Below are 56714 nucleotides of genomic sequence, written 5' to 3'. Positions count from 1 at the left end.
CGTGCCGAGGCCGAGCGCCCGGCAGGTGCGGAACACCCGGCGCGCGATCTCGCCGCGATTGGCGACGAGCACGGTGCGGATCTCGCGATCTTGATATTCCGGCGGCGTCATGACGACGCTCCGGTGTCAAGATCTGCGCGGCGGCCGGTCACAGTCTGAACACCCCGTAGCCGTCCGCGCCGGACACCGGGGCGTTGTGCGCGGCGGACAGCGCGATCCCCAGCGCCGTCCTCGTGTCGCGCGGGTCGATGATGCCGTCGTCGTAGAGCATCCCGGACAGGAACGGCGCGAGCGACTGCTCCTCGATCTGCGCCTCGACGTAGGCCCGCAGCTGCGCCGCGCCGTCCTCGTCGAAGTCCTGGCCGCGCGCCTCGGCCGCCTGCCGGGCCACGATGGTCATCACCCCGGCCAACTGCGCCGGGCCCATCACCGCGGACTTCGCCGAGGGCCAGGTGAACAGGAACCGCGGGGCGTACGCGCGTCCGCACATCCCGTAGTTGCCGGCGCCATACGACGCGCCCATGGTGATCGTGAAGTGCGGCACCCGCGAGTTCGACACCGCGTTGATCATCAGCGCGCCGTGCTTGATGATGCCGGCCTGCTCGTACTCGCGACCGACCATGTACCCGGTGGTGTTCTGCAGGAACACGAGCGGGGTGTCCGCGCGGTTGGCGAGCTGGATGAACTGCGCCGCCTTCTGCGCCTCCTCGCTGAACAGCACGCCGCGGGCGTTGGCGAGGACGCCGATCGGGAACCCGTGCAGCTGCGCCCAGCCGGTGACCAGCGACGAGCCGTACAGCGGCTTGAACTCGTCGAAGTCGCTGCCGTCGACGATCCGGCCGATCACCTCGCGCGGGTCGAAGGGCGACTTCAGGTCGGCCGGGACTATGCCGAGCAGGTCCTCGGGGTCGTGCAGCGGCTCGGCGGGATCTGGTTTCGGCGACGGCCCCTGCTTGCGCCAATTCAGCCGGCCGACGATCTGCCGGCCGAGCCGGATCGCGTCGTGCTCGTCGGCCGCGAAGTAGTCGGCGAGCCCGGAGCGCCGCGCGTGCATCTCCGCGCCGCCGAGCGACTCGTCGTCGGACTCCTCGCCGGTGGCCATCTTGACCAGCGGCGGACCGGCGAGGAACACCTTCGAGCGCTCTTTGATCATCACGACGAAGTCGCTCATGCCCGGGATGTACGCGCCGCCGGCGGTCGAGTTGCCGAAGACGAGCGCGATCGTCGGGATGCCCGCGGCGGACAGTCGGGTGAGGTCGCGGAACATCTGGCCGCCCGGGATGAAGATCTCCTTCTGGGTAGGCAGATCCGCGCCGCCGGACTCCACCAGGCCGATCACCGGCAGCCGGTTCTCCCGGGCGATCTCGTTGGCGCGCAGCACTTTCTTCAACGTCCACGGGTTGGACGCGCCGCCGCGCACCGTCGGATCCGAGCCGTTGATCATGCATTCGACCCCGTTGACGACGCCGACGCCGGTGACCACCGATGCCCCGACGGTGAAGTCGCTGCCCCACGCCGCGAGGGGCGACAGCTCGAGGAACGGGGCGCCGGGATCGAGCAGCAACTCGATCCGCTCGCGGACCAGCAGCTTGCCGCGCTGGTGATGCCGGTCGACGTATTTCGCGCCGCCGCCGGCGACCGCCTTCGCCTGCTCGGCGTGGACAGCCGCCAGTTGGCCGAGCAGCGCCGCGCGGTTCGCCTGATAGTCGGCAGAACCCGGGTCGACGCTCGTCCGCAGGACGCTCATCCGAAGTAGCCCAGGGTCTTGGCGGCGAGGCCGGCGAGGATCTCCGTGGTGCCGCCGCCGATGCCGAGGATGCGCATGTCGCGGTACTGCCGCTCGACCTCGCACTCGCGCATGTAGCCGAGACCGCCGTGCAGCTGCACCGCCTGGTCGGCGACCCAGGACCCTGCCTCGACGGCGGTGTTCTTCGCGAAGCACGCCTCGCGTACCAGGTTTTCGTCGGCGGCAGAGCGGACGGCGACCGATCGGGTGTACACGCGGGCCACCTCCACCCGGCGGGCCATCTCGGCGAGCGTGTGCTGCACCTGCTGGCGGCTGATCAGCGGCCGGCCGAACGTCTCCCGGTCCCGGCACCACTGCACCGTCACGTCGAGGCAGCGTTGCGCGGCGGCGTAGGCCTGCACCGCCAGCGCGATCCGCTCGCTCACGAAGTTCTGCGCGATCTGCGCGAAGCCGGAATTCACCGCGCCGACGAGGTTCGCCGCCGGCACCCGGACGTCGGCGAAGGACAGCTCGGCGGTGTCCGAGCAGAGCCAGCCCATCTTCGCGAGCCTGCGCGAGACAGCGAGCCCGGGCGTCTGCTTGTCCACGATCAGCAGCGAGATCCCGTGCGCGCCCGCGTCGCCGGTCCGCGCGGCGACAACGACGAAGTCCGCGCGCACGCCCGAAGTGATGTAGGTCTTGGCGCCGTTGACGACGTACTCGTCGCCGTCGCGCTTGGCAGTCGTGCGCAGGTTGGCGACGTCAGAACCGCCGTCTGGCTCGGTGATCGCCAGCGAGCCGATCCGTTCGCCGGCGAGCGCGGGCCGGACATACGCCTCGATCTGCCGGGCGTCTCCCGCGGCGACGATGTGCGGCAGCGTGATGCCGGTCGTGAACAGCGAGGCGAACACGCCGGCTGCCGCGCCCGCGTAGTGCATCTCCTCGGCGAGCACGACGGCGTCGATGGCGTCGCCTCCGCCGCCGCCGACGGCCTCGGGATAGGACAGCCCGAGCAGGCCGAGCTCAGCGGCGCGCTTCGACAGGTTGCGCGGCAGCTCGCCGTCTGTCTCCCATACCTCTTGGTACGGAAGGACGTCGCGTTGCACGAAACGTCGGACGGTGTCGCGCAGCGCGCGCCGATCGGGGGTCTCGAACGGGTCGAGCGTCGGCCGGACGTGAGTCACAGCAGCGCCTCCGGCAACTCGACGATGCGCGATCGCAGCCACTCGCCCACGGCTTTCGCCTGCGGGTCGTGCCGGACGTTCGCCGCCACGCCGTCGCCCAGCAGGTCGTCGACCACGAAGTTCACCGCCCGCAGGTTCGGCAGCACGTGCCGGCTGACCGGTAGTGACGCGGTCTCGGGCAGCAGTCGCTGGAACGCCGGCACGTCGAGCCGACGCGCAAGCCACCCGAAGGCGTCATCCGAACGGGCCCAGACGCCGACGTTTGCCGCGCCGCCCTTGTCGCCGCTGCGGGCGCCGAAGACCGTACCGAGAGGTACGGAGCGCGTGGGACCGTCGCCCTCGAACCGCTCGAGCGCCGGCTCGGGGACGTCCTCCAGCACGCGCGTCTCGCCCTCGACGGCGATCGGCACGCGCGTGCCGTCAGGCAAGACGGCGACGTGCGGCACCCGGCCCCGATCGATGTAGGCCGAATTGAACACGCCGTAGGGCGACGCCTCGCCGGGCGGGGCGGTCACGTGAAAGCCCGGGTAGGACGACAGCGCCAGCTCGATCGCGGCCCCGGAGAACGCGCGACCCAGCGCCTTGGGGTCGTCGCCACGCACCACGCACCGCAGCAGCGCGGCGGCCTCCTCCTGCGCGCCGGCGTCGGCGTGGTCGGTGCGGGCCAGTGTCCAGCGGGTGTCGAGAGCGGCGTCGAGCTGGGCGAGCTGGGCTCGCACGAAGTCCGCCTTGGCCTCGATGTCCAAGCCGGTGAGCACGAAGGTGACCTCGTTGCGAAAGCCGCCCAGCGTGTTCAGCCCCACCTTTAACGTCGGCGGGGGCGGCTCGCCGCGCACCCCGGCGATCCGCACCCGATCCGGCCCGTCGCTGTCGAGCTGGACGGTGTCGAAGCGCGCGGTGACGTCCGGTCCCGCGTAGCGGGCGCCGCCGATCTCGTAGAGCAACTGGGCGGTGACGGTGTCGACGGTGACGGCGCCGCCGGTACCTGGGTGCTTGGTGATCACCGCGGCGCCGTCGGCGTAGACCTCCGCGATCGGGAAGCCGAGGGGCGCGGCGAGATCGGGCAGCTCGCGGAAGAACGCGTAGTTGCCGCCGGTCGCCTGCGGCCCGCACTCGATGAGGTGCCCGGCGACGACGGCGCCGGCCAGCGCGTCCCAGTCGGACCGCATCCAGCCGTAGTGCGCCGCCGCCGGCCCCACGACCAGCGACGCGTCGGTGACCCGGCCGGTGACGACGAGGTCCGCGCCGGAGCGCAGGCACTCGGCGATGCCCCACGCGCCGAGATAGGCGTTGGCGGCGAGCGGCTCGCCGAGGCCGAGCTCGCCCGTGCTGCCAATGAGGTCGTCGCCCTCGACGTGCGCCACGGCGAGGTCCAGGCCGAGCGTGCCGGCCAACGCGCGGATGGCCGCGGCCAGGCCGCCCGGATTGAGCCCGCCGGCGTTGGCGACGATCTTGACGCCCTTGTCGAGGGCTATGCCCAGCGAGCCCTCGAGCTGGCGCAGGAAGGTCTTGGCATATCCCTGCTCGGGGTTCTTGCTCCGGTCGCGGGCCAGGATGAGCATCGTCAGCTCGGCCAGGTAGTCGCCGGTCAGCACGTCGAGCTCGCCGCCGGTGAGCATCTCGAGCATCGCCGACGACCGATCGCCGTAGAAGCCCGAGGCGTTCGCGATCCGCAGCGGCGCCTGTGCTGCGCGGCTCATGCCGGACTCACTGCGGCGCCAACGCGGCCGCGCGGCCGGCGCCGGGCGGCCCGGCGAACGCCTGGGCGATGTCCAACCAGCGGTCGGCGTCCGCGCCGGAGGCGACGAGCTGGAGATCGGCGCGGGCGCGCCGCTGGGTCACGAGCAGGCAGAAGTCGAGCGCCGGCCCACTGACCTTCTGTCCGGCGCCTTCCGGTCCCCACGTCCATACCGTGCCGGATGGTCCGGTGAGCTCGACGCGAAAGGGCGACGGGGGCGGCTGCTCGCCGCGAATCAGGTAGGCGAAGTCACGGGTGCGCACGCCCAGATGCGCGACGTGCTTCAGCCGCTCGCTGGCAGCGGTCGGCGCGCCGAGCGCGTCCGCGACGTCCAGCCCGTGCGCCCAGGTCTCCATCAGCCGCGCCGTCGCCATCGACGCAGCGCTCATCGGCGGGCCGAACCACAGCAGCCTTTCCCCAGCCGGCACGGCGAGCAACGCCTCGCCGAGCGCCACCCGCCCCGCCCGCCAGGTTGCGAGCAGCTGCGCAGGCGGGACGCCCGCGCGTTCCTCTGCGGCGGCGTCGACGACGCCGTACGCGTCCTGCTCCGCGCCGTCCACGACCTGCCGGAATCGCGCCGGGTCGGTCGCGGCCAACGTCGCGACCTCGTCCGTCCAGGCCAGGTGGCCGATCTGATGGGCGACAGTCCAGCCGGCTGCGGGCGTCGGACGAGCCCACTGCGGGCCGGGCAGTTCGGCGACCAGCGCGTCGAGCGCCGCGCCCTCCGCCGCCAGATCGGCGACGAGCGCCGCCACGTCCGCCATGCCGCGACCCTGGCAGCCTCGATGGGAGAAAGCAAGCCTGCTTGCTTTTTTCTTCTACTTGTACAGCCAGGGGCGCAGGTTTGGCGCAACTGCGCGATGTGCGGACCAGCCGTCACGCGCCATCGTTTCGCCATGACCACGATTCGCCGGCTCGCGCTCTCCGCTGCCATTCGCCTCTTGCTGCTGCACCTCGGGCTTGCAGCCTCGCAACCGTCCCCGCCACGCCGGCTGGCGATTGAGCCGCGCGCGGTCTAGCGGGCAGGCCGCGACGACGTGTCGGCGCGGGAGAACATCCGGCTGTTCGGCACCACGATCAGTCCGCGCTCGGTGGCCAACGTCGTCATGCACAGCCCGAAGCGCACGACCTCGGCTATGAGCGCGCCATCGCCTGTGCCCGCCGCCGGCAGCCGCACGTTTTCGCCGCGTCCATAGGGCAGCACCAGGCGCAAGACCAACCCGGCCGCCGCGTTGAGCAGCGCGCGCCCCGCGGCCAGGACCAGGCGAGCCGGTGCGAGACGCCGCGCGCCGGCCGACGCCGCCTGTCCACGCCGGCTCGCAGCTGGCCGCCCGCTGTCTGTCCTCATAGTGCGCAATTTTCCCACATCCCTTGTGTAGCAAGGGATTCCCGCTTCGAGCAGCACGCTGTCGGCGCCATGCCGCGCGCCGCCGGTGAGAGTCCTCACTGGCCTTTCGGGCGTCACTGGCCTTGGAACGGCCATTCCCGATCAGCTGCCGCTCGCGCCTGCTGGGCGCGGGCCATCAGTTGGCGCGCGGTGGCCAGCACCGCGGGCTCGACGTCGACCTCTGACTGGTCGGCCAGCAGGTACACGCCGTAGGCAAGCTCGCCGACCCGCTGCGCCCACTCGGGACCCGGCCGGAACGGCCGTCGGCCGCGGTCGGATTCGGCGGTCACCGTCGAGGTCAGCGCGCCGAGGAGGGTCTGCAGCTCCAGCAGCAGGGTGGGCACCGGCGCGTGCAGGTCGGCCAGGTCCGCGCTGTGCGCCACCGTCTCTTGCAGCTCGCTCACGAGAAGAAAACCTACCGGGCTGGGACGACTGGCCACCGCTCTCGTCGGGCGCCGGGCCGGGCGTCGGCGCGGCGCTACGCTCGCAGGCGTTCAGCCGCCGACCCCAGAGGACGCTCGTGTCGATGTCGCGTCCCGCGCGCCTGCGCGTCGGCGTCGTCGGCGTCGGCCGGGTCGGCAGCGCGCTCGGCGCGGCCCTGGCCCGCGCCGGACACGAGATCGTCGCGGTCAGCGCGGTGTCCGCCCAGTCGCTGCGCAGAGCCGCACAACTCTTGCCGGGCGTGCCGGTGCTGCCCGTCGACGAAACGGTCGGCGCCGCGGAGTTCGTGCTGCTCGCCGTGCCCGACGACGTGCTGCGCCCATTGGTGTCCGGGCTGGCCGTCACCGACGCGTGGCGCCCTGGTCAGATCGTCGCGCACACGTCCGGCGCACAGGGCATCGGCGTGCTTGACCCGGCCGCCGCGCGCGGGGTGATCGCCCTCGCGCTGCACCCGGTCATGACCTTCGCCGGGCGCCCGGAAGACGTCGACCGCCTGGCCGGCGCGACCTTCGGCGTCACCGCGCCGGACGACCTGCGGCCGGTCGCCGAGACGCTCGTCGTCGAGATGGGCGCCGAGCCCGTCTGGGTGCCGGAATCGGCGCGCTCGCTCTATCACGCGGCGCTCACCATCGGCTCCAACCACCTGGTCACGCTGGTGAACGACTGCCTGTCGCTGCTCGCCGAAGCCGGTGTCGGCGAGCCGGCCCGGCTCGTCGCGCCGCTGTTGAGCGCCTCGTTGGACAACGTCCTGCGGTTGGGCGACGCCGCGCTCACCGGGCCCGTGTCGCGTGGCGACATAGCGACGATCGGGGCGCATCTCGACACCCTCGCCCGGGCCGCGCCGCAGCTGCTGCCGTCGTATCGCGCGATGGCGCGGCGCACGGCCGAGCGGGCGCTGTCGGCCGGCCGGCTGTCGGCCGAGCAGGCCGACGCCGTCCTCGAGACGCTGCGCTGACGGTGTTGCGATGACGGTGTTGCGATGAAGGTGGTGCAGACTCGCGACGACTTCGCGCGGGTGCGTGCCGGCCTGGCCGCTCCGATCGGGCTGGTGCCGACCATGGGCGCGCTGCACGCCGGGCACCGGGCGTTGCTCGACGCCGCCCGCGCCGAATGCGCGACGGTGGTGACAACCAACTTCGTCAACCCGCTGCAGTTCGGGCCGAGCGAGGACCTCGCGCGCTACCCCCGCACCCTGGACGCCGACCTCGCGCTGTGCGCAGACGCCGGCGTCGACGTCGTGTGGGCGCCGTCGGTCACCGACGTCTATCCGACGGGGGGCGGCTCGTCGATCACCGTCTCGCCAGGCCCACTCGGCGACATACTCGAGGGTACGGTTCGTCCGGGCCATTTCGCCGGCGTGCTCACCGTCGTCGCGAAGTTCTTCAATCTCGTCCGGCCGGACCGCGGCTACTTCGGCGAGAAGGACTACCAGCAGCTGGCGGTGATCCGGCGGATGGTCGACGAGCTCGACATGGGCTTGTCGGTCGTCGGCGTGCCCACGGTGCGCGAGGACGACGGGCTGGCGCTGTCCAGCCGCAACCGCTACCTGTCCGACGGCGAACGGGCGCAGGCCGTCGCGCTTTCCCGCGCGCTGTTCACCGGCGCGGCCGCGTCCGCCGCCGGCGCCAAGGCCGTGCTGGCCGCCGCGACCGCGCAGCTCGCCGCGGCGCCTGGGATCGCGGTCGACTACCTCGAGCTGCGCGGCGCGGATCTCGGCGAGACCCCTGAGCACGGGCCGGCCCGGCTGCTGATCGCCGCCCGGCTCGGCTCGACCCGGCTGATCGACAACGTGCCGGTTGAGCTGTGAGTGAGGCCGAGCGGATACGTTGACCGCCATGCTGCTCGCCATCGACGTCGGCAACACGAACACCGTCATCGGCGTGTTCGAGGGCGATCAGATGCGCCACTCGTGGCGGATCAAGTCCGACGCCCGCAACACCGCCGACGAGCTCGCGCTGGCCTTTCGCGGGTTGCTCGGCACGACGGCGGTGTCGGGCATCGCAGCCTGCTCGACCGTGCCGGCCGTGCTGCGCGAGCTGCGCACGATGCTCGACCGGTACTACGCCGACGTGCCGACCGTGCTGGTGGAGCCCGGCGTGCGCACGGGCGTCGGCGTGCTGATGGACAACCCGAAAGAGGTGGGCACCGACCGCATCTGCAATGCCGCGGCGGCCCATCACCTCGTCGACGGGCCGTGTGTGGTGGTCGACTTCGGCACGTCCACGAACTTCGACTGCGTCAACGCTCGGGGGGACTTCGTCGGCGGCGCGCTGGCGCCCGGCATCGAGATCTCCCTCGACGCGCTGGCCGCGCGCGCCGCGCAGCTACGCAAGGTGGAGCTTGTGACCCCGCGCAGCCCGATCGGCAAGAACACCGTCGAGGCGCTGCAGTCAGGCATCCTCTACGGCTTCGCCGGGCAGGTCGACGGCATGGTCCGCCGGCTCACCGCGGTGCTCGCCCCCGACAACCCGTCCTCGGTGCACGTCATCGCCACCGGCGGGCTCGCGGCGCTGGTGATCGACCACAGCGAGACGGTCACCCGCTACGAGCCGGAGCTGACGCTGCTCGGGCTGCGGCTCATCTTCGAGCGCAACGTGTGAGCAGCGGCCACCTCACCGGTCGCGCTTGTCACCCCGATTGACCGCCTCCGGAGATCAACTAGCCGGTCGAACGCGGTGACAAGCGCGAGCAGCGGCGGCCGCGCGCCCGCGCTGCGAATCGGGCTCACACGCGGCGGGTGTCGCGTCGATAGGCCCACGCGGCGAGGGCGCCCAGGGCTGCCGACCATGCCGCCACGACAATCCACGCTTCCGTTGTCCACGACTCCCCGCCGATGCCGTTCTTGCCGGCCTGCGCGAGCCAGAACGACGGGAGCAGCCGGACGAAGTCGTGCATGAAGCCGTGCGTGCCGCCGATCGGGAAGTACGCGCCGCCGAGGATCGCGAAGAACGACACCCCGATGCCGATTACCGGCGAGAGCGCGTCCGGCCGGATGAGGTGGCCCAGGGCGATGCCGAATGCCGCGAAGGGGATCAGCGCGACGAGCGCGAGCCCGATTGCTTCGGCCCACTGCGCCGCCGGCAGGCTCACCCCGATCGCCAGCGCGGCGATCGTCAGCAGCACCATGACCAGAAACGCCAGCAGGTAGGACGTCGCCAGCTTCGTCCGGATGTAGGCGCCTGCCGGCAGCGGCGTCAGCCGCAGCTGGCGGTTCCAGCCGTTCTGTCGTTCCAGCGCGATTCGCGCGCCGCCGGCGAAGATCGCCGCCATCGTGCCGAGGGCCATCATGCCGGCGAGGTAGTAGCGGCCGACGGTCACGTCGCCGACGATCTTCTCGGTTCGATTCGGGATCCCGACGGTCAAGAACACGACCAGCGGCACGATCAGCGAGACGACGAAGCTCTGCCGGTTGCGGAACAGCCGAAGCATCTCGTAGCGCAGGTACGTCGCGTTCATCGCGCGCGCTCCTGCGCCGGGGCCGGGTCGGCGGGTTGGTCGGTGTGATCGCCGGTGAGGGCGAGGAACGCGGCCTCGAGCCCGGCGCTGCTGATCTCGATGTCCCTGGCGCCCGGGTAGTCGGCGAGCAGCGCGCGGATCGCGGCGTCGGAGTCGGCGCAGGCGAGCGTCACCGCGTCGCCGCGGCTGTCCGCCGTCGTCACGCCCGGCAGCGCGGCGAGCGCGGCGAGATCGGCGCCTGGCAGCGTTGCCCGCAGCGTCCGGCCGCCGACGCTCGCCTTGATCTCGTTGGCCGGCCCGTCGGCGACGATCCGGCCGTGCGCCATCAGGATGATGCGGTCGGCGTACTGATCGGCCTCTTCCAGATAGTGCGTCGCGAACAGGACGGTCTTGCCGCCGCGAGCGAACGCCCGGACGGCCTGCCAGAAGGTGTGCCTGCCCTCGACGTCCATGGCCACGGTGGGCTCGTCGAGCACCAGCAGGTCGGGATTGCTGACCAACGCCATCGCGGCGCGCACGCGTTGGGTCTGGCCGCCGGAGAGCCGGTCGGTCCGCTGCCCGGCCACCTCGGTGAGGCCGGTGACGGTCAGCACCTCGTCCACCGGCAGCGGCCGCGGGTAGAACGAGCCGAGCATCGTCAGCAGCTCGCGCACGCTGAGGTAGGCGAGCAGCCCGCCGGCCTGCAGCATCGCGCCGACCATGCCCGCCCGGACGGCGACCTGCGGGGTGCGGCCGAACAGCCGCACCTCGCCCGCGTCGGGCCTTCCCAGGCCGAGCATCAGGTCGATGGTGGTGGACTTCCCGGCGCCGTTGGGGCCGAGCAAGGCGACCGTCTCGCCGGGCGCGATGCGCACGTCGACGCCGTCGACGGCCCGGATGGGCCCCTGCGGGCCGGCGAACGTCTTGCGCAGACCGATGAGAGACACGCCCTGCGCCTCGCTCGGTGGCTCGATCATGCTGCCTACCTTGCCCGACGAGACGCGGATCGGCACGGCCTGCTGGCTGCGCATTCACGCTCGGCGTCGCTGACTAGGTTGGGTGCGTGAACCAGCACGGCGACGCCGGCCCCGACGACCTGCCGGAGCAGCTGCGGATTCGTCGTGCCAAGTACGACCGCTTGATGGCGGACCCCGAGACGGCGCCGTTCCCGGTCGGCGTCGCCCGCACCACGTCGCTGGCCGACGTGCGCTCCGCCCATCCTGATCTCGCGGCGGACGCGGCCACCGGCGAGGTTGTCGGCGTCACCGGCCGAGTGATCTTCGTCCGGAACACCGGCAAGCTCTGCTTCGCCATGCTGCGCGAGGGCGACGCGGAGCTGCAGATCATGCTCTCCCGGGACCGCGTCGGCGAGCAGTCCCTGGCCGCATGGAAGGCCGATATCGACCTCGGCGACCTGGTGTTCGCGCACGGCGAGGTGATCTCGTCCAAGCGTGGCGAGCTGTCGGTGCTGGCCGACGCGTGGCGGCTCACCGCGAAGGCGCTGCGCCCGCTGCCGGTGGCGCACAAGCCGCTGTCGGACGAGACGCGGATGCGGCAGCGCTACGTCGATCTCATCGTTCGGCCCGAGGCGCGCCGGATGGTGACCGGCCGCGCCGAGGTGCTGCACTCGCTGCGCGCGACGCTGCGCGACCGCGGCTACGTCGAGGTCGAGACGCCGATCCTGCAACTGGTGCACGGCGGCGCGGCGGCCCGGCCGTTTTCCACGCACCTGAACGCGTTCGACATCGACATGTCATTGCGAATTGCCACGGAGCTGTATCTCAAGCGGTGCGTCGTCGGCGGAATCGAGAAGGTTTACGAGATCGGCCGGACGTTTCGCAACGAGGGCGTCGACTCGAGCCACTCGGCCGAATTCACAATGCTGGAGGCGTACGAGGCCTACGGCGACTACGACACGATGGCGGAGCTGACCCGCGCGCTCATCGTGGACGCCGCGGACGCGCTCGGCGTCGCCGGCGGCACGAGCTTGTCCGGCGTCGAGATCGACCTGACCGGCGAGTGGCGCACGGTCGGCGTGTACGAGCTCGTCGCCGAAGCGGTCGGCGAGGAGGTCACGCCGGACACCGCGCCGGACACGTTGCGTCGGCACGCCGAGGCGCGCCGCGTCGCGGTGCGGCCGGAGTGGGGGGCTGGCGAGATCGTCCTCGAGCTGTACGAGAAGCTCGTCGAGCACACGCTGATGGCGCCGACGTTCGTCCGGGATTACCCGGTGGCCGTCCGGCCGCTGGCCCGGCCCCATCGCCACGATCCGCGGCTCGCCGAGGCTTGGGACCTGATCATCGGCGGCGTCGAGGTCGCCCCCGCGTACTCCGAGCTCGTCGATCCCGTGGAGCAGCGGCGCCGTCTGGTCGAGCAGTCGCTGGCGGCGGCGAAGGGCGACCCGGAGGCGATGGAGCTCGACGAGGACTTCCTGCGCGCGCTCGAGCACGGCATGCCCCCGACCGGCGGAATGGGCCTCGGCGTGGACCGATTGCTGATGATCCTGTTCGGCCGGGGAATTCGGGAGACGATTCTTTTTCCGCTGCTCAAACCCGCCGCGGATTGAAGCCGCCTGACCGGGAGCCAATTGGCGAGGATTTCCCGGCGCGGGCGGTAGTGTCGTGCACGTACTGCAGGGGCACGTCGTGAAGGGAATTGCGCGAATGGCGCAGAAGCACATCGTCCAGCTCATCGACGACCTGGACGACAGCGTCGCCGAAGAGACCGTCACATTCGGAATCGACGGCGCGACGTATGAAATCGATCTGTCGGCCGACAACGCCGCGCGTCTGCGTGACGCCTTGGCGACCTACGTCGCAAACGGCCGGCGGGTCGGCCGGGCGAGCAACGGCGCCCGCTCCACGCCGACGGCGCGGCGGTCCCGGGCGGCCCGCGGCGATCGCGAGCAGACCCAGGCGATCCGCGAATGGGCCCGCAGCAACGGGCACAAGATCGGCGAAAAGGGGCGCATCCCGGCGCACATCCTGGACGCCTACAACGCACAGACCTGATCGCGGTGCGCTAGACCTGCGCTACATCGGCGCTGGACCGATGCTCGCGGTCAACCGCGCAGGTGCGCGGCGAAGAACTCCTCGATCCGGCGCCAGGCGTCCGGGGCGGCCTGCGGGTCCGGCCCCACCCGCGCGATCCGCTGCACCGCCTGCAGCGGCGCCGGCCCGAAGAGGCTGTCGTTGAGGAAGCTGTGCCCGGCGCTCGGGTACTCCTTGACGTCGTGCTCGACGTCCAGCTTGGTCAGGACGGTGTCGAGCTTCGCCGCGGCGCCGCGCAGCGACACGTCCCGCGCGCCGTAGCTGGCCACGATCGGGCACGCGCCGGTCAGCGCCCGCTCGGCGTTCCTCGGCAGCTGGCCGTAGTTGACCGAAGACACGGCGAAGCCGCGGTTCGCGGTCACCAGCGCGAAGCCGCCGCCCAGGCAGAAGCCGATCACGCCGAGCTTGCCGGTGCAGTCGTCCCGGCCGGCCAGCAACTCGCGGGCCGCGTCGATGTCGGCGATCGACTCGCCGCGGCCGGTCATCGACGCGCGGACCGCACGGACGACGCAGCGCCGCCCGTCGCTGAGCAGGTTTGGCGCCAGTGCGAGGTAACCCGCGGCGGCCAGCCGGTCGGCCTGCCGGCGCACGACGTCGGTGAGCCCGAAGATCTCGTGCACCACGACGACGCCGGGCCAGGGGCCGGCGCCGTCGGGAACGGCGAGGTAGCCCTGCAAGCGCTGCGATCCGCCAGGAACGTGCCCCAGCTCGATATCCGGCATCGGCTGAGCGTATCCAGTGCCGCGGAGCTGGCGTTCGCCCACAGCGAAGCGGGCATTGCCGGGCGCTTTCGATCGTTGACTCGGTAGCGGCCGCCGCCAGCAGCGCCGGCGGGGTGTCGCACGAGCTCATCCCCGTGGTCTCGCCGCCGATCCTCAGAGGTGGGCGAGACCTCGGCGAAACCCGGCTTGTCGCCTGCTGCGACTACAGTCGTAAAGGGTTCGACCGCAATGCTCGCATTGACAGATGGCGCGGAATGAAGGAGCTGGGAAGATGTTCGAACGGTTCACCGACCGCGCGCGTCGGGTTGTCGTCCTGGCTCAAGAAGAAGCCCGGATGCTCAACCACAACTACATCGGCACCGAGCACATCCTGCTCGGGCTGATCCACGAGGGCGAGGGCGTCGCCGCCAAGGCGCTGGAGTCCCTCGGCATCTCGCTCGAAGCCGTGCGCCAGCAGGTCGAGGAGATCATCGGCCAGGGCCAGCAGGCGCCGAGCGGGCACATCCCGTTCACCCCGCGGGCCAAGAAGGTGCTGGAGCTCTCGCTGCGCGAGGCCCTGCAGCTCGGCCACAACTACATCGGCACCGAGCACATCCTGCTCGGGCTGATCCGCGAGGGCGAGGGCGTCGCGGCGCAGGTGCTGGTGAAGCTCGGCGCCGATCTGAACAAGGTCCGCCAGCAGGTCATCCAGCTGCTCAACGGCTATCAGAGCAAGGAGCCGGCGGGCACCGCGTCCGAGGCGACGCCGTCCACCTCGCTGGTGCTCGACCAGTTCGGCCGCAACCTCACCCAGGCCGCGCGCGAGGGCAAGCTCGACCCGGTCATCGGCCGCGAGAAAGAGATCGAGCGCCTCATGCAGGTGCTCAGCCGGCGCACCAAGAACAACCCGGTGCTCATTGGCGAGCCGGGCGTCGGCAAGACCGCGGTCGTCGAGGGCCTGGCCCAGGCGATCGTCAAGGGCGAGGTGCCCGAGACGCTGAAGGACAAGCAGCTCTACACCCTCGACCTCGGCTCGCTGGTCGCCGGCTCCCGCTACCGCGGCGATTTCGAGGAGCGCCTGAAGAAGGTGCTCAAAGAGATCCGCACCCGCGGCGACATCATCATGTTCATCGACGAGATTCACACCCTCGTCGGCGCCGGCGCGGCTGAGGGCGCGATCGACGCGGCCTCCATCCTCAAGCCCATGCTGGCCCGCGGCGAGCTGCAGACGATCGGCGCGACCACCCTCGACGAGTACCGCAAGTACCTCGAGAAGGACGCCGCGCTCGAACGGCGCTTCCAGCCGATCCAGGTGGGCGAGCCGAGCGTCGCGCACACCATCGAGATCCTGAAGGGCCTGCGCGACCGGTACGAGGCGCACCACCGCATTTCGATCACCGACGCCGCGCTCGTCTCGGCCGCCGGGCTCGCCGACCGTTACATCAGCGACCGGTTCCTGCCCGACAAGGCGATCGACCTCATCGACGAGGCCGGCGCGCGCATGCGCATCCGCCGGATGACCGCCCCGCCGGATCTGCGCGAGTTCGACGAGCGCATCGCCGACGTGCGTCGGGAGAAGGAGTCCGCGATCGACGCGCAGGACTTCGAGAAGGCCGCCTCGCTGCGCGACCGCGAGAAGACCCTGCTCGCCGAGAAGGGCAAGCGCGAGCAGGAGTGGAAGGCCGGCGACCTCGACGTCGTGGCCGAGGTCGACGACGAGCAGATCGCCGAGGTCCTGGCCACTTGGACGGGCATCCCGGTCTTCAAGCTCACCGAGGAGGAGACCGCCCGGCTGCTGCGCATGGAGGACGAGCTGCACAAGCGCGTCATCGGCCAGGAGCAGGCGATCAAGGCCGTCTCGCAAGCCATCCGGCGCACCCGGGCCGGCCTGAAGGACCCGAAGCGGCCCGGCGGCTCGTTCATCTTCGCCGGCCCGTCCGGCGTCGGGAAGACCGAGCTGTCCAAGACTCTCGCGGCGTTCCTGTTCGGCGACGACGACGCGTTGATCCAGATCGACATGTCCGAGTTCCACGACCGGTACACCGTCTCGCGCCTGGTCGGCGCGCCTCCCGGCTACGTCGGCTACGACGAGGGCGGCCAGTTGACCGAGAAGGTGCGCCGCAAGCCGTTCAGCGTCGTGCTCTTCGACGAGGTCGAGAAGGCCCACCCGGACGTCTTCAACACGCTGCTGCAGGTGCTCGAGGACGGTCGGCTGACCGACGGCCAGGGCCGCATCGTCGACTTCAAGAACACGGTGCTCATCCTCACCACCAACCTCGGCACCCGCGACGTCTCGAAGTCGATCGGCAACCTCGGTTTCGCCGCGTCCAACGACGAGGCGAGCGGCTACGAGCGGATGAAGCAGAAGGTCAACGACGAGCTCAAGCAGCACTTCCGGCCGGAGTTCCTCAACCGCATCGACGACATCATCGTGTTCCACCAGTTGACCGAGGACGAGATCGTGCAGATCGTCGACCTGATGACGGCGCGGTTGGACACCCAGATGCGCAATAAGGACATGGGCCTGGAGCTGACGTCGTCGGCCAAGGCGCTGCTGGCCAAGAAGGGCTACGACCGCTCGCTGGGCGCCCGGCCGTTGCGCCGCACGATTCAGCGCGAGATCGAGGACCCGTTGAGCGAGAAGATCTTGTTCGGCGAGCTGTCGCCGGGCCAGATCATCGTCGTGGACAGCGCGCCGGTCGACCCGTTGCGCAAGGACGGCCCGGAGACGTTCACCTTCCGCGGTGAGCCGAAGCCGTCCGCGCTCGTGCCGGACGTCCCGCCGGCCGGCATCTCCGCCGACTGACACCGCACCACCCGACCGGGCCCCGAACGCAAGTCGCGTCCGGGGCCCCGTCGCATTCGCCCGTCCGGCCCCACTCCACCGCGAGTTGTCCTCGCTCGGTCGGTGCCTGGGCCGACGAAGCGAGGACAACTTGTGAGGGGTCGGGGTCAGCCGCCGGGGAGGGCGTAACGGCCGTCGGGCAGCGGGTCGACGAGACCGTCGACGATCAGGCCGTCCAAGGCGCGTTCGCGCTGGACGCCCTCGCGCCAGGCGAGGTCCAGCGCTGGTTTGCCCACCGGACCGTCGGCGCCGCGCAGCACGTCCAGCAATAGCCCGCGCACTTGGCGGTCCGTGCCGGCGAAGCGCTGCGGGCGCGGCCTCGGCCCGGCGTACGGCGGCGCGCCGGCGGCGAGCCACGCGCACCGGTCCGCCAGTGGACATGCCGCGCAGCACGGCGTCCCGGCGACGCACACCAGCGCCCCGAGTTCCATCAGGGCGATGCTCAGCCGCGCAGCCACTGCGGCGTCGGCCGGCAGCAGCGCCTCGACGGCCGCGAGATCGCGGCTGGTCGACGGCGGCCCGGCGCTGCCCTGACCGGCGACCGCGCGGGCGACCACCCGCCGGACGTTCGTGTCGACGACCGGCACGCGCCGGCCGAAGGCGAACGCCGACACCGCCCGCGCCGTGTACGCGCCGACGCCGGGCAGCGACAGCAGCGCATCGACATCGTCGGGCACCTCGCCGCGAAAGCGGTCGCGCAACTCGACCGCGCACCCGTGCAGCCGCAGCGCGCGGCGTGGGTAACCGAGCTTGCCCCACATCCGGACCGCATCGCCCGGAGCGTCCGCCGCAAGCGCGGTCGGCGTGGGCCACCGCGCCAGCCACGCCGCCCAGACGGGTCGTACGCGCTGCACCGGCGTCTGCTGCAGCATGACCTCGCTGACCAAGACCGCCCACGGCGAAGTCTCGGGCTGGCGCCACGGCAGGTCCCGCGCGCTCGCCGCGTACCAGCCCAGCAGCGGGCCGGCGAGGTCGGACGCGGCTGCCATCGCCGCCGATCCTCGCACGCCGCGGCGGACGCTCGGCCCCGGCTGACGCGCCGGTCATTGCGCGCCGCGCAGCAAGACGGGCGCGCCGGCCGCTCGGCCCAGCTGAGGCCGTGCGCGTCGGGTCTGCGCGGCGGATCGGCGCGGTGCGTCTGCGCGGCGCCGGCCACGCCGCGGGTTAGCGTGGTGGAGTCATGTTTCACCCTGTCGGCCCGCAGCCCCCGTCGGTGTATTGGCGCCGTCGGCTGGTGTTCATCGCCTCGATCATCGTCGTGCTGGTGCTGGTCGTGCTCACCGTCAACGCCATGCGGGCGAGTTCGGCCGCCAAGCAATCGGCGGCGCCGCGAACGACGCCGCCGCCCACCGCGTCTTTCACGCCCGCGTCCACGCCTGCGTCCGCGCCCAGCACTTCGAGCAAGCGGGCACCGTCCACCACCTCCGCACCCGCCAAGGCGTCGTCGGTCGGCCGCAGCTCCAGCGGGAACTCGGCGCAGCACTCGGGGCCTGCGTCCTCCTCCGCGCCGCCCGCCGCGCCAGCTGCCGCCTGCCGGGCAAAGGATCTCGCGGTGCAGGCGGTGCCCGCCGCGACGAGCTATCACGTCGGCGACAAACCGGTGCTCCAGTTGCAGGTCACCGACACCGCCGCCACTCCGTGCGTGCAGAACCTCGCCGACAGCCAGGTCGAGCTGCGGGTCTACAACGGCGAGTCCCGGGTGTGGGGCAGCCACGACTGCAAGATCCAGCCCGGTGCCGCCCTGCGCACGCTCGCACCGGCTACGCCGGTGCGCGTGGCGATCAACTGGTCCGGGCTGAGCTCGGAGCCGAAGTGCGCGGGGACCAGGCAGCGGGTCGGCGCGGGCACGTACACGTTGTACGCGCTGCTCGCCGGGCGAACCGGCAAGGCCGCCCAATTCTCGATCAGCTGACCCGCCCGGGCGCGCAAAGCTGAGGCCCTGTCACCCCTCGTGGTCGATGTTGATCTCTCTTTTTCGACCGCGCGGTGTGGGAAGCGGGGAGGTCTCGCCTCAGTTGAACCGCTCGATGATCGACACTTCGGCCAGCCGGGAAATCCCCTCGCGCACGGCCAGGGCCCGGACGTCGCCGATGCCGTCGACGACTTGCAGATCCTCGACGGAGGCCGCGAGCAGCTTCTGCAGGCCGCCGAAATGCTCGACCACGCGATCGACCAGCGCGGGCGGGATGCGCGGCACTCGGGCCAGCAGGCGATAGCCGCGTGGGCTCACCGCGGCGTCGAGCGCCTCGGGCGTGTTCGGCAGGCCCATCGCCTGCGCGACCTGGGTGAGGTCGAGCAGGTCCACGGCGGACAAGTCGGCGAGCTGGCGCAACACCGTGGCCGACGAGCGGGACCGTTGGCCGTTGGGCACGTAGTCGCGGGCGATCAGCTCGCGGTCGGCGTCGGTGCCCGCGAGCAACTCGTCCAACTGCAGCGCCAGCAGCCGGCCGTCGGTGCCCAGCTCGACGACGTAGCCGGTGACCTCGTCGGCGATCCGGCGCACCATCTCCAGCCGCTGCGACACGATCGCCGCGTCCCGCACGGTGACGAGGTCTTCGATCTCAAGCGCGGACAGCGCTTGCGACACCTCGTCGAGTCGCATCTTGTACCGCTCGAGTGTGGCGATCGCCTGGTTCGCCCGCGACAGGATCTCCGCGCTGCTCTCCAGCACGTACCGGCCGTCGCCGATGTACAGGCTGATGATCCGCATCGACTGCGACACCGAGATGACCGGAAATCCTGTCTGCAGCGCGACACGCTGCGCCGTCCGGTGCCGGGTGCCGGACTCTTCGGTCGGGACGGATGGGTCGGGCATCAGATGGGTCGCCGACCGGACGATCCGGCCGCCGTCGGCGCTCAGCACGACCGCGCCGTCCATCTTGCACAGCTCCCGTAGCCGGGTGGCGGAGAACTCGACGTCGAGCGGGAATCCGCCGGTGCACAGGCTCTGCACGGTGGCGTCCGCGCCGATCACGATCAGGGCGCCGGTGTTGCCGCGCAGGATCCGTTCCAGACCGTCACGCAGCGAGGTGCCGGGCGCCACCGTGGCGAGGACGCCGCGCAGCGCCTCGTCGCGTTCGGTGGTCGGCACGTGCGCTCCTCGCGTCTTGCGTTCAGTGCAGTCTAGGGATCGCCAAGGGCGGCGCAGATTTCATTTGCGAATCGATGTCAGCCCGGCGCGGCGCAGCATGCCCTCCGCGGTGCGCAGGTCCGCGACCTCGATCAGCGTCGCCGGCGGGTTTCGCGTGCCCAACCGCGACCGGCTGCCCGGCGGGACCAGCAGCCGGGTGAAGCCGAGCCGGGCCGCCTCGGCCGCGCGCTCTGCGAGCATCGGCACCGGCCGGATGTCGCCGGACAGCGCCACCTCGCCGATCGCCAGCAGGTCGAGCGGCACCGGCTGATCCTGGCCCGCGGAGAGCACCGCCAGGCACACCGCGAGGTCGGTGGCCGGATCGACGACGCGCATGCCGCCCACCGTCGCCAGGTACACGTCCTTGTCGTGCAGCCGGCATTGCGCGGCCCGCTCGCTGACGGCGATCAGCATCGAGGTGCGCGCGGAGTCCAGCCCGGACACCGCCCGCCGCGGATTCGGGTTCGTCGCGGCGGCGACCAGGGCCTGGATCTCCGCGGTGATCGGCCGGTGACCCTCGAGGGTCACCGCGACACAGGTGCCGGGGACCGGCACCGCGCGTTGCTCGCGGAACAGGCTGCTCGGATCGAGCACCTCGCACATGCCCGACTCCTGCAGCTCGAACGCGGCGACTTCCAGCGAGCCGAACCGGTTCTTGACCGCCCGCAGGAGTCGCAGCGACGCGTGCTTGTCGCCGTCGAGGCTGAGCGTGGTGTCGACGATGTGCTCGAGTGCCCGCGGGCCGGCCACGGTCGAGTCCTTGGTCACCTGGCCGATGAGCAGGATCGGCAGGCCGCGGCTCTTGGCGACCCGGGTGAGCGCCTGCGCGACCGCCATGGTCTGCGTGACGCCGCCCGCCCGGCCCTCGACCTCGCCGGAGGCGATCGTCTGCACCGAGTCGATGACGACCAGCGCCAGCTGGTCGCCGAGGTCGGCGATATGGCCGAGGACGACGGCGAGGTCGGTGTCGTCGGCGAGCAGCAAGTCGTCGCTGGCGGCGCCGATCCGCTGTGCGCGCAGGGCGATCTGCTCGACGGATTCCTCGCCGGACACGTAGAGCACCGGCCGGCCCTCGCGCCGGGCGACGGAGTCGGCGACGGCGAGCAGCAACGTGCTCTTGCCCGAGCCCGGCGGCCCGCTGCACAGGCACACCTGCCCGGCGACCAGTCCGCCGCCGAGCACCCGGTCGAATTCCGCGATGCCGGTGGCCAGCCGGACCGTGGGCCCGTGGCCCGCGACGTCGGCCACCCGCCGGGCCGGACGGGTGGGGACGCTGGAGCGGGCGGCGCGCACGCCCGGCGCGTGGGTGGACGCCTGCTCGGCGAGCGTGGAGAACTCCCCGCAGCGCGGGCAACGGCCGTACCACTTGCCGGATTCGGCGGCGCAGGCCGAGCAGCGGAACACCGCGGAGCTCTTCGGCACGTCAGCCGCCTGCGCGATCGGTCGTCATGGGCGCGACGCTAACCGCGGGCGCCGACAGAACCGGGCAGGCGCGAGGTGTTGCGCGCTTACGGCTCCTGGCCGGCGGCCGACGGACCGGGTACGTAGGAGGACGCGGGCGACGGGGACAGCGCGACCGGCACCGTCACCTTCACCATGCCGGCCCGGGCGAAGCTGAAGGTGAGCGAGATCGCCTGGCCCGGACGCAGCTGCTCGGTCAGGCCCCGGAGCAGGAGGCCGCCCTTCGCCTCCGGCGTGCCGAAGGGGGTGCGGTCGTTGGGCGCGACGGGCACCGTCTCGCTGCCCTGCGGCCCGCTGCTCGACGTCGCGGACTGCGCGATCTGGGCGGCGGCGAGGGTGGCGAACGAGCTCCAGCCGGTGATGGCGGACGAGGTCACCGACGTGAGCGAGTCGGCCTTTGCGCCGTTGTTGACCAGCACAACGGTCAGCAGCGCGCCACTGCCTTTGGCGTAGAAGTTGCCAGTGGGCGCCTGGATGGCGAGTCCGCGCAGATCCATGTCGCCGACTGAGGCGTTCGTGCCGTCCAGCGTCGTCTTCTCGTCGGCGGTTTGGGCGTGCTGGCCGGCGGCGCATCCGGCACTCAGCAGGGCAGCCGCCACCACGGCCGCCAGACCCGCTCGGCGGGCCGCGCGGCGCGCGGCGACCGGCTCTGCATTCACGTCGGCTCCTACGAAGGCGAACGGGGAACGCGCAGGGCGTTCGACGCGTGGTCCCGCGACGGCGAGAACCGGTTCACAGCCTAGCGAGGGGCCCGCGCGGGCCATGCGCCGGGCGCTGCGACAATTTCTCAGCCGGTCCGGCGGCTGTGCTGCGTGTTACCCTGGAGCTAGCGAAAGGGGCTTCATCACATGACTTTCAAGGTCGGCGAGACCGTCGTCTACCCGCACCATGGTGCCGCACTTATCGAGGCGATCGAGGAGCGGTTGCTCAAAGGCGTCAAGAAGACCTATCTGCGTTTGAAGGTCGCCCAGGGCGATCTCACGGTCCTCGTGCCGGCCGAAAACGCCGACGTGGTGGGCGTCCGCGACGTGGTCGGCCAAGAGGGTCTGGACAAGGTGTTCGAGGTGCTTCGCGCGCCGCACACCGAAGAGCCGACGAACTGGTCCCGGCGGTACAAGGCCAATGGCGAAAAGCTCGCCTCGGGCGACGTGAACAAGGTCGCCGAGGTCGTCCGCGACCTGTGGCGTCGCGATCGCGACCGCGGGTTGTCGGCTGGCGAGAAGCGGATGTTGGCGAAGGCTCGGCAAATCCTGATCAGCGAGCTCGCGCTCGCCGAGGGCACGAATGAGGACAAGGCTGAGGTCGTGCTCGACGAGGTGCTGGGCGAGGCCGTCGCCTGATGGGGTGACGCGCTCGGCCGCTGAGCTGAACTACCCATTGAATTGCCGACAACGGCGGTGACGAGTCTGCGGACCGTCGCCGCCGTTCTCGTTGCCGCTGGTTCCGGCCGGCGGCTCGGTGCCGCGCTGCCCAAGGCGTTCGTCGCGGTCGCCGGCCGCACGTTGCTCGAGCACGCGACCGAGCGGTTCCTCGCCCATCCGCTCGTCGACGTGGTGGTGGTGGTCGCGCCGTCCGAACTGCTCGGCCAGGCGAGGGACCTCGTCCCGGCCGCAGCCGTCGTCGCCGGCGGAGCGACCCGGCAGGACTCGGTCGCCGCCGGCCTCGCCGCCGCCGGCCTTGCCGCCGCGGCCGGCAACCTCGCCGCGGCCGGCGATCACGACGTCGTCCTCGTGCACGACGTCGCCCGGCCGTTCGTGCCCGCCGCGGTGATCTCGGCCGTCGTCGCCGCGGTTCGCGCCGGCGCGGACGCCGTCGTCCCGGTCGTCGCGGTGCACGACACCGTGCGCCGCGTGAGCGCCGACGGCGAGCTGGCCGAGGTCGTCGACCGCGCCTTCCTCGTCGCGGTGCAGACGCCCCAGGGCTTTCGGCCCGACGTCCTCGCCGCAGCCCATGCCCGGGCCGCCGCCGATCCGCGCGGGGCGCCGCTCACCGACGACGCCGGCCTCGTCGAGGCCGCTGGCGGACGCGTCGTCGCGGTGCCCGGCGCGGACGAGTCCTTCAAGATCACCACGCCGGGTGATCTCGCCCGCGCCGCCGCGCTCGCGGGTTTAGGCTCGGCCGTCATCGGCCCAATGGAGGGTGTGACGTGATCACCAGCACGATGCAGGACGACTTCCAGCTCACCGTCACCGCGATGCTCGAACACGGCACGACCGTGTACGGCGGCAGCGAGGTCGTCACCTGGCAGGGCGCGGACCACCCCGCGCGGCGGGCGACCTTCGCCGAGGTCGGCGCGAACGCGCAGCGGGTGGCCAACGCCCTGGCCGGGCTCGGCGTCGGTCGTGGCGACCGCGTCGGCACGCTGTGTTGGAACAGCCAGGAGCATCTCGAGGCCTACTTCGCCGTGCCGTGCATGGGCGCTGTGCTGCACACGCTGAACCTGCGGCTGCCGCCCGGTCAGCTGGCGCACATCGTCAACCACGCCGAGGACAAGGTGGTGATCGTCGACGCGACGCTGCTACCGCTGCTCGCCGCGATCGCCTCGCAGCTGAAGACCGTCGAGGCGTTTGTCGTGATCGGCGCCGGCGACACTTCGGCGCTCGGCAGCGAGGTGCCGGTCCACTCCTGGGCGCAGCTGCTCTCCGCCGCCTCCGACAGCTACGACTGGCCCGAGCTGGACGAGAAGTCGGCGGCCTCAATGTGTTACACGAGCGGCACGACCGGCGACCCGAAGGGCGTTGTGTACTCGCACCGCTCGATCTACCTGCACGCCATGGGCACGCTGCCGCTGCCGGTCACCGGCGGCAACGAGAGCGACCGCGCGCTCGTCGTCGTGCCGATGTTCCACGTCAACGCGTGGGGGATGCCGTTCGCCGCGTTCCTGGCCGGCAACTCGCTGTTGATGCCGGGGCCGCACATGACGCCGCCCGCCCTGGTCGACATCGTCGAGGCCGAGAAGGCGACCATCGTCTCCGCGGTGCCCACCTTGTGGGCCGGCATCCTGCAGGTCGGCGAGCAGCGCGAGATCGACCTGTCGTCGGTGCGGATGGGCACCTCCGGCGGCGCGGCGATTCCGCGGTCGCTGATGACGGCTTTCCAGCGCAAGTACGGCCTGCGGATCATCCAGGGCTGGGGGATGACCGAGACGTCGCCGGTCGGCGGCATGGCTCATCCGCCCGCCGGCGTCGAGTTCGGCAGCGACGAGGAGCTGGACTGGCGGATGAAGTCCGGCCGGGTCGTCGCCGGTGTGCAGATGCGCATCGTGTCCGACGACGGCGAGGTGCTGCCGCGCGACGGCCGGGCGGTGGGCGAGTTCCAGGTGCGCGGGCCGTGGATCACCGGCAGCTATCACCTCGACGACGTCCCGGACAAGTTCGACGACGGCTGGCTGCGCACCGGCGACATCGGCACGATCGACGAGCGCGGTTACTTCATGATCACCGACCGGTCGAAGGACGTGATCAAGTCCGGCGGCGAGTGGATCTCCTCGGTCGAGCTGGAGAACCTGTTGGCCGCCTCGCCCGACGTGCTCGAGGCCGCAGTCGTCGGCATCCCGGACGAGAAGTGGACCGAGCGGCCGCTGGCGGTCGTCGTGCCGCGCGGCGACGTCGACCCGGCGACGCTGGCGCAGTTCCTCGAGGGCAAGGTCGCCTCCTGGCAGGTGCCGGAGAACTGGGCGTTCGTCGACGAGGTGCCGAAGACGAGCGTCGGCAAGTTCGACAAGAAGGTGCTGCGGGCGCGGTACGCCGACGGCGACATCGAGGTCGCGCACACCAAGGCGCCGGGCGGTCGGTGAGCGACTTCCGCACCGGCGTCGGCGTCGACGTCCATCCGGTCGAGCCAGGTCGCGACTGCTGGCTCGCCGGCCTGTTATGGCCGGGCGTGGACGGCTGCGCCGGCCACAGCGACGGCGACGTGGTCGCCCACGCGGCGTGCGACGCGCTGTTGTCCGCGGCGGGCATGGGCGACCTTGGCGGCGTGTTCGGCGTCGACGACCCGCGCTGGGCGGGGGCCTCAGGCGTGACGCTGCTGCGCGAGGTCGTCCGATTGCTCGACGCGTCCAACTGGACGATCGGCAACGTCGCGGTGCAGGTGATCGGGAACGCGCCGAAGCTCGCCCCGAGGCGGGCGGAAGCGCAAGCCGAGCTGCGCGCGGTGATCGGCGCGCCCGTGTCGCTGGCGGCGACGACGACCGACGGCCTCGGTCTGACCGGCCGCGGCGAGGGCCGCGCGGCCATCGCGACCGCCCTGCTCATCCGCTGATCCCGCTGAACCCGGAATGCGGCGGTCAGCTGAGCGCTTGCTGCAGGTCGGCCCAGAGGTCCTCGACGTGCTCGATCCCCACCGACAGCCGCAGCAGGTTGGCCGGCGTGCCGAACGAGGCGTCGACGTCGTGCATCGCCCGCCGCTCGATCAGCGATTCGACGCCGCCGAGACTGGTCGCGTGGCTGATCAGGGTCAGCGCCTCGCACACCGCCGTGGCGGCCTCGGCCGGCCCGTCGAGTTCGAAGGAGATCATCGCGCCGAAGCCGGCGTGGTCGCGCGCCGCGATGTCGTGGCCAGGGTGCGAAGCCAGGCCGGGGTAGCGCACCCGCGCCACCCGCGGGTGCGCGGCGAGCCGGGCCGCCAGCTCGCCCGCATTCGCCTGCGCGCGCTCCATTCGCAGCGCGAGCGTCCGCATGCCGCGGGTCGCCAGGTAGGCCTCCAACGCGCCGGGAATCGCGCCGGTCGCAGTGCGCCGCAGATGCAGCTCGTCGAGCAGGTCGGCGTCGCGGGCGACCAGCGCGCCCAGCAGCACGTCCGAGTGGCCGGACAGGTACTTCGTCGCCGAGTGCATGACGATGTCTGCGCCGAGCTCGAGCGGTCGCGCCACCAGCGGCGTCGAGAAGGTCGCGTCGACGCAGACCAGCGCGCCGGCCTCGTGCGCCGCGGCCGACAGGGCAGGCAGATCGGGCACCGCGAGCAGCGGGTTGGTCACCGTCTCGAGCCAGAGCAGGTCCGCGCCGGGCAGCGCGGCCAGGACCGCGTCGGTGTCCTCGACGTCGACCGGGCGCACGGTCATCCGGCCGAGCGTCTGCTGATTGTCGAAGATCGAGATCGTGCCTGCGTAGCCCGTCCGCGGCGCGACCGCAACGGCGCCGGCCGGCCGGCCTTCGACGACCGCGGCCACCGCGGCGATGCCGCTGGCGAACGCAAGCGCGCGGCCGCCCTCGAGTTCGCCGAGCGCGGTCTCGAATGCGGCGACGGTCGGCGAGACGTCGTGGCGGGCGTACCGGTTCTCGCCGTCGTCGGCCAGGTACGTCGCGTTGGGCACGATCGGGACGTTCATCGGCCCGCCCGGCTCGTGCGGACGGCCGGCCGCGACGACGACAGACTCGGGGCGCAACGTCATCGGCTCACCGTAACGAGCGACCCGGCTGCGAGCGGCGGGCTCCGTACGATGAGCGCCGTGAGCCTGCACCTGCACGACTCCGCGACCCGGTCGCTGCGACCCTTTGAGCCGCTCGAAGCGGGCCGGGCGTCGATCTACCTGTGCGGGCTCACCGTCCAGGGGCCGCCGCACATCGGGCACGTCCGCAACTGGATCAACATGGACGTCCTGCGCCGCTGGCTGACGCACACCGGTTTCGAGGTGACGTTCGTCCGCAACGTCACCGACATCGACGACAAGATCCTCGCCAAGTCCGCCGCCGCCGGCGAGCCGTGGTGGGCGCTGTCGTTCCGCAACGAGCGGGTCATCGTCGAGGCCGAGCGAATGCTCGGCTGCCTGCCGCCGACCTACGAGCCGCGGGCGACCGGGCACGTGCCGGAGATGGTCGAGCTGATCCAGCGACTGATCGAGCGCGGGCACGCGTACGCCGCGGACGGCGACGTGTACTTCGACGTGCGGTCCTACCCGCCCTACGGCGAGCTCTCCGGCCAGCGCGTCGAGGAGATGCATGCCGCCGGCGACTCGGTCGGCGACGACCGCAAGCGCGACCCGCGCGACTTCGCGCTGTGGAAGAGCACGAAGTCGGACGAGCCGGCCAGCGCGTCCTGGCCGACCCCATGGGGGCGCGGGCGGCCAGGCTGGCACCTGGAGTGCTCGGCGATGGCGACGAAGTACCTCGGCCCGACGTTCGACATCCACGGCGGCGGCCTCGACCTCGTCTTCCCGCACCACGAGAACGAGCTCGCCCAGTCGCGCGCCGCGGGCGACGGCTTCGCCCGCTACTGGCTGCACAACGGCCTGGTGCACCTCGCCGGCGAGAAGATGAGCAAGTCGCTCGGCAATATCCTCGGCGTGCTCGAGATGGTCCAGCAGTGGCGGCCGGTCGAGCTGCGCTACTACCTGGCCGCGGCGCACTACCGGTCGGTGATCGAGTACTCCGCCGAGGCGCTCGGCGAGGCCGCGACGGCTTATCGCCGGGTTGAGAACTTCGTCGAGAAGGCCTCCGCGGCGCTGGCCGACAGCGCCGCCGCGGCGAGCGCCGACAGCCCCGCGGCGGGCGCCGACAGCGCCCCCGCGGCGAGCGCCTCGGCGCCGGACGCGTTCGCCCGCGCGCTCGACGACGACCTCGGCACGCCCGCCGCGTTCGCGGTGCTGCACGAGACGGTGCGCGCCGGCAACACCGCGTTGGCCGACGGCGCGCTCGAGACGGTGCGCGAGGCGTTGGGGGCGGTGGCGGCGATGACCGGCGTCCTCGGCATCTGGCCGGGCGACTGGACCGCCGAAGCTGCGGATCAGACGCCAGTCATCGACGCGCTCGTCGCCGTCGCGCTCGAGCAGCGCGCCGCGGCCCGGGCCCGCAAGGACTACCCGTCCGCCGACGCGATCCGCGACTCGCTCGCCGCTGCCGGCGTGAAGCTCGAGGACACTCCTGACGGACCGCGTTGGACGGTGACCTGATGGCCGGCAACTCCCAACGCCACGGCGCGATCCGCAAGTCGAAGAAGGGCGCGCAGGTCGGCTCCGGCGGGCAGCGTCGGCGCGGGCTGCAGGGCAAGGGCCCGACGCCGCCGGCCGAGGAGCGCAAGGGACATCCCGCCGCGCGCCGGGCCGCGTCGGCCGAGCGACGCGGCGGACGCCCGGGGCGCGATGCCGGCCCGCAGCCGGAGTTGCTGGTCGGCCGCAACCCGGTCGCCGAGGCGCTGCGGGCGAAGGTGCCGGCGACCGCGCTCTACGTCGCGGTCGGGCTGGAAGCCGACGAGCGGGTCACCGAGGCGGTGCGCATCGCGGGCAACCGCGGCATCGCGCTGCTCGAGATCAGCCGCGCCGAGCTCGACCGGCGCACCGGCGCGATCCTGCACCAGGGCATCGCGCTGCAGGTGCCGCCGTTCGGCTATCGCGCGCTGCCCGATCTGTTGGCCGAGGCGCGCGAGGCCGGCACGCCGCCGCTGCTCGTCGCGCTGGACGGCGTCACCGACCCGCGCAACCTCGGCGCGGTCATCCGCTCGGCGTTGGCCTTCGGCGCGCACGGTGTGGTGATTCCCGAACGTCGCTCGGCCGGCGTCACCGCCGTCGCGTGGCGGACGTCCGCTGGCGCGGCGGCGCGGCTGCCGGTCGCCCAGGTCACCAACCTCGTCCGGGCGCTGAAGGAGTGCCGCGCCGCCGGCCTGTTCGTCGTCGGGCTCGACGCCGACGGCTCGACCGCGCTGGACGAGCTGGAGATCGCGACGGAGCCGGTGGTGGTCGTCGTCGGCTCAGAGGGCCGCGGGCTGTCCCGGCTGGCCGGCGAGGCGTGCGACCTGACGGTGTCGATCCCGATGGCCGCGGCCGCCGAGTCGCTCAACGCGTCGGTGGCGGCCGCCGTGACGCTCGCCGAGATCGCCCGCCGCCGCCGGTCGGCCCTCTGACGCCGGCCCGGTGATCCGACCCCGGTGACGTCGGCTCAGCGCTTGTCGACGTAGCTGCGCGTCGGCTTGAAGAACTCGCTCGGCGCGGGTTCGCCGCGCAGGGCCGCGACCTCGTCGCGCACCGCGCTCATGATCTCGTCGGTGATTTCGCGCAGCGTTGTCTGGCTCCCTTCCTTGCCGCGGTGCCGGCTCAGATCCAACGGCTGGCCGACGCTCAGTTGAGACACCCGCCGGCGGCCGAGCCGGCGCAGGCTGAAGCCGCCCATCTGGTGCGCGCCCCACTGGCCCATCGGCACCACCGGGATGTCCGGCGCCAACAGCACCAGCCGCGCGATGCCGGTCTTGGCCTGCATCGGCCAGCCCGCCGGGTCCTTGGTCGTCGTGCCCTCGGGGTAGATGACGACGGCCTCGCCGCGCTCGAGCGCCGTCACGGCTTCCCGCAGGGACTGCGTGGCGTCGGCGGTGCCGCGGTAGACCGGGATCTGGCCCGACCCGCGCATCATCCGTCCCACGATCGGCCAGCTGAAGACGCCGGCCTTGATCATGAAACGGGGCACCCGACCGCTCTGCCACACGGCGCGTGCCATCAGGATCGTGTCGACCGGCGAGACGTGGTTGACCGCGATGATCACCCCGCCCTCGTCCGGCGCCGGGACGCGATCGAGGTCGCGCCACCGGATGCGGAACAGCAGGCTGTCGATGGGGTAGAGCAGCGCGACCCACAGCCGGATCCAGAAGCCTGCCTTCGGGCGGTGCAAGCGACTCACGAGGCGTCCTCTTTCCGGATTGCGGTTGCCGTAGGCAGTCTGCCTGGGAATTCGCGGCGGACCGCGCTCAGGGTTCGCCGAAGCGGCGCGCCGTGTGCGCCGTCTGCGCCGTGTGCTCCCGCAACTGGTCGGCGAGCACGTCGAGCCGTTCGCGTGCGGCCGGGTCCAGCGGCGCTTCGAGCAGGTCGGCGAACGCGACGAGGCGCACGACGAGCTCGACCGCGGTCTGCGCCGGCTCGCCGTCGGCCGACGCGGCCCACGCCGCCGCCACCGAGTCCAGCACCGCGCACAGATCGACCGGCAGCAGGTCGATGCGGGTGTCCAGCCAGGCCTGCGACGACGCGACGCGTTCGGCGGCGGTCGCGGCCGCGGCGACCAGCCGGTGCGCCGGGCTGTCGATCGGCCCGGCCGCGGACGACTGCCAGGTCGCGGCGGCGGCGAGCTGCGACCGGTCGGCCGCGCTCACGCGCAGCGGGTCGCGCGCCGTCAGCACGACCCCGACGACGGCCACGCCGGCGAACAGCGCCAGCAGCAACGCGGCGCCGACGGCGAGCGCCGTCCGGCCCTGCGCCACGCACACGCCGAGCACGATCGCGTCCAGCACCACCAGGCCGGCAGACGGGCGGACGAGCTTGGCCAATCGCGGCCGGGACGGCTCGGACCCGGTGGGCGACAGGCCGGCCCGCACCCGGCTGGCGAGCTTCGCCGACAACTGCGCGGGCACCGGCCGCAGCACGCCCGGCGCCTGCGCGGTGACCGGCTCCGGTGGCGGCGGGCCGCCCGCGGCAAGCGCGGCGAGCACCTCGGCCCGGGCGGCGGCGTAGTCCGGCGGGGGGACGGTCATGGCTGCATGGTGTCAGCCGCCGCCCGCTGTCAGGACGAGGTGGCGGCCGGTCCGGTGATGAACTCCCACGGCGTCTGTCCCGGGTCGCTGACCTGCTCGCCGGGCACGTCGCCGCGGGTGTACCACTTGGCCTGGTAGCCGACGCCGCGGTAGAGCACCCGCGCTCCCGCGCGGTAGGTGACGGCCGCCGACCAGGCCGGATAGACCCCGGCGCTGAGCGTCGGCGTCGGCGCCGGGTGTTCACCTGGCAGCACCGGCCCGATCAGCGTCCACGGGCTGTCCGCCGCCGAGGCGACCGGCGCGTCCGGGGTGTCGCCGCGGGTCCACCACTTCGCCTCGTAGACGCTGCGGTGCCAGACGATCTTCGTGCCGCCCTGGTACGGCACGACCGGGTTCCAGATCGGGTACGGCGAGGTGGCCGGGTCGTCCACGATCGAATTGGCCGTCGACGAGCCCAGGTCCGGGGCAGTCGAGTTGGCGGCAGAGCCGGCGGAGCCGGCGACACCGCTCGAGTCGGCAGATCCGCTGGAGCCGGCCGGCGCGTCGGCCGCGACCGCGGACGTCCCGAACGCGTGCAGGATCTTCGCGAACTCGTTCGGGGACTGGTCGACGCCGCTGCAGAGGTTGGACGCCACGGTCACGTCTGCGTAGTTGGGCCCGCACGACTGGTCGCGGTTGGCCGACCACATCGACAATCGGCCCATGTGCCGCGATCGCGCGAACGCGAGCAACGCGCGGGTGTCGGCGAGGCTGAACCGGTCGGCCGGCCCGTCGTTCTGGCCGATCATCGGCGTCGCGCCGATGTGCTGCCAGGCCTGCGCCGTCGTCAGTGATCGGCCGGCCGCCTGGTAGGCGCTTCGCACCTGCTCGTTGAGCGCGTCGAGCGCGGACTCGGTCGCTGCGAGCATCGACATCGACTTCGGCCGGGAGGCGCCGTAGTCCATCGTCAGGCCGTTCACCCCGGCGAGCGTCACCTTCGCGGCGAGCATGTCCCCGACGATCTGCCAGCCGGCGCCGGTCAGGCCGGACGGGTCGACCGGCAGCGTCAGCCACACCTGCAAGGGGTGCCCGGCCTTGCGCCGTGCGCGCTGCAATGCGGCGATGGCGCGGGCTCGACGCTGGTCGACCGCGGCAGCCGACGCCGCGCCGCCTTCGATGTCTAGGTCGATCGTGTCGAGGGAGTAGCGCTCGACGATCGAGCGGTAGCCGGCGAGCAGCGCGGTCGGGTCGGCGCAGCGGGTCGCGAGCTCGTCGTTGGCCTGTCCGCCGAAGGAGACGACGGCGTCGCCGCCGCGCTGCCGCAGCCGGGCGATCCGACGGTCGAGGTCGAGCGAGTCCGCCGCCTGGGCTGGTGTGTACGCGGCGCCCCAGGTGGGCGCGCAGCCGTTGTCCTTGGCGCCCACCACGAAGCCGAGGACGAGATCGGTCGACGCGCCGGCCGGCATGTTCTCGAAGGCGTACAGCGGCGTGACGGTCGCGTCGACGTAGGGCAGGAACGACGAGTGCAGCGCCGCGGGGCGCGTCGTGGGTCCCGCGGTGCGGAAGGCGACGAGCGCGGCGGCAACGACGGCGAGGCCGGCGACAAGCGCGCCGACCCGCGCCGGCGACAGCCGGCGCACCGGCGTCGGGGCGGCGCTGGCCGCGGTGTCGGCCGAGGCGTAGGCGACTTCTTCGGGCGTCATGGGTCCGCTCTTCCAGCCACGAGATGCGCGCGGACGGGCTATCCGGCTGATGTGAGATTAGTGTAAAGTCCGCTCCTGGCCAAGCTCGTCACGACGGGCCCGGCTCAGGCGCGGCGCCGGCCCGCGCGATCTCGAGGAGCACACATGGCGTCTGGCACAGCACGCACCGAGCCACGTCGGCAGTGGGGCGCTGATCGGCGGGTCCGCCCCCTGCCGCCGGTGTCGGCGCCGGTCAGCGACACGATGATCACGCTTGGCCGGTTGGGCATCGTCGTGACGATCGCGGCCTGGGCCGCCTATCTGGTCGCGACGATCGTGACGCAGCTGGTGAATCGCGGCTTCCAGGGCATGCAGTTCATCTCGGAGACGGTCGGCTACGTCGTGATCGTGTCGTTCCTGACGCTCTCGTCCCTGCTCTACCTCCTGGCTCGGCAGGGCGCGCTCTACCGGACGCGGGCGCACCGGCGGGTGCCGCGCGCGGTCATCGACGCCGCGTTCGGCGCCGACCAGCTGCCCACCATGACCGCGCTGATCCCGTCCTATCGCGAGGAGCACCGGACGATCCGCACCACGTTGCTGTCGGCGGCGTTGCAGGAGTACCCGTACCTGCGGGTCGTGCTGCTGCTCGACGACCCGCCGCGCCCGGCGCCCGGCGAGCACGCGGACATGCTCGCCGCGGCGCGGGCGCTGCCTGGCGAGCTGATGGAATGGCTCGCCGAGCCGCGTGAGCGCTTCGGCGCCGCGCTCGACCGGTTCGAGACGTCCGGGGCGGGCGACACCTGTGGGCCGGAGCAGATCCGCGGGCTCGCCGACGAGTTCAGTTGGGCGGCCAACTGGCTGCGCGAGCGCGCCGACGCCGAATCGGTTCGCGACCACGTCGACACCTTCTTCGCCGATCAGGTTCTCCGAGCGCTCGCCGACGACTTCGGCCGCACGCACGAGGCGCTGTGGGAGGCGGCCGCCGAGGGCGCCGCGCTGTCCCGCGGCCGGGTGCAGCAGCTCTATCGCCGGTTAGCCTGGACGTTTCGCGCCGAGATCACCTGGTTCGAGCGCAAGCTCTACGCCTCCCTGTCGCACGAGGCGAACAAGGCGATGAACCTGAACAGCTACATCGGGCTGATGGGCCGCAGCTTCGACCCCGTCAAGACGAAGGCCGGGCTGGTGCTCGCGCCGGCGGCGAACACCGGGTCGATCGTCATTCCCGACGCTGACTTCCTGCTCACCCTGGACGCGGACAGCATCCTGCTGCCGGAGTACTGCCTGCGGCTGGTGCACCTGATGATGCAGCCGGAGAACCACCGGCTCGCCGTCGCGCAGACGCCGTACTCGGCGTTCCCCGGCTCGAGCACCCGGATGGAGCGGCTCGCCGGCGCCACGACGGACCTGCAGCACATCGTCCACCAGGGCATGAGCTATCACGCCGCGACGTTCTGGGTCGGCGCGAACGCGGTCATCCGCAAGCGCGCGCTCGACGACATCGTCGAGATCGACTACTTCGGCGGCCACGCGATCCGCCGTTACGTGCAGGACCGCACCGTCATCGAAGACACCGAGTCCTCGCTCGACCTGGGGATTCACGGCTGGTGGCTGCTGAACTATCCCGAGCGGCTGAGTTACTCGGCGACGCCGCCGGACTTCGGCTCGCTCGCGATCCAGCGGCGCCGCTGGGCAAACGGCGGCCTGTTGATCCTGCCGAAGATGCGGCAGGAAGCCCGCGAGCGCGCCAAGCGCGGCGAACACGGCTCCGCCGCGCAGACGATGCTGCGGATCAACTACATGGCCTCGACGTGTTGGAGCAGCATCGGCTTGCTGTTCCTGCTCGTGTACCCGTTCAACAGCCGGCTGCTCAGCCCGCTGGTGGTGCTGGCCGCGCTGCCGTACTTCCTGGCGATGTCCTCGGACCTGCGCCGATGCGGGTACAAGCGCACTGACGTGCTGCGCATCTACGGATTCAACTTGATCCTCTTGCCGGTGAACCTCGCCGGCGTCTGCAAGTCGCTGCAGCAGGCGGTCACCGGCAAGAAGATCCCGTTCGCGCGCACGCCGAAGGTGCGCAACCGCACTGCCACGCCATTTCTGTTCGCGGCCGCCCCATGGCTGTTGATCGGCTACTCGGTGTGGGCGTTCCTGCGCGACTTCCACGACCACAACTGGGGCAACGCGGCGTTCGAGGGGCTCAACGCGCTCGCCGCGGCCTATGCGGTTGCGGCGTTCATGGGCGTGGGCAACTCGCTCGTCGACATCGCGCTCGGGGCGCTGGAGCGGCTGTACGTGACGGACGCGCCGAAGGAGTCGCAGGTCGTGCGGCGCCGGCGGTCGTCCATCGTCGTCGAGCCGGCGCCGCCGAGCTGGAACGAAGTGCTCTACCGCGGCGCGCCCGCCACCCAGAACGGCGCCTACCTCGACGGCGACGGCGCCTTCCGGATCCTGGCCGCCCCGCCCGCCGCGCCGCCTGCGCACAACCGTCGTGCGTCGGACCGGTCGGTGGTGAAGGCGCAAGAGCAGGCCGAAGCCGAGGCGGCGCCGGAGCGGCCGGAGCCGGCCGCTGGCAGCCGGTAACCTCGAGCCGCTGCCGCCTTAGCTCAGTTGGCCAGAGCATCCGCCTTGTAAGCGGATGGTCGTCGGTTCGAATCCGACAGGCGGCTCCAGTGCCGCCGTCCCAAAAGGAGACCTGATGTCCGACAACACGTACCGCGTCGTCGAAATCGTCGGCACGTCGCCGGTGAGCATCGCCGAGGCGATCAAGAACGCGATCAGCCGGGCGAGCGAGACGCTCGAGGAGCTGGACTGGTTCGAGGTGACCCAGACGCGCGGGCACATCGAGAACGGCGAAGTGGCCCACTTCCAGGTCTACCTGAAGGTCGGCTTCAAGATCGTTTGACGACGGTGCGCGACGGCCGTGCTTGCCGAGCCAGCCGAAGGTGCGTTCGACGTCCCAGCGTCAGGGCAGAACGTGCAGGCCAGTGAGGAGTGTTCGCTGAACCTGGGTTGACGATCACCGATCGCGGTGGTCCACTCGTGCAGTTTTGGTCGGCGGCTTGGGGGTACTTCGGCATGAAGATGCGGCTGGGCACGATCGCCTGCGGCGTGGGCCTGCTTCTCGCGAGTGCGGTGGCGCCAGTCGCCGGCGTGGTCGCCGCCAGTGCCGCCGGCGGGGTGGTTCCGCTCCTGCGCCTCGACTCGAAACGGTTCGCCGCACCGCCCACGACGGCGCAGTGCGTCGCCGACCTCGGCATCGCCTGCTACAGCCCAAATCAGTTCGAGACGGCGTATGACATGAAGTCGCTCTACGCGCATGGGCTGACCGGACGCGGCAAGACCATCGCAATCGTCGACTCCTTCGGCTCGCCGACCGTCAAGTCGGACCTCGCCACATTTGACAAGGCGTTCGGCTTGCCGGCGCCGCCGAAGCTGACTGTGATTCAGCCGGCCGGCAAGGTGCCGGCCTTCGACGAGAACAACGACGACATGGTCGGCTGGGCGGAGGAAACATCACTTGACGTCCAGTACGCGCACGCCATGGCGCCGGGCGCCAACATCTTGCTGGTCGAGACGCCGGTCTCCGAGACCGAGGGCTTGGTCGGCATCCCGCAGATCGTCACCGCGGAGAACTACGTCATCAAGCATCACCTCGCCGATGTGATCAGCCAGAGCTTCGGCGCGACGGAAGAGACGTTCCCGTCCAAGCAGTCGCTGCTCGAACAGCGCAGCGCGTTCTTCAACGCCGCCGCGCATCACGTGTCGGTGCTCGCCGCGTCGGGAGACTCCGGCCCGACCGACTACCAAGCCGACGGCGAGAACCTCTACACCCATCGGGTCACTGGCTGGCCCGACTCCGACCCGCTGGTCACCGCTGTCGGCGGCACCCAGCTGCACCTGGACGCCGACGGCCACCGGATCGCGCCGGACAACACCTGGAACGACACGGTCCTGCTCGACAGCCCGGCGGCGAGTGGGGGCGGCGTGTCCTCGGTGTTCCGGCGGCCGTGGTACCAGCACCGAGTCAAGGGCATCGTCGGTTCCCGACGCGGGGTCCCGGACATCTCGCTGACCGCTGCGGTCGACGGCGCCGCGCTCGTGTACCTCGGCTTCGGCGGTGTCGGCGGCGCGGGTTTCTACCTCATCGGCGGCACGAGCGAGGCCACGCCGATGTTCGCCGGCGTCGTCGCGGTCGCCGATCAAGCTGCCCGCCACGACCTGGGGCTGCTGAACCCACGCCTCTACGCGCTCGCCGCCCGCCACGCCAGGGGAATCCCGGACATCACCCTCGGCGACAACACCGTCAGCTTCACCCAGAACGGCAAGAGCTACACGGTGCCCGGGTTCCACGCGCGGCAAGGCTACGACCTCGCGACCGGCCTCGGCACCGTCGACGGCGCGAACCTCGTGCGCGAGCTCGCGAGATAAGCCGTGCGCCGTCAGGTCAACTCGTGTTGCCTGACCGTGCTGGCCGGAGTCGACACCCTGGCGTGCCGAGCGGGGACACAGTCCGACAACCGGCCATGGGCCAAGCAGCCTTCGGACCACTCGCGACCGACACCTAACGCCCGCCCGCTCGTTACACCTGGGCAACGGGCGCATGTCGACAAGCGGCGCCCGACCTGCGTCTGAGTAGGAGTGCCATGCGCCGGCTCGCCGCCGTCCTGCTGACCTTCGTGTCCGCAGTCGCCCTCGTCCTCGTCTCCCCGGCCGGGGCGGCCACCACGCCGCTGCGTTACGTCGCGCTGGGCGACTCGTATAGCGCCGCGTCCGGGAACGTGCCGCCGGACCCGACCGCGCCGCCCGAGTGCCTGCGATCGACGGTCAACTACCCGCACGTCATCGCCAGCGCGCTGCACGCCTCCCTCACCGACGTCACCTGCGGCGCCGCGGAGACCAGCGACTACGCCACCTCCCAGTACCCGGGCGTCGCCCCGCAGCTCGACGCGCTGCAGAAGAACACCCAGCTCGTCACCATGACGATCGGCGGCAATGACAGCGGCGTGTTCATCGACTCGATCGTCGAGTGCGGCGCGGCCGGCCTGTCGACGCTCGGTCAGGGCAGCCCGTGCAAGGACAAGTACGGGTCGTCGTTCGAGAACACGATCAAGAACACCACCTACCCGTCGCTGGTCAAGGCCCTGAGGGCCGTCAAGGCCAAGTCGCCCAAGGCGCGCATCGCCATCCTCGGCTACCCGTGGATCTTGCCGGCGACCGGCGGCTGCTACCCGCAGATGCCGGTGGCGACCGGCGACGTCCCCTACCTGCGTCACGAGCAGGCGACGCTCAACGACGCGGTCCGGCGCGCCGCGGCGGCCACTGGCGCGACCTACGTCGACTTCAGCGCCGTGTCCAACGGCCACGATGCCTGCAAGGCGCCCGGCGTGCGGTGGATCGAGCCGGTCCTCACCGGGACGAATCCGGTGATCGTGCACCCGAATCCGCTCGGCGAGTCGAAGATGGCCGCGCAGACGCTGAAGGTGCTGCGCCTCGGCTGACGCCGTGTGCGGTCGGCGAGGTTCAGCGCGGGCTACTTGACCCGCCACCAGAACGAGACCATGCCGACGCCGCCGGTGGCGTCTCGCGCGGTCACGACGACCCGGTGCCGGCCCTTCGCCTTCGCGGCCGGCTTGCCGGTGATCACGGCGGCGCTCGACATCCGCAGGCCGCGCGGCAGGCCGGCCGCGTGCGCTGTCGTCCGTGCGCCGCCTGAGTCGGTGACGACGAGCCGGAGTCGGACGGCCTTGCCGTGCCGCGTGGTCCGGGCGCCGGGCGAGTGCACGGCGACTTTGTTCACCTTGATCGCGCTCGGGGCGAAGCTGCCGATCCCGTTGGGCGTGCCGAGCCCGGTTGGCCCGTCCCAGCCGGTGTGCGCGGTGCAGATGCGCGAGCCGGCGCACGCGCCGTTGGCGCCGCTGACGACGTCGTGGAAATAGCCGGACCGGCCGTACAGCGCGGCGGCCGGGCGCGTCGACGCGGCGGCGGGGCCGGCGAGCGCGTGGATCGCGGCGATCAGCGGGGCGGCCGCGCTCGTGCCGCCGTAGATCGCCCAACCCTGGCCGCCGTAGGTCGAGTAGACGGCGACGCCGGTGCGCGGGTCGGCGACGGCCGCGACGTCGGCCTCGGCCCGTCCGGCGCACACCGAGTTGGGCACGATCGCCTGCCACGACGGCTTGGCCTCATAGCTCGAGCATCCCGAGCCGGTCCCCTGCTGGTTGCTCTGCCGCCAGACCTGCTCGCTCCACCCGCGCGCGTTGGCAGCAGCGTGCAGCGAGGTGCCGCCGACCGCGATGACCCGCGGCGAGGTGGCCGGGTAGGACGGCCCGTCGGCGAAGCCGGCGTCGCCGGCGGCCGCGGTGTAAACCACGCCGCTGGCGGCGAAGTAGCCGGCGTCGAGGGACGGCGCCCACGAGCCCTCGGTCATGCCCCAGCTCATGGAGACGAACTTGGCGCCGAGCGCGGTCGCCTTCTGGACGGCGAGGAACATGCCCAAGCTGGTGTCGCTCGCCTCGACCAAGGTGATGCCGCAGCGCGGGCACGCGGCCGACACCATGTCCAGGTCGAGCGCGATCTCGCTGGCCCACCCGGTGTCCGGCCTCGGCAGCGGCGACGCCGTCCCGCTCTGGTTCAGCTTGCGGAAGCAGCCGTTCGCGGTGGTGCACGCCGGCAGCCCGAACGTCGCTCGGTACACCGCCAGATCGGCCTCGGCCCGCGGGTCGTCGTAGGCGTCGACGATGTAGACGCGCTGGCCGGCGCCTCGGGACGCGGCCGCGGCGCCGAGCGCGTACGCCGACTGCAGCTGAGTCGGCCCGTATCCGCCGGGCATCGACGCGGTCGCGGGGGTGAACGCCGGCCGGCGCGTCGTGCCAGCGGCGGGGACCTTCGGGGAGACGACCAACCGCTGCGCGAAGCAGGTGACGTGCCCGGCCGCGGCCTGCTGGTCGCACACGTCGACCGAGCGCGGCGCCGTTGTCGTCGTTGTCGCGGTCGTCGTTGGCGCGGTCGTCGTTGGCGCGGTGGCCGCGCCTGCGGCGCCGGTGTCGACAGCCGCGGCGAGCGCGATGAGCGTGCTCGCGGCGGCCAGCGCAGTCGCGGCCGACACGAGCGCAGACTGCCGCGTGGCACGCGGTCGGACGAGCGGAATACGGAGCATGAGCGGACGCCTCGAGTAGAAACGGCCCCCGCCTTACACAAAATTTACCCGAGATGACACGCGACCTACCACGCGCGCCTGCGGGTGGCGGGTCGCGGCGGGATCCGGCGAGGTTGTCACCCCGTTCGACCGGCCAGTTGATCACTGGGACCGGTCGTACGGGGTGCCAAGTCGGGGGCTGTGGACAACTCCGCGGCAGGTGCTCGCGGCGTGCCAGGGTCCCGGGATGCGCGGCATTCCACCCGAGGCGGCCCGGCAACACGGCGTGTTCATCGCCGCCCAGGCACACCGGGCCGGCTGGACCCGACACGCCCTGGCGCACGCGGTCGATTACGGCTACCTCGAGCGGATACGTCCGGGGGTGTTCGCGCTACCCCTCGAGGCGAGCGGTGACGATCATGCGATGGCGGCCGCTCGGCTGCGGCGAGCATCCGTCGCCGTGGGGCTGACGCACTGCCGGATGACCCTCAGCCACCGTGGCGCGGCCGTCCTGCAGGATCTTCCGCTGCTGCAGGGCACGTCCGTCCCGTGCGTGACGTTCCCGCGTTTGTTTCGCGGCGAGGTCCGCGGCGCGCACCTGCACCGCGCCCGGTTGTTCCCCGGCCACGTGGTGCGTCTTGGGTGCGTCCTGCTGACCTCCGCGGGCCGGACGGTCGTCGACCTCGGCCGCGAGCTCGGCGCCGATGACTGCGTGGTCGCCGCCGACGCGGCGCTGCGCAGCGGACTGACCACGGCGGACCTGCTCGACGAGGTGCTGACGCGCTGTGCCGGTTGGCCGGGCATCCGGCAGGCAGCCCATGCCGTGGTGCACGCCGACCCGCGGGCCGAATCCGCGCTGGAGTCGGTCAGCCGCCTGCGCATGGTCGACGCCGGCCTGCCGACGTCGTGGCCGCAGGCGATCATCCGGATCGGCGGCCGCTTCGTCGGGCGGGTCGATTTCTATTGGGACGAGTTCGGCGTCGTCGGCGAATCCGACGGGCTCGCGAAGTACGACGGGAAACCGCTGTCGCTGGGGGAGGAGAAGCGGCGACAGGGCGCGATGGAGGACGCCGGCCTGACCTTCGTCCGATGGGGCTGGACCGAGCTGTACGGGTTCGATCCGGTCATCCGGCGGCTGCGGGCGGCGTTCGTGCGGGGGCTGCGCCCGGATCGCGCGCCGCGACTATGGACGGCCACCCCGAGCTTGTCACCCCGTCCGACCGGCCAGTTGATCACTGGGACCGGTCGAACGGGGTGACAAGCGGTGCGAGTCGGTCGACTGGGGCCGCACATCCTCGCGACGCAGGTCGTCGAGGGCCAGCGCACGGGCGTCCTGCGGGGTCAACGGCTTGGACAGCAGGTAGCCCTGCGCGCTGTCGCAGCCGAGTTGGATCAGCGCGGTGCGCTGCGCCGGCTCCTCGATGCCCTCGGCGAGGGTGGCCAGGCGCAGCTCGTGCGCGAGCCGCACGATCGCGTGAACGAACGCGCTCGCCTCGCCCGAGGGACTCGCGAGCGGGTCCACGAACGATTTGTCGATCTTGATTATGTCGATCGGGAACTGCTGCAGATGGCTGAGCGAGGAGTACCCGGTGCCGAAGTCGTCGATCGCGACGCGCACGCCCGCCTCGCGCAGCCTGCTCAGCAGCGCCGCCGTGCGGGCCGGGTTCTTCATCAACATCGACTCGGTGACTTCGAGCACGAGCCGCGACGGCGGCAAGCCGGCGATCGACAGCGTGGACTGGACGTCGTCGACGAAACGCGGGTCCTGCAGCTGGCGCGCCGAGACGTTCACGCTCATGTCGAAGGGCGCAGCGCCGGCGGCGTCCCAGCTGGCGGCCGCGAGGCACGCCTGCTCGAGCACCCAACGGCCGAGCGGGACGATGAAGCCGGTCTCCTCGGCGAGCGGGATGAACTCGACCGGACCGACGTCGCCGTAGACCGGGTGCCGCCAGCGGGCCAGCGCCTCGAAGCCCTCCAACCGGCCGGTGTGCAGGGACACGTGCGGTTGGTAGGCGAGGTGGAACTGGCCCGAGCGCAACGCCTCGTCGAAGGAGCCGCGCAGCGCAAGCTCGCGGACCAGCGCGATGCGCATCTCCGTCGCGAACCCCTCGACCCGGTCACGACCCGCGGCCTTTGCCGCGTACATCGCGGCGTCCGCCTCGCTGACGAGGTCCTCCACGCTCGTCGAGCTGGTGCCGAAGGAGACGCCGATGCTCGCGGTGACCGAGATCGGGCCGTGCGTGCCGCGGATCGGCTCGCGGACAACGGACAGGATGCGTTCGGCGAGCATCATCGCCTCGGCCGGCGTCTCGACGTTCTCCATCACCACCGCGAACTCGTCGCCGCCCAGCCTCGCCACGGTGTCCGCCGCGCGCACGACCGCGCTGAGCCGCTCGGCGATGGCGACGAGCAGCTCGTCGCCGGCCGGGTGGCCGAGCGTGTCGTTGATCGTCTTGAAGCCGTCCAGGTCGCATAACAGCATCGCCACCACGCCGGACGTGCGGGCGCTCCCCAACAGCGCGTGGGAGACCCGTTCCTGCAAGAGCGCCCGGTTCGCCAGGCCGGTGAGACCGTCGTGGAACGCCTGGTGCCGCAGGTCGCTCTCCAGCGCCCGCTGCGCGGTCAGCGCGCCGTCCAGCTCATGGGATCTGGTCCGCAGGTCCACCGTCTGCCCGCGCAGCAGCCGAAGCAGCCAGCTCACCCGGGCGATGACGACCGTGAACAGCACGGCCGAGAGGGCGCCGAGCACCGGCAGGTCGGCGGACTTGTGCATGGCGCCGGACACCAGCAGGATGCCGGGCGCGATCAGCCCGGCGACGGCGACGAGCGGCAGTCGCGCTTCGGACTCCGGGCCGCCCTCGGCGGCCGGCAGCCGCCGCGCCATCGACGGATGCAGCGCGGCCACGCCGAGCAGTCCGTAGCTGATCAGCCAGCCGGCGTCGATCGGGTTGCCCGAGGTGTAGGACCCGTGCAGCTCCAGCAGGTCGTAGCCGATGTCGGCGATCATCAGCGCGGTGAGGCTCACCGCGACCAGCACGGCGCTCGCGTGTTTGGCGCGGGTGGCGAACAGTGCCAACGCCACGACGAACAGCACGCCGACGTCCATGACCGGGTAGGCGATCGACACGACCTTCGCGGCGAGCGTGACCGTGGAGTCATGGGCGTAGGACGTGACCAGCACCTGCCACAGCAACGTCAACGCGCCGAGCGTGATGATGGCGGCGTCCGCGCGATCCTCGCGCCGCCGGCGGATCGTGTACCTGGTCATCAGCACCACCGACAACACGAGACAGGGGTATCCGCTGAGGTAGAAGGCGTCGGCGATCGACGGGAACGGTTCGGTGTGCAGGACGATGTCGTCGTAATTGAGGATCGCGTCCCCGCCGACGAAACAGAACGTGGCGAGGGCCATGGCCCACCACCCGCCGGGCAGCGCGGGCCGGTGCAGGCGGACGCCGGCGGCGATGCAGCCCACCGACAGCAGCCCGATCACGAGATAGATGACATCCCGCGCGACGTTGCTGGGCACGGCGAAGTAGGCCGCCAACAGACATGAATTTACCGCCAGGGTGCATTGCCAGGCGTGCCGGGTCACTCGAATCCTTCCGCGTGCGGAAAACGGTCTCCGGCAGATCATCGGCAGCCCTCGACCGGACCTGAGTTCACGTCGAGTTCGCGGAACCGTCGACACCCCGTCGATCTGTGGCGGGCCGGCGGACGTGCGCGTCTGGCGAACTGAGCGACATGGCGATTTCCTCTCCGGACCGTCCGCAGACGGTCGACGAGTACACCGACTGGAACAACCGCGAGCTGGCCCGCAGCGCGGTCAGCCGGCGCGGCATGCTCAAGGCCGTCGCGGGCGGCGCAGGCGGTCTGGCGCTGGCCCAGTTCACGCTGGCGCACGCTTCGTTCGCCGCCGGCGGCGGCGGCGGCTCGAAGGGTGTGGTGATCTCCGCACGGCACCTGTCGTTCGTCAACGACGCACACGGCCGGCCGGACACCGCGATGGCCGTGACAGCTCAGCTGGTGAGCAAGACCGGCGCGCTGCCGAACAGGCTGCGCGCCTTCGTCGACGTCGGCAGCCGCCCGGGGCATTACGGCACGAGCGTGGAGGCCGAGATCGTGCACCTGGTCGGGCAGTACGCCATCGCCGGCGGCCCGGTCGGCAGCCAGTTCTACGCGAAGGCTCGGCTGACCCGCCTGCAGCCGGAGCACGTCTACCACTACCGGCTGCGGCTGTCGGACGGCACGACGTCCGGCGACGCTTACTTCACCACCGCCCCGGCCCGGCCGATGGGCAGGCACGCCGACACGCAGCGGCCGGCCGATCCGTTCACCTTCACCGCGTTCGCCGACGTCGGCACCAACATCGCGCCCACCGACCCCGCGTTCGCGTGGCACCAGGACCCGGCGTCGGTCAGGGCGAACGGCGGCACCTGGCCCAGCGGCGTCTTCGACAACAACTACTACAAGCCGACCGACCCGGTCGCGGGCGCCAGCGGACGGGACCCGCATCCCGCGGTCACCCAGACGAACGCGATGTCGGCGGAGCGGCCGGTGTTCACGCTGCTTGCCGGCGACATCTGCTACGCCGACCCGAGCGGCACCGGACTGCCTGCCAACGACACGCTCGCGCTCAGCGGCGGCTCACCGGCCGGGACCAACAACTACAACCCGTACGTGTGGGACGTCTTCCTCAATCAGATCGAGGCGCAAGCCGCTTTCACGCCGTGGATGTTCGCCACCGGCAACCACGACATGGAGCCGCTGTACGGCGACACCCACTACCTCGGCGACAGCCATACCCACGGGTATGGTGGGCACCTGGCCCGGCTCGACCTGCCGACGAACGGGCCGAAGGGCTGTCCGTCGGTGTACAGCTTCGTCTACGGCAACGTCGCGGTGATCTCGGTCGACGCGAACGACCTGTCCTACGAGATCCAGACCAACACCGGGTACTCCCGCGGCGCCCAGCTGGCGTGGCTCGAGGCGACGCTCAAGGAGTGGCGGACCAACACGACGGTCGCCCCGACCATCGACTTCGTAGTCGCGTTCTTCCACCACTGCGCTTACTCCACGACCACCAACCACGCGTCCGACGGCGGCCTGCGCGGCGCGCTCGACCCGCTGTTCAGCAAGTACCAGGTGGATCTCGTCGTCCAGGGGCACAACCACATCCTCGAGCGCACCGACCCCATCAAGAACGGCCACCCCACCCGTTCGGCGCCCGACGGCTCGGTGATCGAACCGAAGAAGGACGGCGTGACATACCTTTGCGTAGGCTCTGGCGGTCGGCCGCGGTACTCCTTCCGGCCGGCTCCCAGCCCGGCCGCGCCGCCGCCGCCCGGGGTGACCCCGACGGGAGCGCAGTTGCTGCCCGAAGGGCAGCGCTACCGCGGCTACGAGCCGCCCGGCGGCCCGAACTCGGCGGAGAACAACACCGAGAACGTCGTCAACAGCTACGTCTGGTCCGACGCCGGCACCACCTCGGCCGGTGGCTACCCCGCCGGCACGCAGGTGCCGGAGGTGGTCACCTGGTCGCAGGTGCGTTACGACGACTACGCCTTCATCGCCGTGGACGTCACACCGGCGCGACGCGGACGCCCGACGACCTTTGTCGTCCGCACGCTGGCCGACGCGCTGCCGGGCACGAACGAGCCCTACACCGAAATCGACCGGATCACGCTCAAGCGGGTCGCCGGACACAACGCCGTCGACTGCCACGAGCGCGGTCCGTCGCGCACGGCCCGGGACCTGATCGTGCCGGAGCACGCCGCCGCCGGCCGCTGAGCCGGCGGCGGGATCAGCCGGGGGGCTGCTGTGCGAAGTGTCTTTTCGCGCCGGCGACCAAGGAGCCGAAAGCCAGCCGGTTGAGCGGTTTGGTCAACGGGAACACCCGCTCGAGCCTGGGCTGCGGGTCGATCGCGACCGTCCAGGTGAACAGCGTTCCGTCGCCGTCCGGCTCGAGCAGGTAGTCCTCGGCGAAGCGGCGCAACCCCGGCCTGTTGGCCGACGTGGCGTAGAAGGAGTACCCGCGGCTTTCGTCCCAGCGGAAGAACTTCTCCCGGACGGTCACCGAGCCCAGCGGCAGCGTCACCTCCCGGGTGGTGCCGACCCCGAATGGCCGTGGCGTGGTCCACACGACCTTGCGCACGAACGGCCCCCACGCCGACACGCTCGCGTCGGAACTCAGCGACTCCCACACCCGTGCTGGCGCAACGGGCAGCCGGATCGGGTAGCGCAGGATCTGCTGCGCCGAGCTGAACAGGGTTGAGTCGACTTCCTCGAGCGGATACCAGCGCGTCATGCCGGCAGCCTGCCATGCCGGTCAGCGCTGCAGGGTGGCCAGGGCGGCGCGGATCTCCGGGGGCACCGGCGTCGGGCGCCGATCGGCCCGGCCCACGTAGACGTGCACGAACCGGCCCACCGCGGCCGGCTGTTCGCCGCGTTCGCCGAACAGCGCCAGCCGGTAGGCGACGCTGGACGTGCCGAGCCGTTCCAGAGCGATGCCGGCGGTCACCGTCTCGGGGAAGCGCAGCTCGGCGAAGTAGCGGCACGACGTCTCGACGACCAGCCCGATCGCAGGCAGCTCGCGGATGTCGACGCCGCTGGCCTCGATCAGCCACCCGTTCACCGCCGTGTCGAACAGCAGGTAGTGGACGACGTTGTTCACGTGGCCGTAGGTGTCGTCGTCGGACCAGCGGGTCGGCAGCGCGCGCAACACGGGAAAGTCCGCCCGGCGCAGCTCCTTCGGATCGTCCGTCATGCCGGCGCGGCCAGGGCGTCGACTCGCAGCGTGCACGCCCGCAACTCGGCCGGCCGCACGGCGCTCTGCGAGCTGCCGGGCACGCTCACCCGCAGGCTGTCCGACAGCGCCGCCGAGCAGTTGGTGTAGTCGTGCAGCTGGCTTTCCGCGGTCGCGCCCGGCGTGAGCTCCCGCCGGGACGCTTTGTCTCCGGACGGCTGAGCCGGCCTGCCGATGGCGTTGCCGGCGCGCAGCAGCGTGACCGACGGATATCCGTAGAGCACGCAGCGCGCCGGACCGGTGTTCGTGAACTGCAGAGCCGCAAACTCCTGTCCCTGCGAGGCCGACCCGCGGATCACCCGAACCTGCACCGACGTGCAGGTCGAGCGCGGCGCGGCGGTGGCGACCGGGGTGCTCGGCGCGGCGGCGCTCGTCGAACGCGGCGGTGTCGACGCCGGCGTGCTCGACGTGCGGGTGGCCGGCGCGGGCGCGGGCGTCGACACGGGTGGTGTGCTCGGCGGCACGGACGTCGACGTCGACGTCGACGTCGAGGGCGTGGGGGCAGTGGTCGGCGCCGTCGACGCGCTCGAGGTGCAGCCGGCGGCCAGCACCCCGGTGGCGAGGAGGCTGGTCGCCGCCCACGAGCCGAGCGTGCGCCGCGGCGAGCGCGTCAATTGATGCGCAGGTCGGTGGCGTACGGCAGGCTCGTCACCCTCAACCGGCTGTCCGACTGCAGGTTGCGCCACATCGACGTCCACGCGTCGCGGCCGGTGAGGCTGCCACAGCCGCCGGTCTGCGAGCATGCCGTCCACTCTGTCAGCACGCCGCCGAAGTTCACCCGCGGACGCCGCGCCGCCACGCCGGTGAGCGAGATGTACTTCCACTGCGCTGCCATCGTCATGTTGTAGACCTGCGGCAGATTGACGATCCGGGTCGGCGCGGCGCCGCCGGCGAGCTCGTACAGCCCGCTCATCGACCAGCCGTTGTTGCAACGCCGGCCGGTCAGCGTCCACGAGCAGCCGTCCGCGGAGCCGTTGAAGACGAACTTCGCGCTCGTGTTCGCGAGGTAGCCGGCAAGCCAGGACGCGGTTTGCTTGTAGGACGCGCGGAAACCCGGCTCGATGTCGTTCGCGCCGGCAATCGACAGGCCGGCATACCCGCGGGCATGGTTGACCACCGGGTCCACCGCGGAGTTCGCCCACGCCGCGCCGCTGGCCGTTGTCACATCCATGTCGTTGTTCGTGCCGATCGCGATCGTCGCCGGCGCGGTCGACCGCTGGCCGGCGTGGTAGCCGTCGACGTAGGCGTCCAGGTCGCGGACCAACGCCGCGTAGGGCACGAACCGGGTGGTCGCGCTGAGCACGACGCCACCGTCCAACTGGTCCTGGCCGCCGATGTCCAGCAACACGAGGTACCGGTGGCCGGACGGGTTGCCCTTCGCGTCGGCGAGGCCGGCCGCGCGCATGCGGGTCAGCTCCGCGCCGGCGCCGGTGCCGAGGTTGCGCAGGTAGCGGCTCGTCGCGACCGGCGCGGGCGTCGTCTGCGGGCCCGGGCCGGCCGGCGTGGTGATCGCCGCGGACCTGCCGCCGGCCGACCTGCCCGCGACGTTCACCGCGACGACGGTGAACGAGTACGTCGACCTCGCCGCCAGCCCGGACACCACGACGCTGCGCGCCGCCGGGCTCGCCGTCGCGGTTCGGCCGCCCGGGCTTGCGGTCACCACGTACGTGGTCCACGGCGCCCCGCCGTCGCTCGCCGGCGGCGTCCAGGACACGATTGCCGAGCCGTAGTCCGGCGTCGCGCGCACGGCGGTCGGCACGCTCGGCGGCACGGGGTGCACCGCGTTGACGATCTTGCAGCCGAGGCTCGCGTCGGCGCCGCCGCCGACGTTACGCGCGACGAGGCACACCCGGTGCTCGCCGGCGTCCGCGGTCAGCGTCGCGGCGAAGCCGTGCGCGGCGCCGTAGCCGGGGTACTGGCGCGCCATGTCCGGGCTGGCGGCGTTCGCGGTGATCGCCGGGCGCGCCGCGCCGTCCACGCTCACCGCGAGCTGCAGCGGCGCAGTGGTGTCCGGATCGAAGGCCCAGCCGGTGATCTGCAACGCGCCGCCGCCGGCAGCGCGGCCGGCGGCGGTGAACCGGGTCAACGGGGACAGCGCCAGCGTCAGCGACTGGCAGGCGGGCGTGGAGTTCCTCGTCCCGTAGGAGACGTTGAGCCCGATTGCGCAGGCCCGGTGCGCGCCGGACGCCGCCCGCAGCGTCGTGCGGAACTCGTGCCCGGTGCGGGTGGCGCCCTTCCGCTTGGCGACGACGGTGCGCTGCAACGTGCCGTCGACGAGCAGCTGCACCGAGATCGCCTTGCGGGTGTCCGGGTCGCTCGCCCAGCCGGTCAGCGTCACGCCGGTGGGGGTGGCCGTCACCGCCGTCAGCGCCGCGGTGGGCGTGACGGCGATCCGGACCGACCGGCACGGGTAGTTGGTGTTGGCGCCGAGACCGACGTTGGCCACCGTCAGGCAGACCGTGTGCACGCCTTCGGCGACCGGCAGGTAGGCGTTGAAGCCGTGCAGCGCGCCGGCCGACGGATGCGCCTTCGCGAGATCGGCCCGGCGCTTGTCCGCGCGCAGCGTGGTGAGCGCGCCGTCGACGGACACGAGCACATTGAGCGCCGTCTTGGCCGCGTCCCGGTCGAAGGCCCAGCCCCGGACATGGAGCGTGCCGCGGCCCTTCCCGAGGGTGTTGACCGCCAGCGTCGGGTCGTCGTTCACCACGATCGTCTTGCAGCCGAGCCCGTTGTCGGAGCCGAAACCGATGTTGCGGCCGGTCACGCAGACCGTGTGCCGGCCCTGCGACACCGGGTAGGAGACGTCATAGCCGTGCGCGACGCCCCAGCTGGGATGGGTCTTGCGGAGGCCGGCGCGCGGCCCGGCGGCGGACACGACGTGGGCGGTCCGGTCCACGGTGACCACGACGGTCACCCTGGCCCTGCGCCGATCCAGGTCGTCGGCCCAGCCGCGAACCCGCACCGAGCCGGGCGGCGAGGTGACCCGCGGCGCGGAGCCGACGGGGCCGTAGTCGAACTGCCGCCGCGCGCATTTGCGCAGGACGTGGTTCTTGCCGCGGCCGACGTTCTTCGCCGAGATGCAGATGAGGTGTCTGCCCTCGCGCACCGGCACGACGAAGTTGAAGCCGTGCCGCGCGCCCGCCTTCGGATGCTTGCGCGCGACGCCCGGCCGGGACCTTTTCGCGGTCACCGACTTGGCGAGCTTGTGATCGACGGTGACGTAGGTGCGCAGCGCGGTCCTCGGCGCGTCGGGGTCGTAGTCCCAGCCGACGACGCGCAGCCCGCCGGGCACCACCGACGCCCGGTCGACGTGGCCGATCGGCGCGTGCCGGGCGGCGGACACCAACCGGGTCGCCGGCCCGGTTGGCGCGGTCGGCAGGGCGACGGCGACGACGGCCGCGGCGCCCAGCAGCGCAGGGGCGAGCAGCGCCGGCACGAGCGAGGAGGCGAAGGCGGAGCGCCGGCCGCGCCCGCGCGAGAACGGAGAGGTCATTGCGCACTTTCCGTCGGCGCGGCGGCCGCGAACTTGAGGGCGAGGGCACGCCGATCAAACCATCCATGTTACTGATGTGACAAGTGGGACTGATGTTACGACACGCTCCGCGCGGTCGGTCTCAGCGAGTCGGCAGCTGGTAACCCGCGAACTTGTCCCGCAGCGTCCTCTTGGAGAACTTGCCGACGCTGGTCTTCGGCACCTCGTCGAGGAAGACGACGTCGTCGGGCACCTGCCACTTGCTCAGCCGGGCGCCGAGGAACTCGAGCACGTCCTCTCGGGTGAGCGTCGCGCCGGGGCGCGGCACGACGCAGGCCAGCGGCCGCTCGGCCCACTTGGGGTGCGGCACCGCGATCACCGCCGCCTCGGCCACGTCGGGATGGGACATGATCACGTTCTCGAGATGGACGGAGCTGATCCACTCGCCGCCGGACTTGACCAGGTCCTTCGTCCGGTCGACGAGCCGCACGTAGCCCAGCGGCGACACGGCGGCGACGTCGCCGGTGCGCAGCCAGCCGTCCGGCGAGAACTGCTCGCCCGGCTCGTCGGTGCGGAAGTAACGCGCGGCGATCCACGCGCCGCGGACCTCCAGCTCGCCGGTCGCGGTGTCGTCCCACGGCTGCTCGGCCCGGGTGTCCTGTTCCACGATGCGCAGTTCCACGCCGGGCGGCGTCATCCCGGCCGTCGCGCGCAGGTCGGCCAAGGCGTCGTCGTCCGCGTCGGCGACCTCGGCCCGCTCGACGCAGACAGTCGCGATCGGCGAGGTCTCGGTCATCCCCCACGCCTGGGTGATCGGCAGGCCGATCTTCTCGCGGTACGTCTCGGACAGGGCGCGCGGGACGGCCGAGCCGCCGCAGATGATCATGCGCAGCGCGGAGAGGTCGCGGTCGGCGAGCTGCGGGAGCATCCCCATCCAGATTGTCGGCACGCCCGCGGTCACCGTGACCCGCTCGCCCTCCAGCAGGTCGAGCACCGCGCCGGGGGACAGGTCCGGCCCGGGGAAGATCATCGACGCGCCGGCGAGCATCGACCCGTAGGGCAGGCCCCAGGCGTTGGCGTGGAACATCGGCACCACCGGCAGGACCCGATCGCGGTCGCTGAGCGAGAAGACCGCCGTCGTCGTGTTCGAGTTCGAGTGCAGCCAGGTAGAGCGGTGGCTGTAGAGGACGCCCTTGGGATTGCCGGTGGTGCCGGTGGTGTAGCACAGCGCCGCCGCGTTGCGCTCGTCCGGCACCCGGTCGGCGAAGTCCGTCTCGGCGGCCGGCGCGACGACGTCCGACCACAGCACGACCCGCGGATCGTCGGGCAGCGACGCGTCCGCGCCGTCGTCCATCACCACCACATGCCGGACCGTCTCGAGCTGCGGCAGGTGGCCGGCGAGGGCGGGCAACAGCGAGCGGTCGACGAAGATCGCCTCGTCTTCGGCGTGGTTGACGGTGTAGATCAGCTGCTCGGCGAAGTACCGAATGTTGATCGTGTGCATCACCCGGCCGGTGCCCGGGATCGCGAAGTACAGCGCGAGGTGCCGCGCGGTGTTCCAGCCGAACGTGCCGACCCGGCCGTCGGCGGAGACGCCGACGGAGTCGAGGTAGGTCGCGATGCGCCGCGCGTCGGCCAGCACGTCGGCGACGGTCATGCGTTCGACGCCGGTAACCGTGCGGGTGACGATCTCCTTGTCCGGGAAATACCGCTCGGCGCGCGCGAAGATCGCGTTCGTGGTCAGCGGGAAGTCCTGCATCAACCCCAACATGGACGCGATGGTTGTCCTCGCCGGGGCCTGGGGCAAGAGTGGGCAAGAGCGGTGATCACTCCCGCCGGATCTGATAGGTGTGCGTCCGGACCTCGGTGGCGGAGAAGTAGGCGTGCGCGGAGCCGAGAAAGTCCCGCACGCTGCGCGCGCCGCTGGCCTGCGCGTCCCCGGCGAGCGGCAGGTAGGTCGAGCGCACGCCGTGGTCGCCGAGCACAGTGCCGTCGCCGCGCGTCCCGGCGACGGTCGTGACGTTGGGGAGATCCGGATTCGCGACGCCGTCGAGGTGCGGCACGACGTCGGCGCGGTTCTCCAGGGCGAGGACCTGCACGCCACGCGGCAGCTGGCCCGCGGTCCGGCCGATCGGCGCGCCGGCGGTGACGACGTGGGTGACGTTGAATTGCCCCGACGCGACGGCGTCGCGCGCGGCGGTCACCGCCACCATGCCGCCCTCGCTGTGGCCGACCAGCATGACGGGGTCGCCGGGGCGCACCCCGGCCTGCGTCATCGCCGCGAGGACGCCCTGCTCGTAGGCGGTGCGCTCGCCGACGAGCGCGCGGCAATTCGTCGTCAGGCTGGTGATGTCGTGGGTTGGCGCCAGGGTCCAGGACTTGGTGCCGGTGATGTCCACGATCGCCCTTCTGGCCCCGCCCGGCCCGGTCAGCACCCGCACGTCGATCTCGCCGTGCCGCGGGTCGTCGTTGCGACGCGCGAGGTCGGCGAGCACGTCCGTCAGCCGGCGCGGGGGCGTCGCGGCGAGCGCGCCGGCGTCCGCGCCGGTCCGGCGCACGACGCCGACGCCGTCCGCCAGGGCGCCGGCCGCCGCCGTCAGCGCCGCAGGCAGCCCGAGCAGCTCCACGACGAGGTCGGCGGCCTGCGGGTCCGCGGCGATCGCCGCTTGCGCGGCCTGCAGCGGATCGCCGGTGTGGGCGAGCGTCGCCGCGCCTTCCGCCAGCGCCTCGGGCAGCCGGGCGAGACCGAGGATGTCGTCTCGCAGGGTCGCGACGGTGTCGTCGACGGCTTCGTACGCCGAGGCGGCGGCGCGCAACTCGCCGTCGATGACGCCGGCCTCCGCGCCGGCCCACGACAACCCCTGCGGGGCGTCGAGCGCGGCGAGCAGGGTGGCCTCGAAGTCGGCGAAGCCGATCGGATCCAGCAGCGCGGACAGCACGAGCGCCGGGTGCGCCAGGTAGCCGTGCAGGCCCAAGGCCGCCGACAGGCTCTCGCCGGCGACCGCGCCGAAGCACGCGGCCATTTCGCGCAGCTGTTCGGTGCGCGCTGCGATCCCGCCGGATCCGCCGCGCACGGCCACCGGCTGCCCTGGGAGTGTCACGTGGGGTGATTCATCCGATGCCGATCAGGTGCAGCCCGTCGCCGATCAGGCGCGCGCCGTCGCCGACGAGGTTCAGCCCGTCGCCGAACACGCCGGCGACGTCGCCGGGCAGCCGGCCGGGCGCGGTCGCCAGGTCCGCCCCGCCGGCGCCGAGGTCGTCGGCGAGCCGGCCGGCGTCGGACACAGTTTTCGCGAGCTCGGCGAGCACCCTTGCGACCCTGGCGGCGTGCGCGCGCAGGACGTCGGCGGCGTCGTCGAGGCGCGCTGCCGAGGTGCGCAGGCCGAACAGCACGCCAGCGGCCGTCGCGGCGAAGGCGGTCGCCGCGAGGCCGTGCCAGTGCGTCGCCGCGACCGCGCGACGCAGCCGTTCGGCTCGCGCGCGGGTCGCGTCGGCATGCCGGGCGATGCGATCGGCGATCGCTGTCAGCTCGGCGGGATCCGGGAGGATCGACATGACCCAAAGTCTCCGGCACCCGGCCCGGCCGCCAAACCGTCCGCCGCGGAATGTGGACGGCGCCCCGGTTGTGCACAGCGCGCCGGGCCCGCTTGACGCAGCCGTCCATGGTTCAATGACGCGGGGAATTACACGGGTGCAACTCGGGTCGTCGGCACCTGTGCGAGCGAGCGTCGAGAGGCACCGGAGAACATGCATTCCGCGAGGGTCGCAACCGATTCCACCGGCGCGGTCGAAGACGCCGCCGACGCGCTCAGCCGCCGCGACCGCGAGATCCTCGCCTTCGAGCGGCAGTGGTGGAAGTACGCCGGCGCCAAGGAACAGGCCATCCGCGAGCTGTTCGACATGTCCGCGACGCGCTACTACCAAGTGCTCAACGCCTTGATCGACACCCCTGCGGCGCTGAGCGCCGACCCCATGCTCGTCAAACGTCTGCGACGCTTGCGCGCGAGCAGGCAGCGCCAACGGTCGGCGCGTCGACTGGGCATCGAGGTTTGAGAACTGAACGCAAAGCATGGCCGACTGGCCAGGCAGCAGGCGCGCCGACACCAGCGTGAACGACTCGCCGGCATCGGCGTCGTCCTGCTGGGCGCAGCCGTGCTCGTCATCGCGGTCATCGCGCTGCGCCAGCCGACCCGGCATGTGACGAGCGCCAAACCCACCCGGACCGTCGTCCACACCGTCGCGCCGCCCTCCCCGACGAGCTCAGCTGCGTCGAGTTCGAAGATCGCGCCGTCCACCATCTCGACGACCAGGCCGCCGTCCACCACCTCGACGGTCACCTCGACGGCCGGCGGCACGAGCGAGCTGAAGAGCGTGCCGTTGCTCGTGCTCAACAACAGCACGATCTCCGGGCTGGCTCGCGACGCCGCCCAGCGCTTCGAGAACGCCGGCTGGACGGTCACCGCTTACGGCAACTACGCCAACAACATCATCTCGACCTGCGCCTACTACGACCCGTCGACGGCAAACGCGAAGGCGGCGGCCCAGGCGCTGCAGGACCAGTTCCCGACGATCAAGCGGGTCAAGCCGCGCTTCGGCCAGCTGCCCACCGGCCCGGTCGTGGTGGTGCTCACCTCGGACTACTCGTCGAGCTGAGCCGCTCGCGCCGCTGTGCGACAATTGCCGGACAACCGAAGATATGCACAACCGAATAGCACCGCTCATCCAGAGGGGCAGAGGGACCGGCCCGACGAAGCCCCGGCAACCGTGTGCGATGACTTGCGTCGACTTTGTCGACCTGAGGCCGCCGCAGGCAGGTGCCAACTCCGGCCCATGCGCGAATCGCGCCATGGGGAAGATGAGGAGAAAGGCCTCGTTTGCCATGACTGCCACTGCCCAGCGCGCCGACCGTTCGTTCGCGCCCACCTCGCCCGCTTCCGCGCTCGTCTGCCGCAGCTGCGGCGCGCAGTACCCGCTCGGCCCGCAGCACGCCTGCTTCGAGTGTTTTGGCCCGCTCGAAATCGGCTACGACCCGTCGGCGCTGGCCCGGGTCACCCGTGCCGACATCGAGAGCGGGCCGCACTCCATCTGGCGCTACGCCGGGCTGCTGCCGGTCGGCCAGGACGTCGCGACCCGCGTCGACACCGGCACCGGCATGACGCCGCTCATTCGCGCCGACCGGCTCGCCGACGAGCTCGGCTTCACCGCGCCGGTCTGGGTCAAGGACGACTCGGCGAACCCGACCCACTCGTTCAAGGACCGAGTGGTCTCGGTGGCGATCACCGCAGCGCGGGAGCTGGGCTTCACCCGCATCGCGTGCGCCTCGACCGGCAACCTGGCGAACTCGGTGGCCGCGCACGCGTCGCGGATCGGGATGCCGTCGATCGTGTTCGTGCCGTCGGACCTCGAGGCCGCGAAGATCGTCCAGACGGCGGTGTACGGCGGGACGCTGGTCGGCGTCGAGGGCTCCTACGACGACGTCAACCGGCTGTGCGCGCAGCTGTCGGAAGAGGACGAGTTCGAGCACACCGGCTTCGTCAACGTCAACATCCGGCCCTACTACGCCGAGGGGTCGAAGACGCTCGGGTATGAGGTCGCCGAGCAGCTCGGCTGGCGGCTGCCTGGGCAATACGTCGCCCCGATGGCGTCCGGCTCGATGCTAACCAAGATCAACAAAGCGTTCAAGGAGCTGGTCGCGGCCGAGCTGGTGCCCTCCGCGCAATGGAAGGTGTTCGGCGCGCAGTCGGCCGGCTGCTCGCCGATCGCGACCGCGTTCGCCGCCGGCGCCGCCGAGGTCGTGCCGGTGAAGCCGACCGGGATCGCGAAGTCGCTGAACATCGGCAACCCGGCGGACGGGCCGTACGCCCTGGACGCGGTGCGCGGGTCAGGCGGCGCGATGGCCTCCGTCGGCGACGAGGAGATCCGCGAGGGCATCCGGCTGCTTGCGCGGACCACCGGGGTCTTCGCCGAGACGGCGGGCGGCGTCACCGTCGCGGTGCTGAAGAAGCTGGCGGAGTCCGGCGAGCTGGACACATCGGTCGAGACCGTCGTCTTCAACACCGGCGAGGGCCTCAAGACCCTGGACGCGGTGAGTGCCGGCGCGCAGCCGACGGCCGTCATCGCGCCCACGCTGAAGGGCATGCGCGAAGCCGGCCTGCTCTGACGGATCACGTTCTCCAGTGACGGCTCGATCGCCGGAAAACCGGGGTTGAATGCGGGTCCTGCGGGTTCTGGTCAGCGGCGAGCGCGCCGTGTAGCGTCCGCCCCGGTCGTAGTGACGAGCGTTTTGTCGCCGCGTTGTGACGGGCCTCAAGGAAGAGGATCGTGCACTTCAGGCGGGACCGAGGAACGAAGACCGCGGCCTCACGGGGTGTGAGACCGGAACTGGCCCCTAGCAAGGAGTGCACGTGGCACAGGGCACCGTGAAGTGGTTCAACAACGAGAAGGGCTACGGCTTCATCGCCGTCGACGGCGGGCAGGACGTCTTCGTCCACTACTCGGCGATCCAGGCGGACGGCTACCGCTCCCTCGATGAGAACCAGCGGGTCGAGTTCGACGTGGTGCAGGGCCCGAAGGGCCCGCAGGCCGACGGTGTGCGCATCGTCTGACCAGCAGCCATTGCAGCGGCCCCGGGCTTCGGCTCGGGGCCGCTGCGGCGTTAAGAGCGGCGTTCAGAGCTCCGTCGGCCGGCTGGTTGCACTCGGGGAGGCCGAGTGCTAAACCTGAGCTGGCACTCGGCTAGGCTGAGTGCCAGCGCCGGGGGCGCGGTGAGGCCCGTTCTGGGCCGTCCGTCGCGGGCACCGACCGCCGGCCTTCCAAGTTGTCAATCGAAGAGTAAGGACCTGCGAATGGCTAAGTTGATCGCGTTCGACGAGGAGGCCCGTCGCGGCCTTGAGCGCGGCATGAACCAGCTCGCCGACGCCGTGAAGGTGACGCTCGGCCCGAAGGGCCGCAACGTGGTGCTGGAGAAGAAGTGGGGCGCCCCCACGATCACCAACGACGGCGTCTCCATCGCCAAGGAGATCGAGCTCGAGGACCCATACGAGAAGATCGGCGCGGAGCTCGTCAAGGAGGTCGCCAAGAAGACCGACGACGTCGCCGG

52 protein-coding genes, 1 tRNA gene and 1 riboswitch (1 of these 54 running past the window's edge) are annotated in these 56714 nt (G+C 71.7%); of the genes, 26 read left to right on the top strand and 27 right to left on the bottom strand.

Annotation, left to right across the window (positions count from 1 at the left end):
- The 7 genes from ACFFBG_RS16865 to ACFFBG_RS16835 all read right to left on the bottom strand — a co-directional run.
- Window positions 1-111 carry the 5' end (the start) of an acetyl/propionyl/methylcrotonyl-CoA carboxylase subunit alpha gene (locus ACFFBG_RS16865; RefSeq protein WP_375480718.1) on the bottom strand. 1911 nt of this gene lie to the left of the window's left edge, so only the first 111 of its 2022 coding nucleotides appear in the window; it begins with the start codon at window positions 109-111; its stop codon lies beyond the left edge, outside the window.
- Window positions 112-148: 37 nt separating this feature from the next.
- On the bottom strand, window positions 149-1747 hold the full coding sequence (locus ACFFBG_RS16860) for an acyl-CoA carboxylase subunit beta (protein WP_375480717.1): 1599 nt from the start codon (window positions 1745-1747) through the stop codon (window positions 149-151).
- Entirely contained in the window at window positions 1744-2910 is a 1167-nt protein-coding gene (locus tag ACFFBG_RS16855; protein WP_375480716.1) for an acyl-CoA dehydrogenase family protein, read from the bottom strand. The genes ACFFBG_RS16860 and ACFFBG_RS16855 overlap by 4 nt, the downstream gene beginning before the upstream one ends.
- Window positions 2907-4610: an acyclic terpene utilization AtuA family protein gene (locus tag ACFFBG_RS16850; RefSeq protein WP_375480715.1), complete on the bottom strand. Its 1704-nt coding sequence runs from the start codon at window positions 4608-4610 to the stop codon at window positions 2907-2909. Before ACFFBG_RS16850 ends, ACFFBG_RS16855 begins: the two co-directional genes overlap by 4 nt.
- A 7-nt stretch (window positions 4611-4617) precedes the next feature.
- Window positions 4618-5412: a TIGR03084 family metal-binding protein gene (locus tag ACFFBG_RS16845; protein ID WP_375480714.1), complete on the bottom strand. Its 795-nt coding sequence runs from the start codon at window positions 5410-5412 to the stop codon at window positions 4618-4620.
- Between the two features lie 251 nt (window positions 5413-5663).
- Window positions 5664-5996 (bottom strand): hypothetical protein, encoded by a 333-nt coding sequence (locus tag ACFFBG_RS16840; RefSeq protein ID WP_375480713.1) that lies wholly within the window; start codon window positions 5994-5996, stop codon window positions 5664-5666.
- Between the two features lie 113 nt (window positions 5997-6109).
- Entirely contained in the window at window positions 6110-6439 is a 330-nt protein-coding gene (locus ACFFBG_RS16835) for a hypothetical protein (protein ID WP_375480712.1), read from the bottom strand.
- A 122-nt stretch (window positions 6440-6561) separates the two neighbouring features.
- On the opposite strand from ACFFBG_RS16835, the gene ACFFBG_RS16830 reads away from it, so the two are divergent.
- The 3 genes from ACFFBG_RS16830 to ACFFBG_RS16820 are packed head-to-tail and all read left to right on the top strand — an operon-like array spanning window position 6562 to window position 9076.
- The gene (locus ACFFBG_RS16830) at window positions 6562-7431 is read left to right on the top strand and encodes a Rossmann-like and DUF2520 domain-containing protein (protein WP_375480711.1); all 870 of its coding nucleotides are present in this window, start codon (window positions 6562-6564) and stop codon (window positions 7429-7431) included.
- A gap of 24 nt (window positions 7432-7455) precedes the next feature.
- The gene (gene panC, locus ACFFBG_RS16825; protein ID WP_375480710.1) at window positions 7456-8283 is read left to right on the top strand and encodes a pantoate--beta-alanine ligase; all 828 of its coding nucleotides are present in this window, start codon (window positions 7456-7458) and stop codon (window positions 8281-8283) included.
- A gap of 28 nt (window positions 8284-8311) precedes the next feature.
- Window positions 8312-9076, top strand: coding sequence for a type III pantothenate kinase (locus ACFFBG_RS16820; RefSeq protein ID WP_375480709.1), 765 nt, complete (start codon window positions 8312-8314; stop codon window positions 9074-9076).
- A gap of 124 nt (window positions 9077-9200) precedes the next feature.
- Here the strand turns inward: ACFFBG_RS16820 and ACFFBG_RS16815 are convergent, their stop codons facing one another.
- Both ACFFBG_RS16815 and ACFFBG_RS16810 read right to left on the bottom strand, forming a co-directional pair.
- Window positions 9201-9932 (bottom strand): ABC transporter permease, encoded by a 732-nt coding sequence (locus tag ACFFBG_RS16815; RefSeq protein WP_375480708.1) that lies wholly within the window; start codon window positions 9930-9932, stop codon window positions 9201-9203.
- A complete protein-coding gene (locus tag ACFFBG_RS16810; RefSeq protein ID WP_375480707.1) occupies window positions 9929-10888 on the bottom strand; it encodes an ABC transporter ATP-binding protein in 960 nt (319 codons plus the stop codon). Before ACFFBG_RS16810 ends, ACFFBG_RS16815 begins: the two co-directional genes overlap by 4 nt.
- A gap of 86 nt (window positions 10889-10974) precedes the next feature.
- Between ACFFBG_RS16810 and lysS the strand changes: the two genes are divergently transcribed.
- Window positions 10975-12477: a lysine--tRNA ligase gene (lysS, locus tag ACFFBG_RS16805; protein WP_375480706.1), complete on the top strand. Its 1503-nt coding sequence runs from the start codon at window positions 10975-10977 to the stop codon at window positions 12475-12477.
- Between the two features lie 55 nt (window positions 12478-12532).
- The gene (locus ACFFBG_RS16800) at window positions 12533-12922 is read left to right on the top strand and encodes an Lsr2 family protein (RefSeq protein WP_375480705.1); all 390 of its coding nucleotides are present in this window, start codon (window positions 12533-12535) and stop codon (window positions 12920-12922) included.
- 50 nt (window positions 12923-12972) lie between these two features.
- On the opposite strand, the gene ACFFBG_RS16795 is transcribed toward ACFFBG_RS16800, so the two are convergent.
- On the bottom strand, window positions 12973-13683 hold the full coding sequence (locus tag ACFFBG_RS16795; RefSeq protein ID WP_375480704.1) for a dienelactone hydrolase family protein: 711 nt from the start codon (window positions 13681-13683) through the stop codon (window positions 12973-12975).
- 271 nt (window positions 13684-13954) lie between these two features.
- Between ACFFBG_RS16795 and ACFFBG_RS16790 the strand changes: the two genes are divergently transcribed.
- Window positions 13955-16468 (top strand): ATP-dependent Clp protease ATP-binding subunit, encoded by a 2514-nt coding sequence (locus tag ACFFBG_RS16790; RefSeq protein ID WP_375480703.1) that lies wholly within the window; start codon window positions 13955-13957, stop codon window positions 16466-16468.
- Between the two features lie 146 nt (window positions 16469-16614).
- On the opposite strand, the gene ACFFBG_RS16785 is transcribed toward ACFFBG_RS16790, so the two are convergent.
- On the bottom strand, window positions 16615-17496 hold the full coding sequence (locus ACFFBG_RS16785) for an A/G-specific adenine glycosylase (RefSeq protein ID WP_375480702.1): 882 nt from the start codon (window positions 17494-17496) through the stop codon (window positions 16615-16617).
- Window positions 17497-17687: 191 nt separating this feature from the next.
- Here ACFFBG_RS16785 and ACFFBG_RS16780 point away from each other — a divergent pair, with 191 nt between their 5' ends.
- Window positions 17688-18419, top strand: a complete 732-nt coding sequence (locus ACFFBG_RS16780; RefSeq protein WP_375480701.1) for a hypothetical protein — start codon at window positions 17688-17690, stop codon at window positions 18417-18419.
- Window positions 18420-18518: 99 nt separating this feature from the next.
- On the opposite strand, the gene disA is transcribed toward ACFFBG_RS16780, so the two are convergent.
- The 3 genes from disA to ACFFBG_RS16765 form a co-directional block, all read right to left on the bottom strand.
- A complete protein-coding gene (gene disA, locus ACFFBG_RS16775; RefSeq protein WP_375480726.1) occupies window positions 18519-19655 on the bottom strand; it encodes a DNA integrity scanning diadenylate cyclase DisA in 1137 nt (378 codons plus the stop codon).
- 3 nt (window positions 19656-19658) lie between these two features.
- Window positions 19659-21059 carry a DNA repair protein RadA gene (gene radA, locus ACFFBG_RS16770; RefSeq protein ID WP_375480700.1) on the bottom strand — a complete coding sequence of 467 codons (1401 nt, stop codon included), beginning with the start codon at window positions 21057-21059 and terminating at the stop codon, window positions 19659-19661.
- 86 nt (window positions 21060-21145) lie between these two features.
- Window positions 21146-21757, bottom strand: coding sequence for a hypothetical protein (locus tag ACFFBG_RS16765; RefSeq protein WP_375480699.1), 612 nt, complete (start codon window positions 21755-21757; stop codon window positions 21146-21148).
- Between the two features lie 189 nt (window positions 21758-21946).
- Here ACFFBG_RS16765 and ACFFBG_RS16760 point away from each other — a divergent pair, with 189 nt between their 5' ends.
- The 4 genes from ACFFBG_RS16760 to ispF are packed head-to-tail and all read left to right on the top strand — an operon-like array spanning window position 21947 to window position 25361.
- Window positions 21947-22438 (top strand): CarD family transcriptional regulator, encoded by a 492-nt coding sequence (locus ACFFBG_RS16760; protein WP_375480698.1) that lies wholly within the window; start codon window positions 21947-21949, stop codon window positions 22436-22438.
- A 57-nt stretch (window positions 22439-22495) separates the two neighbouring features.
- Window positions 22496-23248, top strand: coding sequence for a 2-C-methyl-D-erythritol 4-phosphate cytidylyltransferase (gene ispD / locus ACFFBG_RS16755; RefSeq protein WP_375480697.1), 753 nt, complete (start codon window positions 22496-22498; stop codon window positions 23246-23248).
- Window positions 23248-24894: a long-chain fatty acid--CoA ligase gene (locus ACFFBG_RS16750; RefSeq protein ID WP_375480725.1), complete on the top strand. Its 1647-nt coding sequence runs from the start codon at window positions 23248-23250 to the stop codon at window positions 24892-24894. The genes ispD and ACFFBG_RS16750 overlap by 1 nt, the downstream gene beginning before the upstream one ends.
- Window positions 24891-25361 carry a 2-C-methyl-D-erythritol 2,4-cyclodiphosphate synthase gene (gene ispF / locus ACFFBG_RS16745; RefSeq protein ID WP_375480696.1) on the top strand — a complete coding sequence of 157 codons (471 nt, stop codon included), beginning with the start codon at window positions 24891-24893 and terminating at the stop codon, window positions 25359-25361. The genes ACFFBG_RS16750 and ispF overlap by 4 nt, the downstream gene beginning before the upstream one ends.
- 25 nt (window positions 25362-25386) lie before the next feature.
- Here the strand turns inward: ispF and ACFFBG_RS16740 are convergent, their stop codons facing one another.
- A complete protein-coding gene (locus tag ACFFBG_RS16740) occupies window positions 25387-26490 on the bottom strand; it encodes a trans-sulfuration enzyme family protein (RefSeq protein WP_375480695.1) in 1104 nt (367 codons plus the stop codon).
- A gap of 57 nt (window positions 26491-26547) precedes the next feature.
- Between ACFFBG_RS16740 and cysS the strand changes: the two genes are divergently transcribed.
- Both cysS and rlmB read left to right on the top strand, forming a co-directional pair.
- Window positions 26548-27987, top strand: a complete 1440-nt coding sequence (cysS, locus tag ACFFBG_RS16735; protein ID WP_375480694.1) for a cysteine--tRNA ligase — start codon at window positions 26548-26550, stop codon at window positions 27985-27987.
- Window positions 27987-28934, top strand: coding sequence for a 23S rRNA (guanosine(2251)-2'-O)-methyltransferase RlmB (rlmB, locus tag ACFFBG_RS16730; protein WP_375480693.1), 948 nt, complete (start codon window positions 27987-27989; stop codon window positions 28932-28934). Before cysS ends, rlmB begins: the two co-directional genes overlap by 1 nt.
- A 35-nt stretch (window positions 28935-28969) precedes the next feature.
- Here rlmB and ACFFBG_RS16725 read toward each other — a convergent pair whose 3' ends face one another.
- The 3 genes from ACFFBG_RS16725 to ACFFBG_RS16715 all read right to left on the bottom strand — a co-directional run bounded on the left by ACFFBG_RS16725 (window position 28970) and on the right by ACFFBG_RS16715 (window position 32227).
- Window positions 28970-29701 (bottom strand): lysophospholipid acyltransferase family protein, encoded by a 732-nt coding sequence (locus ACFFBG_RS16725; RefSeq protein WP_375480692.1) that lies wholly within the window; start codon window positions 29699-29701, stop codon window positions 28970-28972.
- 67 nt (window positions 29702-29768) lie between these two features.
- On the bottom strand, window positions 29769-30545 hold the full coding sequence (locus ACFFBG_RS16720) for a hypothetical protein (RefSeq protein WP_375480691.1): 777 nt from the start codon (window positions 30543-30545) through the stop codon (window positions 29769-29771).
- Window positions 30546-30574: 29 nt separating this feature from the next.
- The gene (locus tag ACFFBG_RS16715; protein ID WP_375480690.1) at window positions 30575-32227 is read right to left on the bottom strand and encodes a chitinase; all 1653 of its coding nucleotides are present in this window, start codon (window positions 32225-32227) and stop codon (window positions 30575-30577) included.
- A gap of 144 nt (window positions 32228-32371) precedes the next feature.
- Between ACFFBG_RS16715 and ACFFBG_RS16710 the strand changes: the two genes are divergently transcribed.
- The 5 genes from ACFFBG_RS16710 to ACFFBG_RS16690 all read left to right on the top strand — a co-directional run bounded on the left by ACFFBG_RS16710 (window position 32372) and on the right by ACFFBG_RS16690 (window position 37704).
- Entirely contained in the window at window positions 32372-34786 is a 2415-nt protein-coding gene (locus ACFFBG_RS16710) for a glycosyltransferase family 2 protein (RefSeq protein ID WP_375480689.1), read from the top strand.
- Between the two features lie 12 nt (window positions 34787-34798).
- Window positions 34799-34875, top strand: a tRNA-Thr gene (locus ACFFBG_RS16705).
- Between the two features lie 26 nt (window positions 34876-34901).
- Entirely contained in the window at window positions 34902-35108 is a 207-nt protein-coding gene (locus tag ACFFBG_RS16700; protein WP_375480688.1) for a dodecin, read from the top strand.
- A gap of 137 nt (window positions 35109-35245) precedes the next feature.
- Complete coding sequence (locus ACFFBG_RS16695; protein WP_375480687.1) at window positions 35246-36634, top strand: S8 family serine peptidase; 1389 nt, start codon at window positions 35246-35248, stop codon at window positions 36632-36634.
- Between the two features lie 215 nt (window positions 36635-36849).
- Window positions 36850-37704, top strand: a complete 855-nt coding sequence (locus tag ACFFBG_RS16690) for an SGNH/GDSL hydrolase family protein (RefSeq protein ID WP_375480686.1) — start codon at window positions 36850-36852, stop codon at window positions 37702-37704.
- Between the two features lie 32 nt (window positions 37705-37736).
- Here ACFFBG_RS16690 and ACFFBG_RS16685 read toward each other — a convergent pair whose 3' ends face one another.
- Complete coding sequence (locus ACFFBG_RS16685) at window positions 37737-39308, bottom strand: S8 family serine peptidase (RefSeq protein WP_375480685.1); 1572 nt, start codon at window positions 39306-39308, stop codon at window positions 37737-37739.
- Window positions 39309-39585: 277 nt separating this feature from the next.
- Here ACFFBG_RS16685 and ACFFBG_RS16680 point away from each other — a divergent pair, with 277 nt between their 5' ends.
- On the top strand, window positions 39586-40596 hold the full coding sequence (locus ACFFBG_RS16680) for a type IV toxin-antitoxin system AbiEi family antitoxin domain-containing protein (RefSeq protein WP_375480684.1): 1011 nt from the start codon (window positions 39586-39588) through the stop codon (window positions 40594-40596).
- On the opposite strand, the gene ACFFBG_RS16675 is transcribed toward ACFFBG_RS16680, so the two are convergent.
- Complete coding sequence (locus ACFFBG_RS16675) at window positions 40546-42885, bottom strand: putative bifunctional diguanylate cyclase/phosphodiesterase (protein WP_375480683.1); 2340 nt, start codon at window positions 42883-42885, stop codon at window positions 40546-40548. The genes ACFFBG_RS16680 and ACFFBG_RS16675 overlap by 51 nt on opposite strands.
- Window positions 42886-43082: 197 nt before the next feature.
- Here ACFFBG_RS16675 and ACFFBG_RS16670 point away from each other — a divergent pair, with 197 nt between their 5' ends.
- On the top strand, window positions 43083-45128 hold the full coding sequence (locus ACFFBG_RS16670) for a purple acid phosphatase family protein (protein WP_375480682.1): 2046 nt from the start codon (window positions 43083-43085) through the stop codon (window positions 45126-45128).
- A 13-nt stretch (window positions 45129-45141) separates the two neighbouring features.
- Here ACFFBG_RS16670 and ACFFBG_RS16665 read toward each other — a convergent pair whose 3' ends face one another.
- The 3 genes from ACFFBG_RS16665 to ACFFBG_RS16655 are packed head-to-tail and all read right to left on the bottom strand — an operon-like array spanning window position 45142 to window position 46454.
- Window positions 45142-45645, bottom strand: a complete 504-nt coding sequence (locus ACFFBG_RS16665) for an SRPBCC family protein (protein WP_375480681.1) — start codon at window positions 45643-45645, stop codon at window positions 45142-45144.
- Window positions 45646-45666: 21 nt separating this feature from the next.
- Window positions 45667-46104 (bottom strand): acyl-CoA thioesterase, encoded by a 438-nt coding sequence (locus ACFFBG_RS16660; RefSeq protein WP_375480680.1) that lies wholly within the window; start codon window positions 46102-46104, stop codon window positions 45667-45669.
- A complete protein-coding gene (locus ACFFBG_RS16655) occupies window positions 46101-46454 on the bottom strand; it encodes a DUF4232 domain-containing protein (protein WP_375480679.1) in 354 nt (117 codons plus the stop codon). The genes ACFFBG_RS16660 and ACFFBG_RS16655 overlap by 4 nt, the downstream gene beginning before the upstream one ends.
- 4 nt (window positions 46455-46458) lie before the next feature.
- On the opposite strand from ACFFBG_RS16655, the gene ACFFBG_RS16650 reads away from it, so the two are divergent.
- On the top strand, window positions 46459-46761 hold the full coding sequence (locus ACFFBG_RS16650; protein ID WP_375480678.1) for a hypothetical protein: 303 nt from the start codon (window positions 46459-46461) through the stop codon (window positions 46759-46761).
- Here ACFFBG_RS16650 and ACFFBG_RS16645 read toward each other — a convergent pair.
- From ACFFBG_RS16645 to ACFFBG_RS16630, 4 genes are all read right to left on the bottom strand, one after another.
- Complete coding sequence (locus ACFFBG_RS16645; RefSeq protein ID WP_375480677.1) at window positions 46754-49636, bottom strand: fibronectin type III domain-containing protein; 2883 nt, start codon at window positions 49634-49636, stop codon at window positions 46754-46756. The two genes, ACFFBG_RS16650 and ACFFBG_RS16645, sit on opposite strands and share 8 nt — an antisense overlap.
- Window positions 49637-49757: 121 nt before the next feature.
- A complete protein-coding gene (locus ACFFBG_RS16640; protein ID WP_375480676.1) occupies window positions 49758-51386 on the bottom strand; it encodes a long-chain fatty acid--CoA ligase in 1629 nt (542 codons plus the stop codon).
- 55 nt (window positions 51387-51441) lie between these two features.
- Window positions 51442-52716 (bottom strand): hypothetical protein, encoded by a 1275-nt coding sequence (locus ACFFBG_RS16635; RefSeq protein ID WP_375480675.1) that lies wholly within the window; start codon window positions 52714-52716, stop codon window positions 51442-51444.
- Window positions 52717-52726: 10 nt separating this feature from the next.
- Window positions 52727-53170, bottom strand: coding sequence for a hypothetical protein (locus ACFFBG_RS16630; protein WP_375480674.1), 444 nt, complete (start codon window positions 53168-53170; stop codon window positions 52727-52729).
- A 192-nt stretch (window positions 53171-53362) separates the two neighbouring features.
- Here ACFFBG_RS16630 and ACFFBG_RS16625 point away from each other — a divergent pair, with 192 nt between their 5' ends.
- From ACFFBG_RS16625 to ACFFBG_RS16605, 5 genes are all read left to right on the top strand, one after another.
- Window positions 53363-53668, top strand: coding sequence for a DUF3263 domain-containing protein (locus ACFFBG_RS16625; protein ID WP_375480673.1), 306 nt, complete (start codon window positions 53363-53365; stop codon window positions 53666-53668).
- Window positions 53669-53767: 99 nt separating this feature from the next.
- The gene (locus ACFFBG_RS16620) at window positions 53768-54268 is read left to right on the top strand and encodes a LytR C-terminal domain-containing protein (RefSeq protein ID WP_375480672.1); all 501 of its coding nucleotides are present in this window, start codon (window positions 53768-53770) and stop codon (window positions 54266-54268) included.
- Between the two features lie 62 nt (window positions 54269-54330).
- Window positions 54331-54477: riboswitch (SAM riboswitch) on the top strand.
- Between the two features lie 17 nt (window positions 54478-54494).
- Complete coding sequence (thrC, locus tag ACFFBG_RS16615; protein WP_375480671.1) at window positions 54495-55775, top strand: threonine synthase; 1281 nt, start codon at window positions 54495-54497, stop codon at window positions 55773-55775.
- Between the two features lie 244 nt (window positions 55776-56019).
- Entirely contained in the window at window positions 56020-56220 is a 201-nt protein-coding gene (locus tag ACFFBG_RS16610; RefSeq protein ID WP_375480670.1) for a cold-shock protein, read from the top strand.
- A gap of 240 nt (window positions 56221-56460) precedes the next feature.
- Window positions 56461-56714: TCP-1/cpn60 chaperonin family protein (locus ACFFBG_RS16605; RefSeq protein WP_375480669.1), on the top strand; the 254-nt coding region annotated here is incomplete at its 3' end.

It is taken from the genome of uncultured Jatrophihabitans sp. (assembly GCF_964251945.1).
In the GTDB taxonomy this organism is placed as follows: domain Bacteria; phylum Actinomycetota; class Actinomycetes; order Mycobacteriales; family Jatrophihabitantaceae; genus Jatrophihabitans.
Note: the sequence above shows the minus strand (reverse complement) of the source record. Positions and strands in the feature narration are given on the sequence as shown.

Bases quoted from the DNA above. Each gene is read 5' to 3' on its own strand.
- rlmB (WP_375480693.1), top strand. From the start codon at position 27,987: ATGGCCGGCAACTCCCAACGCCACGGCGCGATCCGCAAGTCGAAGAAG.
- ACFFBG_RS16630 (WP_375480674.1), bottom strand. From the start codon at position 53,170: ATGTCGATCCTCCCGGATCCCGCCGAGCTGACAGCGATCGCCGATCGC.
- ACFFBG_RS16815 (WP_375480708.1), bottom strand. From the start codon at position 9,932: ATGAACGCGACGTACCTGCGCTACGAGATGCTTCGGCTGTTCCGCAAC.
- panC (WP_375480710.1), top strand. From the start codon at position 7,456: ATGAAGGTGGTGCAGACTCGCGACGACTTCGCGCGGGTGCGTGCCGGC.
- ACFFBG_RS16785 (WP_375480702.1), bottom strand. From the start codon at position 17,496: ATGGCAGCCGCGTCCGACCTCGCCGGCCCGCTGCTGGGCTGGTACGCG.
- ACFFBG_RS16680 (WP_375480684.1), top strand. From the start codon at position 39,586: ATGCGCGGCATTCCACCCGAGGCGGCCCGGCAACACGGCGTGTTCATC.
- ACFFBG_RS16760 (WP_375480698.1), top strand. From the start codon at position 21,947: ATGACTTTCAAGGTCGGCGAGACCGTCGTCTACCCGCACCATGGTGCC.
- ACFFBG_RS16840 (WP_375480713.1), bottom strand. From the start codon at position 5,996: ATGAGGACAGACAGCGGGCGGCCAGCTGCGAGCCGGCGTGGACAGGCG.
- ACFFBG_RS16860 (WP_375480717.1), bottom strand. From the start codon at position 1,747: ATGAGCGTCCTGCGGACGAGCGTCGACCCGGGTTCTGCCGACTATCAG.
- ACFFBG_RS16790 (WP_375480703.1), top strand. From the start codon at position 13,955: ATGTTCGAACGGTTCACCGACCGCGCGCGTCGGGTTGTCGTCCTGGCT.
- ACFFBG_RS16645 (WP_375480677.1), bottom strand. From the start codon at position 49,636: ATGACCTCTCCGTTCTCGCGCGGGCGCGGCCGGCGCTCCGCCTTCGCC.
- ACFFBG_RS16715 (WP_375480690.1), bottom strand. From the start codon at position 32,227: ATGACGCCCGAAGAAGTCGCCTACGCCTCGGCCGACACCGCGGCCAGC.
- ACFFBG_RS16845 (WP_375480714.1), bottom strand. From the start codon at position 5,412: ATGGCGGACGTGGCGGCGCTCGTCGCCGATCTGGCGGCGGAGGGCGCG.
- ACFFBG_RS16720 (WP_375480691.1), bottom strand. From the start codon at position 30,545: ATGACCGTCCCCCCGCCGGACTACGCCGCCGCCCGGGCCGAGGTGCTC.
- ACFFBG_RS16660 (WP_375480680.1), bottom strand. From the start codon at position 46,104: ATGACGGACGATCCGAAGGAGCTGCGCCGGGCGGACTTTCCCGTGTTG.
- ACFFBG_RS16740 (WP_375480695.1), bottom strand. From the start codon at position 26,490: ATGACGTTGCGCCCCGAGTCTGTCGTCGTCGCGGCCGGCCGTCCGCAC.
- ACFFBG_RS16665 (WP_375480681.1), bottom strand. From the start codon at position 45,645: ATGACGCGCTGGTATCCGCTCGAGGAAGTCGACTCAACCCTGTTCAGC.
- ACFFBG_RS16625 (WP_375480673.1), top strand. From the start codon at position 53,363: ATGCATTCCGCGAGGGTCGCAACCGATTCCACCGGCGCGGTCGAAGAC.
- ACFFBG_RS16820 (WP_375480709.1), top strand. From the start codon at position 8,312: ATGCTGCTCGCCATCGACGTCGGCAACACGAACACCGTCATCGGCGTG.
- ACFFBG_RS16710 (WP_375480689.1), top strand. From the start codon at position 32,372: ATGGCGTCTGGCACAGCACGCACCGAGCCACGTCGGCAGTGGGGCGCT.
- ACFFBG_RS16850 (WP_375480715.1), bottom strand. From the start codon at position 4,610: ATGAGCCGCGCAGCACAGGCGCCGCTGCGGATCGCGAACGCCTCGGGC.
- ACFFBG_RS16830 (WP_375480711.1), top strand. From the start codon at position 6,562: ATGTCGCGTCCCGCGCGCCTGCGCGTCGGCGTCGTCGGCGTCGGCCGG.
- ACFFBG_RS16690 (WP_375480686.1), top strand. From the start codon at position 36,850: ATGCGCCGGCTCGCCGCCGTCCTGCTGACCTTCGTGTCCGCAGTCGCC.
- ACFFBG_RS16700 (WP_375480688.1), top strand. From the start codon at position 34,902: ATGTCCGACAACACGTACCGCGTCGTCGAAATCGTCGGCACGTCGCCG.
- ACFFBG_RS16795 (WP_375480704.1), bottom strand. From the start codon at position 13,683: ATGCCGGATATCGAGCTGGGGCACGTTCCTGGCGGATCGCAGCGCTTG.
- ACFFBG_RS16670 (WP_375480682.1), top strand. From the start codon at position 43,083: ATGGCGATTTCCTCTCCGGACCGTCCGCAGACGGTCGACGAGTACACC.
- ACFFBG_RS16810 (WP_375480707.1), bottom strand. From the start codon at position 10,888: ATGATCGAGCCACCGAGCGAGGCGCAGGGCGTGTCTCTCATCGGTCTG.
- ACFFBG_RS16780 (WP_375480701.1), top strand. From the start codon at position 17,688: ATGTTTCACCCTGTCGGCCCGCAGCCCCCGTCGGTGTATTGGCGCCGT.
- thrC (WP_375480671.1), top strand. From the start codon at position 54,495: ATGACTGCCACTGCCCAGCGCGCCGACCGTTCGTTCGCGCCCACCTCG.
- ACFFBG_RS16640 (WP_375480676.1), bottom strand. From the start codon at position 51,386: ATGTTGGGGTTGATGCAGGACTTCCCGCTGACCACGAACGCGATCTTC.